This is a genomic window from Streptomyces sp. NPDC057939, assembly GCF_042887545.1.
GTDB lineage: Bacteria > Actinomycetota > Actinomycetes > Streptomycetales > Streptomycetaceae > Streptomyces.
Genome location: NZ_JBHVPG010000032.1, coordinates 1 through 43215 on the forward strand (window position 1 = coordinate 1; position 43215 = coordinate 43215).

Below are 43215 nucleotides of genomic sequence, written 5' to 3' on the forward strand. Positions count from 1 at the left end.
CCCTATGCGCTGCGCGCATAGGAGAGAAACCGGTCTCGCTGCGCTCGCCAGGGCCGGCTGCGCCGGCCCTGGGGTCGGCCCTTCGGGCCGGTGTCCTGCGCTTCGCTTCGGACAGGTTCGGGCTTCGCCCGAACTTGCTGCTTCGCAGGCTGGGGTGACCCCGTTTCACGGGGTCTGGGCCTTCGGCCCGTTGGGGTGGGTCCGCTCCGCTCCCCCACCCTGGCAGCAGGTGTCCAGGTGTCTCGGGTGATTGGTGTCTTCCTCGTTCCGCATCGCGACCGGATGCCCCTCCACGTACTGCTCTGTGGCGGGTGATGGCTTTGTGCGTCGATGTAGCCATCACCCGCCTGCGGAGGGCTTGTGGGGTGGGTCAGGGTGTTACTCCCGCGAGCTGCCAGAATTGTGGGTGACTGGCGGCAGCGTGATCGCCTCAGGGCGCGAAAAGCCAGCAGTAAAGACCTTGACCGGTCTTGGTGGCTTCCTTAGCCACCGCTCCGACTTCTCTGAGGATCCCCGCAGCCTCCTCTGCTGAGACCTCGTCGTCCAGTCGCGAATCCAACGCAGCCCACAGGTCGGCGATCTCGCCCAATCGCCTCGCGTCACTACCAGCCAGGCTCGTGCGGAGAACCTCACCTACCTCGAACACCCCGAAACCATCGTTCTTGATGGGTACGACCATCCGCGGCCCGGTGATCCGCCGTACGGGCTCCCCGATGAACAGACTCTCCCACTCCAGCACTGCCTCCTCCGGATAAAACCCCTCCAGAAAGACCGCCGGCAGACCATGGTCCCGGTCCCGGGGCCTCATCCCGGCAGCCATCGCGTCGCTGCCGGCCACAAAAAACTCCATGGTGATAGCCATGACGAGATCATGCCAGGCCACTTCAGGCTGCGTCGTCGGTCGAGTGTGCCGGTCCGAAACACCGAGGTGGGGCCGGGGCTGAGTCAGCTCAACATCAGCGTTTCTTCCGGTACAAGCCCCAGGAGAACACGCACACCAAAGCCACGAACAGCACCACCGCGAGTACCTTCCCCACCGACCCGTCAGGCCACGTCGTCCCAGCCAGTTCCATGCCCGAGCACTCCCTTGTCCAACACCAAAGACGTCCGTCGAGTGCCGTCTGCCCCGACATCCCCAGCCAGCACGCCACCCACCCATCCCAGGAACATCCCCCAGCGCTGCACTCTGAGGAAGAGACCGGGTCGCCGCGCTCAGAGGGCCCAGCTACGCCGAGCCGGGCCCGCCTTTCGGGCGGGTGTCCTGCACTGTGCTCCGGACTGGTTCGGAGCACAGACCGAGGTGACCCCGTTTCACGGGGTCAGGTCTTCACTCCATTGACGATGTCGCTCCACTCACAGGGCCTGGGCTCATCCCCAGGCCGCTGCCTACGGGAAGGCGCTGCGACAACAATCCTGTACCGAAGGCGGGGGCCTCCATGCACGATGGGCGCATGCTCCCTCCCCGACTACTGTGGCGCGACCCCCGGCCCATCCCCCGGTTCAACCGACAAGATCCCGTGACCCAGATCGTCCGTGACCCCAGCCTCTACGAACCGAGCGAGGACGATCGCTGCTCAGTGTTCGGGTACTACTGCCACACCCATAACTGCTTCTATCCGGACGAAGCCTGCAAGGAAGAACCGCACCTCATCACTTTGCACTGCCAAGACCACGGGCCCGAAAGCGTATGGCCGCAACCAATCATGCTGATGTTCCCAGAAGGCTTCGACCCCCCGCTGAGCGACGCTCAACTGGCCTGGGCAGAAGCAGGATGGTAACGCTGTCCAAGCGTCATCTGAAAGGAACGCCTTAACCTCCACCACCAGCTCGGGCGGCAACACTGACAGCCCACCTCCAGAGTCAGGTACGACGTGGCCAACAGTCAGTCACTCCCACTCGGGTCCCCGTCGACGGGGCCGGCACCGAAACCCCAACGGCATCGACCTTCGGGATTGCACGCGGGCGGTCACGACCCAACCTGCGATGAGAGAAACAGGAAACTCAGCGACTACAAGGCGCCCCCTGGGGCATACCCGGCTGCCAGGTACTGGGGGCGATACCGAGATCCTTCCGCATCTCATCCCTTGCCGCGGTCAACCGCTCCCACAACTCGGCTCGGCGTACATCCAACTCTTGCAGAGCCGACTCCCGATCCAACGTGCCTCTACGCAATCCCTGGACGAGGCCATACATTTTCCGAAGGGACCCGTTGACCGCCCCCAGCGCGACGAGGACCTCATCGGAGGCGCTCATCTGCGCTTCCGCGTGCTCCGCGACATAGACCCCCCAGACACTGTCCATCGCCGCGCCGGTCTCCGGTTCGAGCCGCCCCGACTCCAGGAACTCAACACTGCACGACACCACAGCATCCCTGGCGCTGCGGGCAGCAGCGTTGATCCGGGCGTACGACGCTCGCCGCCCCTCAAGAATCCGGGTGTCCCAAGCGTGCTTCCGATCCTCCAACCGATGCCGGTCCGAACGTTCCCCGTCTTCCCTCCGAAGCCTCTCCGCCCCTCGCTGCGTCAACAGCACTGACGTAAGCGTGATTAGACCCCCCAACACAGCAGCACCAAGAGTAAGTAACGCCGCCCCCATGAAGTCCCCCTCCGTCGACTCCCCCGGCCGTACCCGCAACCCCCGCATATCAACCCAGGCCCCGCCGTTCCATGGACTCCTGACCCCACCGTCCGTGCGGTTCGGGAGCTTCGATGGGCTGATCAGGATCGTGGGATCCGTCGCCGCGGCCGACTGGGTCCATATTTGGCTGCATCATGCTGACTGAGCATGTACGTTTGGCAAAAATCAACCACACGGATCGGTTCGCTTGGAGAGGGTTTGGGGATGCCTGTCTACGAATACCATCCGGAGGAATTGATCCGCCTTTCTGTGGTCAGGCGGGCTTCCGGACTCACGTTGAACGAGGTGGAGGAACAGCTCCGGACAGCCCAGGACCGTGAAGAGCGCGCGCTCGCCGCACCGAAGGAGCCACGCAAGCCGACCGAGACGGACATGGCCGTTTCCCACAGACTCGAATGGCAACGGATCGTACGGGTCATGACGAAACAGCGGATGGCCGTGTACTCCCCCGACGAGGACCATCGCGTAGCGCGCCAGGAAGAGCTGCGTGCGCAGCGCAAGGCCACCGAAGCTCGCTGGAGCGAACAAGCGGATGCCGGGCTGCCGATCGAGGTACTGCGGCACCGCGTCTACCGGATCACCGCGCGGGCGACCACCGCTTCGGACCAACAAGCAGTGGTGGTCCGCCACATCTTCGCCGCGTCCGGCGGCGCGGCCGTCGAACACGCTCGGAGACTGTTCGACTGGCCCGGCAGCCCATACCAGGACGGCGAATACCGGATCATCGCCGTCGATCAGGTCCTTCCAGAACCGGGCGAATTCTTTTGATCCAGCTCCGTGAACACCAAGTCGATCAGAAATCGGCGTTCCGAAAATGGGTGGGAATTCCCGCAAAATCACCACTGCCCCTGCGGGGAGCCCGGGGCACCATCGTCTCCGCGACCGGGTCGGGGAAAACGATCACGGCGGCCGCCTGCGCGCTGGAATCCTTTCCGAGCGGCCGGATCCTCGTCACCGTCCCCACCCTGGACCTCCTCGCACAAACCGCCCAGGCATGGCGACTGGTCGGCCACCAGGCCCCCACGGTCGCCGTGTGCTCGCTGGAGAACGACCCGGTGCTGAACGAGTTGGGGGTGCGCACCACCACGAACCCGATCCAGCTCGCCCTCTGGGCCGGGACCGGGCCGATCATCGTGTTCGCCACCTACGCCTCCCTCGTGGACCGCGAAGACATCGACGCACCCGGAGGTCGGCAGACGGTTCGCGGACCGCTGGAAGCCGCCCTGGCCGGCGGGCAGCGGCTGTACGGACAGCAGATGGCGGGCTTCGACCTCGCCATCGTCGACGAGGCCCACGGAACCACCGGCGACCTCGGACGACCCTGGGCCGCAATCCACAACAACACCCGCATCCCCGCCGACTACCGGCTCTACCTCACCGCCACCCCCCGCATCCTGGCCGCGGCCCGGCCGCAAAAGGCCGGCGGCCGGGAGGCGGAGATCGCGTCCATGGCCGACGACCCGAACGGCACCTACGGCGCGTGGCTCGCCGAGCTCGGACTGTCCGAGGCGATCGAACGTGGGATCCTCGCCGGGTTCGAGATCGACGTCCTGGAGCTCCGCGACCCCTCCCCCGTCCTGGGCGAGTCCGAGGAGGCCCAGCGGGGCCGGCGTCTGGCGCTGCTGCAAACCGCGCTCCTGGAGCACGCCGCGGCGTACAACCTCCGTACGGTCATGACCTTCCACCAGAAGGTCGAGGAGGCAGCCGCGTTCGCTGAGAAGCTGCCCGAGACGGCGGCCGAGCTGTACGTCACCGACGCCTCCGACGTCGACCTGGCCTCTGCGGAGAAGCTGCCGAAGTCCTCGATCGACGCCGAGTTCTACGAGCTGGAAAGCGGCCGCCACGTCCCGCCGGACCGGGTGTGGTCGGCCTGGCTGTGCGGGGACCACCTCGTCACCGAGCGCCGGGAGGTCCTGCGCCAGTTCGCCAACGGCATCGACGCCGACAACCGCCGCGTGCACCGGGCCTTCCTCGCCTCCGTACGCGTCCTCGGCGAAGGCGTCGACATCACCGGCGAGCGCGGGGTGGAGGCGATCTGCTTCGCCGACACCCGCGGCTCCCAGGTCGAGATCGTCCAAAACATCGGCCGGGCGCTCCGGCTCAACAAGGACGGGACCACGAAGATCGCCAGGATCATCGTGCCGGTCTTCCTGGAGCCGAACGAGGACCCAACCGACATGATCGCCTCCGCCAGCTACAAGCCCCTCGTAGCCGTCCTCCAAGGCCTCCGCAGCCATGACGAACGCCTCGTCGAACAGCTCGCCTCCCGCGCCCACACCCACGGCAAGCGCAAGACCCACATCCGGCGCGACGAAGACGGACAGATCATCGAAACAGGCGGCGAGGGTGACAGCGAGGACCAGGACGCCGACGCCGCAGCCGAGTCGACGCTGCTCCACTTCTCCAGCCCACGCGACGCCGCCACCATCGCCGCCTTTCTGCGCACCCGCGTCTACCGGCCCGAATCCCTGGTCTGGCTGGAGGGCTACCAAGCCCTGCTCCGCTGGCGGGCCGAGAACAAGATCACCGGCGTCTACGCCGTGCCCTACGACGTGGAGGTCGAAGTCGGCGTCACCAAGGACTTCCCCCTCGGGCGGTGGGTGCACCAGCAGCGCAAGAACCTGCGGGCCGGGGAACTGGAGGACCGGCGCAAGACCCTGCTGGACGCGCCGGAGGCCGGGATGGTGTGGGAGCCGGGCGAAGAGGCATGGGAGGCCAAGCTCGCCACACTCCGCGCCTACCGTCGGGCCACCGGACACCTCGCGCCCCGACAAGATGCCATGTGGGTCGAGGACGACCAGATGATGCCCATCGGACAACACATGGCCAACCTCCGCAGGACAGGCGCGAAGAACGGCCTGGGCAAGGACCCCGACCGGGCCGCCGAGCGCGCGGCGCAGCTGACCGCGATCGACAAGGACTGGAACTGCCCGTGGCCACTGGACTGGCAGCGCCACTACCGCGGCCTCGCCGACCTGGTCGACGCCGACGGCATCCTCCCCCACATCGCCCCGGGCGTGCTGCTGGACGGCGACGACATCGGACGCTGGCTCCAGCAGCAGAAGCAGCCGGCCACCTGGGCGCGCCTGTTGCCCGAGCAGCAGGCACGGCTGACCGTCCTGGGCGTACAACCCGACCAGGCACCCTCTCCCGCACCCGCGGACAGCCACGGGACGAACCGGCCGAGCAAGGCGCAGCAGGCATTCCAGCGGGGCCTGGACGCCCTCACACAGTGGGTAGAGCGGGAAGGCGCCCACCGGCCCGTCCCCAGGGCCCACGGGGAGGAAATCGCGGTCGAGGGCGAGGCGGGGCCGGTGGTGGTGAAGCTCGGCGTGTGGGTCTCCAACACCAAGAGCCGACGCGACAAACTCACCGCCGACCAACTCGCCGCCCTCGCCGCGGTGGGCGTGGATTGGGCGTAACACTGGTTGCCGTTGGCGTTGAGCTGGACGGTCAGGCGAAGACTGCAGAGAGGCCTTGGGCGTCGTTGCCCAGGGCCTCTTTCTGTTGGTCGGGGAAAGTTGCGAGCTCGGTGTTCAGATCTGTCCATTCGCCCCACAGGCATTGGGAGGGTTTCAGCATGAACATCGTTGAGAACGTCGCATCCGGGCTCCTCGTCGCTCTAGCTGCCTGGGGTGCCCGGTGGGCCCGGCTCGAATGGCGCCGGCGTCGCGTCGCTCGCGCTGGGCAACGCAGCCCCGCAGCCCGCTGACACACCGAATCCGCATGGGAGAAGGGCAAGGTCCTTATGGGACGCCTCGGAGATATCGAACGGCCGGATCTACCACCCGGTGCGCGACGAGACCTCAACCAGGAGCTTCACCTGTTGCATCGCCGGGCTGGGCTGCCCAGTGTCCGGGAGCTGGCCGAGGCGATCGGCAAGAGCCCCAGCGGGGTCCACAACGCGTTCCGGCTGGCCAAGGTGCCCGAACATCGTCTGACGATGGCGATCGTAGGCCGACTGACGTTGCGGGTCCCCGACTGGGGCGTGGGCATCAGGCAGGAGACCGGTATCGAGAGGTCCCTCCATCGGTTCGAACGGCTGTGGCATCAGGCCCACCGCGAAGAGGAGGAGCTTGCCTCTCAGGGGGAACCGCCGCGCATGTCCGACGCCACTCGGAGGCTGCTGTTCGCGCTCAGCCCGGAGTGCACCATGTCCCACCCGACCCGGCAGCTCCCCCAGCCCCACGACATCGTCGCCCTGGAGAACCTCGCCGCGAGGAGAACCCCGGCATTCTTGCGCAAGACCGGCCTGAGGCCGGAGGCCCCCGACCCGTGGCATCTGATCCACCTGTGCCGCGGCTGCCAGCGCCGCCGCGAAGCCGGTGAACTCACCGAAGCAGAACTTCGTGCGGCCCGCCTCGCTCTGGACCGGCGCCCAGGCGCGGCCCGGCATTACGCCGCCTACGTCGACCAAGTGCTTCTCGGTGCCGAGGAAGCCATCGACATGAACGTCGTGGGGCGGGCCCAAGTGATCATCATGGCCGATCCGGAGGTGGCAGCGCGCCCGTACACCCTCAATCATGGGGAGCTCCTGGTCGACCGCGCCCACGGGCTTCTGGATTCGGGAACTCACCGGTGTGAAGACGAGCACTAACACCAGCGGCTTCCCGGGACGGGCGTCTCGGGAAGCCGCTGGTGTGAGCCGACACTGTGCGGGTGTCCGGGAGATGTGCTGACCACGACGGAGATCTCGACCTCTTACGGCTCACGCCCGACCTGTCCCGCGCACACGGTCAGAGGCGTGCCAGGACTCGCTGCAGATCATCTCGGTTGAACGCGTGGCCGGAGGCGAGGAGAGTTCGAGCGTAGGCGTCCAGAGCAGAGATCAGCTCCTCCGAGAACCCCACTGCTGCGGGAAGGTCCCAGGCATTGGCAAGCGCCTTGTCGAGATCGGTCGGGTCCACCGGCGGCCGGTGGGCGTAGATCTCCCACGGCGGGACGACGTTCAACCTGCCTCGCTCGGAGCGGGGGACTTTGCGCTTTCCCGCTCGCTCCAGAGCTCGCAGCACCGCCAGTTCCGATGCGGCTGTCATGTCCTGTGCCATCGCTGTCCGGTCCATCCCCTCAGATGCAGTGACAGCGGCCTTCCCGTCGGACGCCTCTGTCCTGGTCGATACCGGCACGACGCTAAGCGCCCAGCAAGAGGAGCCGAATAGGATCTGCAGCACTTCAACTCAAACGAGTGGACACGCAGCCCCGACCTGAGGGACGTCGAAGGTGCTGAAATGGGCGGGCAGCGCCTTGGGCGGGCTCCGGCCACCGGAGGAGGCGCGGCGTTGCATCGCCTCGAAGGAGAGACGGTTTCCCGACCACTCCCCGCCTTCGCCGTCGCGGACCCAGCTGTGCGGCAGCAACGTCGCCACGGTGGTGGGTCGATTCCGTAGCCGCTCAGCGACACCGCCCTCAAGCTCACCGCCTAAGGGCTCGCAGAAGAACAACATGCTGGCGCGCAAAGCCCTGAGCTGCGGTGTCAAGACCTAGAACCCACAAGTTAATCCTCTGCGAGCCCAAAGGGTTGTCCCGTAACCGCTGGTTGAGCCGCGTGGCTGAGGCTCCGAGGAGCGGGTCCTCGACCGGATATCGGCGCGACTCCGGACGGGCAGCTGTGGCAGCCTGCGGAAATGCCAGAAGAACTGAGAGAACACGCGGGCCGGCACTACGCTGTCCTATCCCTCTACGCGGGACCTGACAACGCCTGGACGCTGGAGCTGAGCGAGGCCGTGCCAGCGCCAGCAGCGTGGGCCGAGATCCCCGGCAGCCCGACTCACACGCACGGGGTTGCCTTTCTGGCGGCGTTCGTCCCTGACGAGGATCCGACTCTGGAGCCGACTGTCCACATCCACAGCCATGACGAGCACGTCATCCCCTACGAGATCATGCGCTGGTTCATGGAGCAGGTCACCGAGCAGGTGGAACGCTGCCGGGCTGCCTACGCGCAGGAGGATCCCGAAGCAGTGGAATGATCTTGGCATGGCTGGTGTGATCACGGCGTCAGAGCCTTCCTGGATAGCCCCGTTCACCGGGCTGAGCCCGCGAGAGTTCCGCAAGCTGATGACCGTGCTCCGCCGCGAGGGTGCCGACACCGTGCGGCCGGGCCGACCCTGGAGTCTTTCGCTGGAGGACCGGGTCCTGTTGGTCGCGGCCTGCTGGCGGACCAATCTGACGTTGCGGCAGATCGCGCCGCTGTTCGGTGTGTCCAAGTCGGCAGCTGACCGCATCGTGGACCACGTCGCCCCCTTGCTCGCGCTGAAGCAACGGAAGCGGTTTGCCAAGGATGCGGTGCTGATCGTGGACGGCACTCTCGTGCCCACCCGGGACCACAGCATCGCCGCGCAGTCCAAGAACTACAGGTACTCCACCAACCACCAGGTCGTCGTCGACGCCCACACCCGCAGGCTGGGAGCACTCCGCCCACCCGCCGGCGTTTTACCGGCGGGACGCCCCGAGCCGCCCCCCTTTGCCGACGCCTAGCTCTGGACGACGTTCAGGCTTTCGCTCTCCGCCGCGATGGCTCCCTCGCCGGATGCTTCGGTGCTCCCGGCGTTCTGCACGCTCAGGTCAGCCCCTCCGCACTGGTTGAGAGGACTGCCCAGGGGCAGTCCCAACAGGTTGCCGTCACCAGCCCCGGTGCCCGAAGTGGTGACACCGCCGGCCAGTGTGCCGTGGTGGTTGGTGCAACTGGTTCCGAACGCGGGTGAGAGGAAGTCGCCGATCCCGCCCGCGGCGGCCGGAGACGCGGCCAGCAGGCCACCGGCCGCAACGGCCGACGTAACGGTGAACGCGGTCACTGCCAGGCGAGAGAATGCCAAGTACTTCGTCATGCCGGGTCAAGAGCGGGGACACCGCCGGCGACACGGGCCACCACCAAAGGCACCCCGCACGAGGGACGCCCACCCGCCACCACCGGCACCCCTACACTGCGGTGAGCACCGCTGCCCGCATCCGGACGTGCAGGGCGAGACCCTCCTCTCCCCCACCCGGGGCGGAGCGGCCGGCCGGTTCAGCGGCCCCCGCCTGGCGGTCGATCACCCCGCGCCACGCGCCACAGGGTCACCGAGATGCCCCCGACGATGACGGCGAGGGTGCCCACCATCGACAGCAGCCGGCCCAGGACAGGACCGGTGGGCAGCGTCCCGAACAGCACCAGCAGGCACACCCCCCGACAAGAACGCCACCACCGCGGTACACGGCAGCGACGGGCCCACCGGCCGGTTCACAGGTTCACCCTCGATCCGGTCGATCGGTGGACTCACCGCGTACGCCCCGCGCCCCTGGCCGGTCCGGCCTGCTGCCGGTGCGCGGGGACCGCTGCTTCGGTCGGGGCCTGCCGGCCGGGTGCCGCCGCGGCCGGGGTGGTGGTCGAGCGGGAGCGGGCCGCCGTCGCGGAGACCCGGATCCGCACCGGGGACGCGGGCGCGGCAGGTTCCGAGGGCGGTGTCGTCAGGGAGTTGAGGGTCGCGTCCACGAGACGGCCGACCGCGGCGGCACCCGAGGCCTCCTTGAAGGAGGTGTCGTCCTTCAGACGTGCCAGGTGTGCGCCGAGGAGGGCTGGGCCGCCCTGGTCGCGGATCTGGTTCATGCGGGCCGCGAGCAGGGGCCAGGGGCGTGCGCCGACGAGGAGACCGACCTGCGTCTCGGGCAGCACGTCCTTGACGAGGCCGACGATCGTGGCGTGCGCGAGCGGGTTGACGTCGAGCTGCTCCAAGGCCTTCGCGCGGTCGCCGAGGTCCAGGTCCCGGGGCACGTTCAGACCCTCGGTCAGCGGGCCCCATGAACGCCTCGCATCCACGCTGGCGGGCGGCGCCCACGGGTCGGCGGCCTCCCGCACCGGCGCGGCAGCGGCGGCCAGGGCGGGAGCGGGAGCGGGGGCGGGGGCGGGGGCGGGTACGCGTCCCGCCGCGGGCGCGGCCCACGGGTCGCCGGAGCCGACCATGCGCGAGCCCCGGGCCGGCGGCGCCACAGCACCGGGAGCAGCAGGGGCCGGGGCGGGGGTGGTGGTGGCGGTGGGTGCTGGGGTGGCAGGGGCGGGCGCGGGTGCCTTGGCGGCGGCCGCGGTGGTGACGGCGGCGACGGCCTGGTCGACGCCGGCTCCGGCGGCGTGCGCGTCCACGAGGATGCGGGAGACGTCGATACCGCGGGCGTCGAGGCGGCCCATCGCGGCGGCGATGTCCGGCCAGGCCGGGGAGGCGAGGATCGCGTCGCGCACCAGGCCCTCGGGCATCGTCGCCTTCAGCAGGTCGGCCCACCGGTCGGTGCCCTCCGCCTTCGTCCGCGTCGCGTTGGCCACCACCGCCTGGTGGACCCCGGCGGTCATGCGGCCCATCTGCGGCAAAAACGTGGAGAGGTCCACTCCGGCCTGCTGGAGGCCGACAAGCCGGCGGGCCATCACCGGCCAGTCCGCACCCTGCATCAGCTCGGCGAGGATGTCGTCGCCGATGACACCGCGCAGCTGCTCGGCCGACCAGCCCGAGGCCATCTCGGCCGCGTCCTCGCCGAGTTCCTCCTCCTTGCCGGTAAGCCGTTTCTGGGTGGCGCGGCGGACCGCGTCGGTGATGGTCATCATCAGCCGGTAGGCCATCGCGGCCGTCTGCGCGGCCTCCCCGAGCGCAACCATCAGCGTTAGCACCACGCGGCGGCCCGCGCGCGGGGCGCAAGGCCCGCTCCAACTGTTTTATATCCAGTCGATGTGCCCGTCCTTGATGAGGTAGTGGCAGCGTTTGTCTCCGCGCAGTTCGTCGATGCTGGGTGAGATCGTGAGTGGGGTGGAGCTTCCCACGGTCCAGCTGGGTCGGATTTTGGTGTTGAGGTTGAGGATCACCCGGTGGCGTTCCGTGCAGGGGCAATCGAAGGCGATCCACTTCGTGATGCGTCCGTTGGCCACAAGTACGGCTGCTCTGCGTGGGATCCGTTGGGGAAGGTCGTGGATGGTCGTGACGATTTCACCGATGTGCCACCGCCGTCGCCAAGGCCGGGAACGGAACCAGCGCGCGAGTAGCCTCAGGCGGCCCAATTCAGTCCCCAGTAGCGCTCGGTATCTCCGTAGTGCGCTACGTCTACAGCTGAGCAGTAGTGTCCCGGCACGGGCTCCAGGTGGTTGGAGGAGGTCCGGCGGTCGTGGAAGAGGAGAAGGCTTTCGCTCGGACGAGGGGTAGGTCCGTACCCGACGAGCCGTTCGATGAGCTCGCTCACGGCGGCTGCGGCGGTTGCTGTGGTGTAGGCGACGACGGCGGGCTCGATACCTGGGAGTCCTGGAGCGTAGCCCTCCTTGAACAGTTGGGCTTGTTCCTCGGCAGCTCGTTCTTGAGCGGCGGCGAGGGCGGGGGTGACTCGCCTGCGGCACAGCAGGCAGGCGGAGCCGGGGTGGAGGACGGTGATGCGGCCGATGACGTCCTGGATTTGGCCCTGGGGGGTTGCGGTGATCTTGACGCCGCAGTCGATGAGCGGGGTCAGGTAGGCGTACGAGAAGCGGGAGAGCCGCATCCGCCCGGCTTCATCGTCGGTACATCCGAAGACGATGTCCGCGCCGACGACATGCTGGGCGATTGCGCGCCGGCTGACGCTCCCGACCACCGGTTCAACCGTGACGCCGTCGGCGATGCGGGTGAGGTGTTCGGCCAGGACGTGAACTTTGGGGCGGCCGACGTCGGAGGGGGCCGAGCCGTAGACACGGGTGAGGTTGCTGGTCGAGAGGGTGTCGGGATCGATCAGGGTGAGGTGGCGGATTCCGAGTCGGACGAGTTGTTCGGCGACGGCGGAGCCGGTTCCTCCCGCGCCTACGACGGCGATGTTGAGGTCTCCGAGGACGCGCTGGATCTCGGTGCCGAATGCGCGGATCTGGCGGTCGTGGAGGTCGGGAAGTTCCGGGGTGTCGGAGTCGAATGATCGCAGGAGGCGGAAGGTGGGCCCGGCTATGAGGATCCGGTCGATGGCTGCCTGGTGTTCGCCCTCGATGCGGCCGGTGAAGGTCATGGCACCTTCGTGAGGGGCAACGATCAGGGTTCCGTAGAGCCCGCTGGCGGTACGGGCGCGGAAGGTATCGGCGAGGTGCGCGTCCACCGCAGCGTCACGACGGCTCGGGACCGGAGCTGAACCCGGCGCGGGATGGGTGTGGACCCAGATCGCGGTGGCTCCCACGCTTTCGGCTTCTCGCAGGGCGGGCATGAATCCGTCCGAGGAGATGCTCAGAGCCGTTTCGGTGCGTTCGTGGTAGGCGGCGTCGGGTACTTCGAGCAGACGGACGCCGAGCAGTCGGAGACCGCCGCCCGGTAGCGCGGCTCGTCGGGTGAGGAGGACCGCGGCACTCTCGACCGGGCGGGCGGCGATCGCGATGAGCCGGTCGGCCACCTCGGTGGTGAGGGTGAGAGTGGTGCGGTTCACGCAGCGCCTCCCGCGGTGGCCAGTTCGGTTCGTAGCAGCGCGATGTAGCTCTTCAGGTTGTCGGTGCCGACCTGCCACGCGGACGGCGGGAGATGGCGCGACCAGCGCTGCCAGGTCCGGCCCCGGTGGGTCTCGTGAACTTCGGTCGCGGGGATCGTGCCACCTGCGGCCGTGGTCAGGGCGGGCGAGATCCACCACATGTCCGGCGGGACGTCGGGGTAGAGCGCCTGTAGGCGCAGGAGGATGTCCGCCTTCGCGGCGTTCAGGCCGTCGGGGAGCGGGAAGTCGGTGAGCTGGACACAGAGCATCCCGTTGTCCTCGAAAACCTCGTAGTCGAGGCTCGCCTCACGCAGGGCGGCGTGGTCCTCGGCGGGCAGGTTCATCATCGCGGCACCCCGTCGTCGCCCGGGTTGATGCTGCCCGGGGCGGTGAAGAAACGCATGCCGTCGTGCAGGCGTACCACGGCGTCGGCGTCGATCTTGCGGTCGTGCTGGTCGACGACGTCGAGCCACAGGTCCCGGTCGTCGGGGATCGGCGACTCGGGCAGGGCGCGGATCTCCTGCCCGGTCATCCGCTTGCGGATGACCTCGTAGCGGTGTCGGTCGATGAGGATCGTGATGCGTTGGGGGTCGGAGAAGAAGCGCATGCCGTCCTGCAGGTCGACCGGCTCGTCCTCCGTGAGGCGACGGTCGGGCGCGTCCGGGATGTCGAGCCAGATCGTTGTGCCGCCCGGGATGTCGGGGTCGGGGAGTCGGCGCAGCTGCGCCGGGGTGGCTCGCCGGCGGGCGATGTCGTACTCGTGACCGTCGACGAAAACGCTGATCCGCCGGGCGGACGGGCTGGGGACTGTTGTGGGTTCGGTCATGGGAGTTCTCCGTTCCGGTCATGGGCCAGGGGCACGGCAGCTCGGTCACGGGGCGGTGGCAGAGGTGCACGACACGACCAAGCCTGAACATTTCATTTACCCAATGGGTGCATGAAACTTATCGATCTTTGAAGGACGGTACCATGCACCCAGTAGGTAAACGCAAGCGATTCTTGGGGTGCGGGTGGAGATCTACTTCGTCGACGGCGAGCTGGCACGGTCCTGCAGCGACGACGCCATACGCATGAACCGCTTCGGCGCTGTCGTCGCACCGGTGCTCCGGCGCCGCCTGGCGGAGATCTCCGCCGCCGCCCACCTCGCCGAGCTCCGCTGCCTTCCGCAGGCTCGGCTGCGCGGATGCTCCGACGGCCGTCTGCTGGTCGCACTGGGCCCCACCGCGGACCTGCACCTGCGTCCTCGTGACGATCCGCCGCCCATGGCCCACGGGCACCTCGTCGAATGGGCCGTCCGTTCCCTGCTCGTCACGGACGTTCAGTTCGCCACCGCCGCCTGAGCCCCATCCCGTCGTCCGAAGAGAGGCACCTCGATGACCCCCGGCGCCGACCCGCTCGCATACGCGCCCACCTCGGTTCCCCATCCCGGGGAAACCCTCCAGGACACCCTGGACGAGCTCGGTATCCCTCAGGCCGACCTCGCCCGTCGCACCGGTCTGTCCACCAAGCACATCAACCAGGTCATCAAGGGCACCGCGCCGCTCAGCCCCGACACCGCACTCCTGCTCGAACGCACCACCGGTGTGCCGGCCACGCTGTGGAACTCGATGGAAGCCGCGTACCGCACTCAGCAGGCCCGCACGGAAGAAAGCAAGGCGCTGGCCTCAAGGGTCGACTGGCTCAGCCGCTTCCCACTCGCCGAGCTGGTGAAGCTCCAGATCCTCCCTGACCGCGAGAAGACCTCCGCCAACCTCCTCAGGCTGCTGGACTGGTTCGGCGTCGCCGATCCCGACACCGCCGAGGACGTCTGGCGCAACTACCGCACCGCGTTCCGCCGCTCCACCGTGCAGGAACCCACTGAAGGCACGGCAGCCGAGTACGCGACCGCAGTCTGGCTGCGCCGGGCCGAACTCCAGGCACGTGACCTGGCCAAGACCATGGACCTGCTGCCCTACAGCAAGCACGAGCTCGCCGCGCTTCTCCCCACGCTACGAGCGCTGACCCTGACCGGGCAGGACAGCTGGATCGAAGAACTCCCCCGCCTGTGCGCCAAGGCCGGCGTCGCCGTCGTCTTCGTCCCGGCACTCCCCAAGACCAGAGTCTCCGGCGCGACCCGCTGGCTCACACCGGAAAAGGTCATGGTGGCCCTCAGCGACCGCTTCAAAAGGGACGACCAGTTCTGGTTCAGCTTCTTCCACGAGCTCGGCCACGTCCTCCTGCACGGCAAACGCCTGACCTTCATGGACGACAGCGAGAACCTCTCCTCCAAGACCCACGCGGATCCCGCCGAGGACGAGGCCAACGACTTCGCGGCGACCACGCTGATCCCCCCGCAGCACGCTGCTGCCTACCGACGCCTGCGGGCGCGGCCCAAGCCGTTCACCCTCATCGAAGCCTTCGCCCGCGAAGCAGGACTCTCCCCCGGCATTGTCGTCGGCCGACTCCAGCACGACGGCGCACTCGAATGGAAACACGGCAACAACCTCAAGAGCACCGTGACCCTGAACTGAAATCCCGCGACTGCACGATGACCAGCCGTCAAGCCAGCCCGGGCAAGGCGTCCGTCGCCCGGTGTGCATGGGGCGCGGGGTCCGGTTCGGTCCGTACGCGTGGGGGCGACCGTCGGGGCCAGTCGAGGGACGAGGCGGACGCAGGCGATCATGCCGAGGACCTCGATGAGAGTCTGGGTGACCACGACCACCTCAGCACCGAGCGGGCATCGGGCAGGGCGGGTGGGAGGGGCAGGAAAACCAAGGAGTTGCGGGTCGCGCCGGTGAGGGCGATCGTGCGGGTGGCCGGGACGTCAAGCCGAAACGAGCGGGCGACAGCTCTACCGGCGAACGCAATGACAAGCAGGAACGCCGCGTGGACGGCGGCGACGGCGAGGCTACTGCCGCTTGGGGATCTGGGAGGCGACCACGACGCGCAGGGCAGCGGCCATACATTCAGAGAGCCGGTCCTGGCTTCCTCGATCCGGAGTTCTCCGAGGTGTCGATGTCGAGGTCCGGCCCCGGTCGCGTGGGCGCTCGTAACGCAAAAGCCGATGCCAGTAGGGCCCGGTTTCACACGGCTCGTAGGGGTTCAGGCCTGCGCACGGACGTCGTGGTTCGTTGGCACGCGTTGGGAATGTGTGCCGCCGCGAAGGGCGTGCGGGGTCCGTACGGGCGAGCGGCACGTGTCCGCATGGTGGTCCGGGCGCGGGTTCCGGGCGGGAGCAGGATTGCGACGGAGGCCGCGTAGCCGGCCGGTGCGGTGATGGCGGTGAGGGTCCAGCCGTTCCGGGCGGCGAGTTCGTCGTCGTCGTGGCGGGTGAGGCCGGTGCCGACGTTGACCTGGTTGGGCGGGGTGGCCAGGCCGGTTCCGAGGCCTTTGAGGTAGGCCTCCTTGCGTGTCCAGCATCGCAGGAGCGCCTCGTGGCGGCGGTCGGCGGGGAGGGCCTTGATGGCGGTGTGTTCGGCTGGGTGGAGGCGTCGATTCAGGGTTTCCATACGGACGCGGTCGGCGGCTTCGATGTCGACGCCGATGGGGGCTGCGCACGCTGCTCGGCAACTGCCTCGGACAACCCCCGGCCCAGGTCGCCCTCGCACGGGCGGACTGTCCCCTGTGCCAGAAATCGTACGGAGCAGCGCCGACCGCGTCGCCGGGATTACGCTCCTGCATCGCATCGCCCGTTCCCGGCAGCAGCGCTGAACCTTGCGGACGGCCTCATTCCCGCGGGCGGGCGGGGTTTCACCAGCGCGTGGCCGCCGTGAAGACCGGGCCGTCAACGTGGATGGAAGTAGAGGTTCGGCGACCCTACGGACTGCGCGGCGTTTCCGTAAGCGGCAGTGGTGAGGGCGTCGTTCTGCCGACGGCGGAGTGCCTCGGTCTGGTGGCGCACTCCCGAGGGCAGTCTCACACCAAAGGGTGACGTTCTGTCACGGGCAGGCAACAGCGCACCCTCATGGGCTCCTCCAGCCCCTAGCGTCCCGGTCAAGCCCCGCCGCCCTGCTGTGACGGCTCGCCCCTGACCCTGAACGGACCCGCCGATGCTCATGCCCCGCGTCTCCCACGTCGCCGCCGTCGCCACCATCACCGCCGCGACCGCACTCCTGCTCCCCGGTCAGGCCGACGCCGCCGCAACGCTTCGCGTGGCGAAGATCTGGTACGACTCCCCCGGCAGCGACACCGGAACCAACACCTCCCTCAACGGCGAGTGGGTGCAGATCACCAACGGCACCCGCGCCGCCGTCCCCCTCAAGGGCTGGACCCTGACCGACGGCTCCCGCCACACCTACACCTTCCCCACGTTCACCCTCGGCGCCGGCAAGACCGTCACCATCAAAACCGGCAAGGGCACGAACACCACCACCACACTCCACCAACAGCGCGCCGCCTACGTCTGGAACAACGACAAGGACACCGCAACCCTGCGCCGCGCCAACAACACCACCCACCACACCTGCTCCTACAACTCCACCCGGCACGACTACAAAACCTGCTGACCAAGCCAGCCCGGCCGGCTCGGCCCAGGCCCGGCCCACCTCGGCTCGGAGGGCACGATCCGCACAGGATCGGGCAATGTCGCTCACACGAACGCGGGTGCGCATGCGCGCACCGCGACCTGGGCCGGTCGTGGGTGGCCAAGGGGCAACTCGGCACCGACGAGACGGAGGTCCAGAGGCTGCTCGGACTCACGAAGCTCTGCAGTCGCCCGGCAGGCCACGGCCGTGCGGGCACGATCACGGTTCCCGCCGGCCCGCCGGCCCGCCGGCCCGCCGGCCCGCCGGCCCGCCGGCCCGCCGCACCCTGGTATCAGAATGGTACGAAGTGCCCGGAACCGGAGCGCATTTGGTTCGGCCGGTGAAACCGCCACAACGCCCGTCTGCTTCATGGAGCTCATGGACCAGTCCACCCCTACGGTCCGGCAGCAATACGGCCACACCCGAAACACCCTGGACGGGGGAACGCTCCCCCCGTAGGTGTGTGGACAATCTCCCCGTCAATCCCCGTACGGGTGACTCCACGGCGCTGGTCCGTTGCCGACAGCTGGTCGTGCTGTATTTGGTTCACCACAGGAAAGTGGCAGAGCCGGGCCGGGGATTGGGCGAACGGAGTCATGGATGAGCTGGCGTGCGCGTTGGTCGGGCGTTGCTTGCGCGGTCTTGGCGGTGGCCCTGGCGCAGAACCTGCCGGCCCAGGCCGTGGACTTTCCCGCCGCCGGCTTGAGTATGGTGTTCGCTCGTTCGACGGCTGCTGTGGAGTGTGTGCCGGGTCCGAACCGCGGTAATCGGTTCGAGGCGTGCGTGCAGGAGCAGACCACTTTGTTCGTGTACCGGGACAAGAAGGTGGTCGGCAGTGCCGTCATGGACGTGACCCAGTCGTACAAGCTCAAGGCCAACAGCCGTGAGTTCACCGAGACGTTCACCCTCGACATCAAGGACGTCTCCGGGGAGGCTGCCGGCGCGAACCTCGTCCTGAAGGCGGCTTGCGGGGGAACGTGCGTCGCCACGGTGAAAGTCCCCGGGGCGGGTGTGGCCAAGGGCCGGCGCATGAGCGGCACTCTCACCTACAAGGACACGACGACCGGGCGGAACACCACCCGTACCACCTACACTCTCACCGGCACCAAACCAAGCTTTCCGCCCGCCACCGACAGATGGACGTCGCCCGACTATAGGTGCGACCAGGAGATCGGCAAGAGCGCCGGCTGCGTCTTCCCCTCCACCCTCCCCGTACTGACCACGATGGCCCAGCTGCCTGAAATCGCCGCGAACATCCGCCGTGTCCAGGACGGGGGCCCTCACCACTACGGTGACCGACGCCGCGGCAGCGCGTTGACCCGCACGACCGACACCGCGCTGGAGCGCGCCAACCGCAACGCGGCCTGCCCCACCTCCCGCACACGCCCCACGGGAAAGAGCTGCGACGAGTACCCCTTCGCGCGGACCAACCAGGGCGCCTCGAAGTCCGACCGCAAGGACTGGGGCTGGGCGTGGGTCCCCGTCTCCGAACAGAACCAGCAAGGCGGGTTCCTGTCGGCCTTCTACCAGGGGCAGCGTGTGCTGAACGGTGACGCGTTCTGGGTGGACGTCCCGTGACATCCCCTTCGGCGTCCGGCGCGGGAATCGTCACCGCCTCGGGTCTGGTCCAGGTGAGCTCCCACCAGTACTACCTGCGCGGCGACGACTTCGACCCGGTCGGCTTCACCTACACGAACTTCAACGGACTCCTCGCACCCCTCACACCCGGCGCGGGGATCAGCACCCCCGGATCCTTCGCCGTGATCATGACGGGCACCGAACTCGGACCCGTGCATCTCACCCTCGAACTGCACCCCGGCCCCCCGCCACCACCCAACCTTTCCACGTGGCAGGACATCGTCGAAGCCAGCTTCCACCTGCCCGGCGACGAGGCGTGGATCACCGACGGGAACGACAGCGACCCTCTCCCCTCCCTCTGCGCCTACGCCAATATCGACAGCAGGATCCGCGTCCACGCCCATGGCCGCGACCTCGGCAACGACATCCAGATCATCGAGGATGAAACAGCTGTCGAGCACCACCTCATCCAGATCTGGCCCGCCCCCGTCACCCCGCCCCACGCATGGCAACTCACCGACACCTACGGCACCACACTGCGCTGACCCAACCCACCAGCAGACTCGCCACAGCCACGGAACCGAGATACTGCTGTGAAGTCGGGGACCCAGTTCGTGCACGATGAAGGAGTTCGGGGGCGCCGACGGGCATCATCGCCGGTCATGCCGAGCGGCATGAGCAGCGAACACCGCCCCCGAAACTTTTCCGTCGGCCAGGACCACGCCGACCCAGCCCGCGTGGGACCTGCCGACTCCACCGCCGCATGCTCGCGGCGTCCCGCGAGCGGGGCGGCATCCCGCACCCGGTGGTGCGTGCTGCAAGTGACGGACACGGTGTGACCGGGGTGGCCGGTGAGGCGCACCGTCCAGGTCCGTCCCGGCACCTGCACTCCGGGCATCTGGGGCGGGTCGGGTCCCATCATCATCATCACCGACGTGATCTTGTTCCTTGACTGGAAGGGCGACGGGAAGGGACCTCAGAAGCTGCATTTGGCGCCATCCCCCTCTCTCCCTGGATCAGCCCATTGAGGCCTGCCGGCCGGGCGCGCCATACCCCAGGCCCGGCAGACGGCCGTCCCGGCCGACCTCATGGTCCCAGCGGGGCGGCCGAAACTGCCGCGCCGACGATGGCGCCAGGGGCGGGCGGACGCGGTCCCGTGGCCGGCCGACGCGGTCCGGGGGTCAGGCCACCTTCACGCGCAGGACGTACGGCTCCCCTGTCCTGACGGCCTGGGCCTGCTCGCGCAGGTCCGCGTCCGTGAAGCCGAGCAGCGCGTCGTCGGCGGCGCGGCACAGCAGCGGAAGGATCTCGGCGACACGCCGGCCGCGATGCGTTGCGGCGAGTTCGGCGAAGGCCTGCTGGTAGGGGGCGTGGTATGTGATCGATCTGTCGGCCGGCAGCCAAGATGCTGCTGGATCCGGCGTTTGCGCAGTTCATCGCGGTTGGGGTTGGAGTCGTAGCCCTTCGAGGGACCTGACCCTGCGGATCATGCCCGCCGGCGCGCTGCGGGTCAGGCGGCTCCGGGCGGCCACGGCGAGCGTTCCGCCTCGGCGGCCAGAACGTCGACCAGGTGGCGCAGAGCGTGCAGCGCGGGATCATCCGCGCTCACATGGCGCAGCACGGTGATCGCGTCGCCGTCCAGGAGCCGGCCCAGGCGGCCGATCCGCACGCTGTTGCCGGCCTCGCGCAGGGCGGTACGGATCGCGGGCTCGGTCCACGGCATCCGCGCCAGGCCCGCGGTGAACTCCAGCTCGTCAGCCGAAGGATTCCAATGGCTGCGCTCGTACGCGGTGTTCAGGCGGGCGACGTCGCGCTCCAGCCGTCGCCAGGCAAGATCGGCCGGGCCGAGTCCGGGTCGCCTTCGACCGGGTCGACGTAACCGGCAGGGCGCGCACAGCGTCAACTCGTCCGGCCCGGGGTGAGGTGCCGACTCGACGGACGTCCTGTCGGAGTCGGAGCACAGCCGGCAGGCCGCTGCGGGCGCGGCCGGTCGTAGGGGCCGGACGTTGCCGGTGCGGGGATTGTTGTCGCTCACCCGTGCCCAACGACGGACACCGCGCACTGTGACGCGGCAAGACCGGCTACGAGCGCGATCTCAGGCGGTCGCGGTCCGGTGCCACCAGGTCCCGGGGGCGGGACACGGCCCCCGACATCCCGCACGGAGGGGGATGCCAGGGGCCGAGGGCGGTCCGGTCGTACTCCAGAGCGCTCTGGGTACCGGTCCTGACCCACGCCCCATGCCGGCGCGGACTGGGCATGACCCTAACGATCACCACCCCCGCTCCGCAGGACTCTGCGGACATCTGCCACCGCGGGCGTCGCACTTCCGCCAGGCCCTAACCGGCCGAGGACCGGCCATCGCCGTGTGCGAGCCGGTCTGCCGGCACGGGCACGCCGGCCGCCCGTGCGCACCGGTCCCCGAACTGCTGGGCGTACTCCTCGTTCGAGAGGATCAGCAGTTCACCGCCGCTGTCCGGGTCGGGACCGGCGGCCTGTGCCACCGGAGTCGCCAGCAGGACGGACAGGCAGGCAGCCGCGAGCGCGCCAACCACACGGCGGAAGGGTGGAGCAGTCATCAGGAACTCCTTCGTCGGTGCGCCCGCCGGGAAATTGCCGGGCGGGTGCGGCAGGAAACGGATGGCGGGTACGGGCGCCGGGGCCCGGCATCGCCCAGCCTCGAGCGAAGGCCCGCCCGCCCGGGAGGCCCGGCGCGATGTGCGACTACGGGGCCGGGGTGAACTCCACGTCCGTGCCACCACAGCCGGCCGCGATGTCCAGCAGCCGGTCCCGCTCCAGCTCATCCACCGCCAGACCCCAGCGCAGCTTCGTCGCGGTCCATTCGGCGCCGTACCGGCAGAGCACCTCGTCCGAGCCCGACGGCGGCAGCCACTCCGCCGGATCCTGGTCGGACTTGCTGCGGTTCGATCGGGCCGTCACCGCGACCAGTGAGGCCGGCTGTCCCTGGTCGTTCGCGTACGCCTCCCGGCGGGCCGCGGTCCACGAACCGGCGCCCGAATCCCACGCCTCGGCCAGCGGCACCATGTGGTCGATGTCCAACGCGCCTGCCGACGTCACCTCCCGATCGTCGTAGTACGACCACCACACCCCGCCCGTCAACGTGCAGCCCGGCCCGACCTGCGGGTACTCGATCGCCTCGGCCAACAAAACCTCCTGCCGGGTGTTGCAGCCATCCGACGGCAGAGTGCCGGAGTTCCAATGCTTGAAGCTGGTGCGCTGGTAGCCGGTCCGGTCCTCGACCGCGAGCGGAAGCGCCGAAACGGCCACCCCCATCGGCAAGACCTGCGGCACCGCGGCAGGCACCGCTTCGGCGGCCTGGGCACTGGTGGCAGGCAGGGACAGGGCGAGGACCGCGGCGGCAGCAGTCGCAACCCACTTCATGATCATCATGGGGTGGTTGTACCGGCCCACGCCACATCAGCAACAGTCCAGCGCTACGGGGTTCACCCTGCCGGGGCACCGGGTTCACCGCCGAAACGCCACTGCACGCCCCGCCGGGCGACCGGTCAAAGAATGGAGGCGCGTCCCTATGTGTTGGACCACTCTCAGCGTGTTCATGAAGCGGGGCGACGACAACATTCCCGTTGCACACGGAATGTAACTGTGTCCGGGACCGGGCCCTCTCTTCGTGCACGACGACACCGTGGACACGAACATTCCATGCGGCCGTCGTTCGTTCAGAAGGGCTCGACATGGGGCCGTGCCGACGGGGTCGGTACCCTGCGAACATGGATCACCCCGCCCGGCAGTACTACAACCCGCAAATCACAGAGAACGAAGAGCGCGTCCTGCTGCGGAGGAACTACCTGCTCAACCAAACAGGTCAAGCGGCGCTGGGACTCATCGGGCCACACCTTCGCGGCATCGCGGTAGAGCCTCGACCGGACACGATCGTCCTCCACTTCGCCATCACCGCACGCACTGCCGAGGTGGAAGAAGACCTCGACGACATCATCTTCGAGCTCGAAGTGTTCCTCAGCGGCGGACCCGAACAACGTTCCGCGATCACAGCCGAGGTTCATGTCGGTCGGACAGACACTACGTGGCCCGGGCGCCGCCACGCTCTGCTCTACGTCGCGAAGCCGGAAGCCGGGTAGCCGAGGCCCAGGGGTTCTGACGAGCCCTCGCCCAAGGCCAACGGCGCCATGAACGACATGAACCCTTGGCATTTGGGCAGGCCGACGGCACTTCGTCCGACGCGGTGACGCCGGCCCGCTCCGTAAACGCGTCCTAAGGCTTGTCCCGTAACTGCTGGTCACAGGTGAGATGATCTTGGTGTGGCTGGTGTGATCACGGCGTTGGAGCCGTCCTGGATAGCCCCGTTCACCGGGCTGAGCCCGCGCTGCTTCGGGAAGCTGGTGACCGTGCTGCGGCGCGAGGGTGCGGACGCGGTCCGCAAGGGTCGGCCGTGGAGCCTTCCGCTGGAGGACCGTGCTCTGCTGGTGGCGGCCTACTGGCGCACGAACTTGACGATACGACAGCTTGCCCCGCTGTTCGGGGTCTCGAAGTCGGCTGCGGACCGCATCATCGACCACCTCGGGCCGATGCTCGCCCTGCAGCCCCGCAAGCGGTTCGCCAAGGACACCGTGCTGATCGTGGACGGCACCCTGGTGCCCACCCGCGACCACACCATCGCCGCGCAGTCGAAGAACTACCGATACTCCACGAACCACCAGATCGTCATCGACGCCGACACCCGCCTGGTCGTCGTGGTCGGCCGGCCGCTTGCCGGAAACCGCAACGACTGCAAGGCCTGGGAAGAATCCGGCGCCAAAGCCGCCGTCGGCAGAACACTCACGATCGCCGACGGCGGCTACCCCGGCACCGGACTCGTCATGCCACACCGCCGACGCAGAGGCGAAGAACTGCCCAACTGGAAGCAGGCGCACAACAAGTCCCACAAGCAGGTCCGCGCCCGCGTCGAGCACGTCTTCGCCCGCATGAAGACCTGGAAGATCCTCCGCGACTGCCGCCTCAAAGGAGACGGAGTCCACCACGCCATGCTCGGCATCGCCCGCCTGCACAACCTCACCCTCACCGGATAGGCCAGCGGATCACACCGCGACCGCCCCTGCCCCGGGCGACTCAAAGATCATTTACGGGACAAGCCTTAGCGGACGGGCTTGGCCGAGCCCGGATTGGCCTCGGGCGCCCCGGGGCCCGCCGGGGACTGCCCGAAGCCAGGGGCCAGCAGAAGCCCGAGGAGCGTGGCCACGGCAGCCCCCGAGGCGATCGACGCCACCAGGTCCCCGCGGCCGCCGGCCCCTTGACTGCCCGCCGTGTACTTGAAGACCGAGATGCCGACGGCGAAGGCGCAGGACCGCCAGCGGCGCGATCTGAATGGTCACGAAGTCCTCCAAGCTGTGTCCGCCGTCGAACGGCGGTGACTCGTCCGCGTACGCAGACCTCAGCTCTTCGTTGGAGAAACTCGGGGTTGGACAGCAAAAGGGCCCGATTCATTACGAATCGAACCTCGTTACAGGTGTCCCGAGGCCCAGCCAGGAAGAGCCGGGCGCGTAGGCGCTCAGCACGTTCTTGGTCGGCAGGTCCTCAGACTCTTCGCCCAGCTGGGCGGATACCGTTGCGGGACAGTATGGTCCACGAAGACCGGTGCCACCTCCACCGATGTGGACCGCTCCTGGCAGGCATTCCTCCGCCGCTTCGATCTGGAGCACACATTCCGCTTCGCGAAGCAGACCCTGGGCTGGACCACCCCGAAACTCCGTACTCCCGAGGCCGCAGATCGCTGGACCTGGATTCTGATCGTCGCCCACACTCAGCTCCGGCTCGCCCGGCCCCTCGCCACGGACCTCCGCCGGCCCTGGGAGAAACCCGCCGCACCGGACCGACTCACCCCGGCCCGGGTCCGCCGAGGATTCAGGAACATCCGCCCGCACCTCGCCTGCCCGACCCGTGTTCCCAAACCCCGAGGCGCCAGCCCCGGACGGCCACCCGGCGCCAAGAACAAGCACCGGGCACCCCGCTACGACGTCGGCAAAACCGTCAAACGCCCCGAGACCCTCAAGGCCATCGGCAAACCCGGAAGATCTTGGTAGATAAAGAACAAGCTAAGCTACCCAGACACGATGTTGTATATGACATAAGCAAGAGTGTAGGACGTATACATCGGTTGATTCAATCAGAACCCTCAAGGCTGGCTTCAGGTCGAACTCGACCGACATGGATGCGGGTGCATCCGGGCCTATCCAGTGCTGTGACCGCCAACGGTCGCCGGTTGAGGTGTCAAGCCGCTACTGGAAGTGGTCCGCCGCCCCAGCGGCTGCCCTTTTCGCTGCGGATGCGGGCGCGTTCACGTCGTTGGGCAGTGAGGATGTCGGGGTGGCGGGCGTTCTTGTTGCGCCGGCAGAGGTAGGCGTGCAGGGCCCTGGTCTGAGCGGTGCGGTTGGGGTGTTGGGAGTTGGTCAGGGTGAAACTGTCGCAACGGTCCGAAGTGGGCCTCGATGGGGTTGGCCGGGAGCTGGTCGGGGCGGCCGCGTTGGGCCCAGCAGGGGCCGACGGTGGGGCTGATGCCGAACGGTCCGAACTCATCGAACGCGAAGGTGTGGTCGGGCCGCTCACTGATCGCGTACTCGATGCGTGCGAGCTTGGCATCAAAGTCCGGATCCGGGGACTCCTTCCAGGTCTTCGTGCGCTGGACGGAGATCCCGCGGCGAGCCAGTAAGCACCATAGGGCCTCACAACCGATCCGCACGGGCCGGACGATGTTGCGCCGCAGGTGCTCGGCGAGCTTGCGGATCGACCAGCGGGTGAAGGGCTTGCCCAGTGTGGCGGGGCGGGCGGTGGCCGTCGCCACGACGAAGTCCTCGTCGTCACGGTCGAGCAGGCGGGGACGGCCTCCCGCCCAACGAGGGTCCAAGCATGCGAGCCCGATCTCGTCGAAGCGGTGGATCAACGTCGCGGACCGTGTCCTCGTCCGCCTGGACCAAGCGTGCGATGACCGGGTGCGGTGGTCTTGGAGTTGCGGCGGTTCACCAACGCCGCGCACTCCCCACCCCCGTGAGTACTACTCAGAAGGGAACTTCTCCGTGGATCAGCACTTGCCGCAGCGCAACCGTCTGCTGACGTCGTCCAGGCCCGCCCCTCAGCCCGACCAACGACGGCCCTGACGACCCGCCCGCGACAGCAGGCGTCCGCTGACATTGCCGTCACCGTTGCCGTCAAACAGTGCAGAAGCCCCACCAAGAAGTTTCCTCGGTGGGGCTTCTGATATTTCGTCAACCACGCGTCTTTAGATACTTCGCGATGATGAGGGTTGCTCCATGAGCACCATTCCTTGCGGACAGAAATGAATCCAATTCCTCGAACAACACTTGAAGTGCTTTCACATCGTCAACACCTGAGAGTTCCATCTCAGCCCCCGAGCTTCTGGCTGTCACTTTCGCGATCTTCAGGACCAGGAAAGGCCACGCCAGATTCGCTTCGGCGTCCACCTTAAGGGCAAGCCATTCGCGAAATCCAATGAGCAGGCCCCAGGAGTTCCCAGCATCGCATCCGTTGATGAACGCCACGGTTTCCCGAAAGGAGCCACTCAGTCCATAACTGCCCGGACGCCTCATGACGTCGGCAAACAACTGTCGGTACTCCATGATCCTCACTCAATCCAGGGGGTCGAATCTCAGGTACTCACCGTACTCGAAGCGGCCTCTGTAGACATCGATGGGTTCACCATATCTATCCGTCCAGCCGTCATACACCCGTCCGTCTCTGATCACCACGTCGTGATGAGCCCACCGTGTGTCTTCACCTCGATATTTGCCGAGTGTTGGCGCACCGTAGGAGTCAGTGATCCTGTGGCGCGTGCCGCCAATTTGGCTCTGGATCTGCCTCGCGACGTCCTCACAGCCCGTGCTACCACAAATGGTCGAAGTCTTTGCCGGCTTCCAGGCCTCGCCAAGGTCGCCACACTTCCCATTGCTGTTGTGAACCAGGACCGGGGTCTGCCCCGCGAGCACATAGTACGTGTGGAGGTCTGCGACGGTGAGGTCGTAGGTCTCGTTGACCGCTTGGTAGGTACGGACCTTAGCGATGGCCACAATGGCACCAGTGTCGGTGCGGAGGGTCATGCCAGGCTGGAGTTCTGCTGCATCGAGCCACATCTGAGACGATTCCGACCAGAACGGGTGGTGGCCCGTGGTGGTGATCGCTTCAGCCCCACTGACAGTGTCGACAATGACGTCGACGTACGTCTTGTCATCCTCGGTGAAGATGGTGGCAGTGACCGTCTTCTTTGCGGTCTCCCCGGTTTCAGGATCCGTGGCGATTATTTCGTCGCCGGCCCGTACTTCCTCGATCAGCTTCGTGGTTCCATCAGACATCAAGACATGAGTACCGGCGACAAAGCTGTTTAGCGGGTTGCATCTTGTCAGCGTCTTACCGGCTGCGCTGATTGTAGCTTTTGCTGCCAGCCTGCCAGCCCCTGCGGTGGCAAGCGTGATTGCCACGTCTACGGCAGCCATGCCGCAATCCTTATTCCACCCTATATCCTTACTGCACTCGTAAACATTCCGGATTCCGAGAGCTTCCATCCAGTCGCCACTCGGGCTACGGATCCCCATATCCAGGGTCCCGTCGCAAAACTCTTGATTCTCCGTGTAGGAACTCTGGCAGATAGCATCCGCCCAGAGGCCCACATTTTCCTCGTAGGTATTCGACGGCTTGTACCGCCCGGCACTTATCCTATTCAGGTCATCTTGATCCGGCACGTACCGGTCGACCAGGAAGAGCTGCACCGTGCCGCCGGGGGAATTATTCTGCGATTTTCCCCCCTTGTCTCCTCTGCCACCTTTACCACTACTCCCGCTTCCGCCTTTGTTGCCACTACTTCCACTATTAGAGTTCCCACCGCCATTACCTCGACTGCGTCCGCTATTGCTCTCATAGCTGTGGTTTCTGGCGAGAGTGGCGCCTGAATCGGTGCGCTCGGTAATGTCTGCTGTGTTCGATTGGGTAATCGTTCCCCTAGGGCCGCAATTGTAGAGAACGCCACATTCTTCGCTTTTCAGACCGCTCGGGTCTGTGTTCACGATGGGGTTTCCGCTGGCGTAGGTGTAGCCGTTCATCTGGAGTGGGTCTGTGATGTCGATGATGGGGTCGACAGAGATGAAGCGGCCGGTTGTCGGCTCGTATTCGCGGGCGCCTACGTGGGTAAGGCCGGTATTGGTGTCGTCGACACCTGAGCCGAGGTAGCTGCGGTTGCCGGGCCAGTTGCCGGGCTGAGTGCCGCGGGGGTTGCCGTAGGGGTCGGTTTTGCGCCGGGTGATCGTCTGACCAGTGTTCTGGTCGATGGTCGTGGTGGCGGTGCCGTGGTGGTCTGCGAGTTGAACGCTGAGTTGGTGGTTGGTGCTTTTGCCGTCAGTGCGGCGGATGGTGGTGGCGCCGGGGCCGCTGTAGTAGCGGATGGCGTCGAGGGCTTGCCCTGCCTTGTTGACGGTGATTTCGGTGTCGCCGAGGTAGAGGGTGCGGCTGCTCCCGGTTTCCTCGATGAGGCGGTTGCCCGATGTGTCGTAGAGGTAGGTGGTGGTGTGGTCGAAGGAGAACTGCTGGGGCCCGGTGCTGTTGCAGGACCACAGCTGGAGGTCAGTGCTGTCTGCGGCGTTGTTGGGAACGTCGACGCACTGGTTGGTCGCCGGGTTGTTGAGGGACTTGTCGCCGGCGCGGTAGACGAACTTCTGCTTGTCGCTGCCGTCGCAGGTGGCGAGGACCAGCTTCGTGCCGTTGGTGGTGAGGCACTTGTCGAGGGCGCGGACGGTGTTGTCGGTGAGGCGCCAGTGCTGGGCTCTGGACTCGTTGCAGGGGTAGATCTGTACGGGTGTGCCGTCGGTGTTGTTGCCGTATCTGACGTCGACGCACTTGCCGGATGCCCCTGTGAGGGAGACGGCTCCGATGCCGGGGCTGGTTGCGGAAGTGAGCTTGCCTCGGCGGTCCCAGTTCAGGGTCTGGGTGTCGCCATCGATGCGTCGGCTGGTGGTGTTGCCCGCCGTGTCGTATTCGTAGGTGGACAGCGAGTTGACGCTTGAGCCGGGCTTGCGGGTGGTCTTCTCCGTTTTTGTCAGCGCGTGGGGTTTGGTCTTGACGGGCGGCTGTGTGCCGTTGCCGGCGATGGTGACGCCGTAGGTGTAGGTGGTTTCGTCGTCGAACGTGCTGTTGGTCAGGTCGCGGTTGATGAGCTTGGTGCGGTTACCGATGGAGTCGAACTGGTATTCCTGCCAGAATCCGTCGCCGTCCGGGCCCGCGGTTACGTCGTTGATGCTGGGGCCGTTGCATGCAGCGGTTTTGCCGGTCCAGGCCTTGGTCAGCTGGCCGACGGTGTCGTAGGCGTAGCACTGGCGGTCGACGCGGTCGCCGGGTTGGGTGTCGGTGACCGAGGTGATGTTGCCTGCGGGGTCGTAGGCATATGACACGTCGCTGATGCGGTTCGGGCCGGTCTCACGGTCGCTGACTTGGTTGATGACTTGCCCGGTGTGCGGGTTGTAGTTGTTCGTGGTCCACACCCGATTCGGGGCATTGCCCGAGGCGGTGCGGAGAATGTCGCCGAAGGGACTGTATTTGACGTCGGCGGTGTACCAGTTCAGGCCGGAGACGGTCTGGGGCATGCCATCGGCGTTGTAGCGGGTGACAAGTTTCTCGGCGGCCAGGCCACCGGGGGTGGCGGGGAGGGTCGTGGACTGGACTTTGCCGGTCGGGGTGTAGGTGGTGGAGTACGCATAGGTGCCGGCGAGGCCCTTCGTCGCGGGGACGTCGGGGATCGTGATCTTTGATCCGGTGGGCCGGTACTCGGTGTCGTAGCCCGTGATCTCGCTCTTGTAGGCCGCGCCGCCCTCGTACCGGGTGGAGGAAACGGGAAGGCCCTTGGCATTCGGAAGTGAGTCGTAGGTCCATGCGGCCACCAAGGGGCCGTTGACGCTGTTGTCACGCAGCTCGATCGTGCGGCCGAGACGGTCGAAAACGCTGTGCTGGGTGCGTCCGCTGGAGTCCTTGGCCCAGATCTGCTGGTCAAGGCTGTTGTAGCCGAACTCGGAGCGTCCGCTGTCGGGGTCCTCGGCCACTGTCTTGCGGCCGCGGGCGTCGTAAGCGTAGGTCCACTTGTTGGCGGCGGCGTCGGTAACGGTCGTCAGCTGGTTGCGGACGTCATACGCGTATGTGGTCCGGTTCCAGGTGGTCAGATCGGTTGCCGTGGAGTGCTCCACGGCGCTGGTCCGTCCCATCGGGTCGGTCCACGTCCTTACCGCGCTGCTGCCCTTGAGAGGTGTCGTGCCGTCGACGGACATGGACGAGCGGGCGAGCGTGAAGTCACCTCCATACTGGATGGTGGAGGACTTCTGAGGTACGTCCGCATGCAGGGTGGTGGCGCGGATGGCTCGCCCGAGACCGTCGTAGGCGGTCTTGGTGGAGTTGGGTACCTGGAAGACGCTCTCTGGGACGAAGACCTTCTTTCCCGGTGTGCCCTCGGCGTAGTAGCCGTTGTTGGTCTGCCTGACTGTCCCGTTCGCGCTGTAGAAGGTGTCGGTGACCAGTCGGCCACCGCCCAAGGCCTTTCCCTGGGTCTGGCGCGGGCGCAGCAGGCCGTCGTAGATGGCTACGGTCTGGTTGTAGGTGCCGTCGTCCTGGAGGGTGCTGCTGGTGACGGCGGGAGGCTCGTGCTCCGCGATCTGGTAGTTAAAGGTGACTGCGGCCTTGTCCGTGGCCTGGTTGCGTGAGGGGGTCCAGACGCCTGTGGTGCGTCCGAGTGCGTCGTAGGCCGTGCTTGTCTTGCGGCCGTTGGGGTCTACGGTTTCCAGGACGCTCGCTCGGCCCGGGTCGGACTTGGCCATGGAGACCTGGCCGAGCGTGTTGGTGATGGTCGTGGCGAAGACGGCCCCGGTTGCTGGGCTGTAGCTCGTCGCGGTGGCGTTGCCGGCCGCGTCGTAATTTTTGGTGGGGCGGCCCAGGGCGTCGTATTCGGTGCGCACCTGTGTGACCCAGCCCATTCCTGCGGCGTCGAGGTTCTCGCCTTGGACTGGGAGCCCCTTCTCCGGCGTTGCGCCGAAGGAGTTCAGAGTGTCGTATGCGGCGCGTGTGTCGGACAGGACCTGTCCTGTCGCGGTCTGGGTGCAGTCGCCTGCTGTGGTGCGCGTGCGCTGGGTGAGTCCGATCAGGTGCTTGACGGTGTTGTGGACGTATGTGGTTGTGACGCATTGCTGGTTCGAGGCGGTCCACCCCGTGCCGTTCGGTGTCAGCACCTCGCCCTGGGCGGTCTGGGGCAAGCCGTAGACGGTGTCGAAGGTGTGCCGGGTGCGCACCTTGTGGGTGCGGCCGCCGCTGACGGTCTGGATGGCCTCGGTACGGGCGGTACCCGTGCGGAAGGCTTCCAGAGGGGTGGTGCCGTCTCTTGGGCGGGAGGCGGTTTTCTGCAGCCACGGCCAGTTCAGGACCCGCGAGTAGACATCGCCACCGGCCTTGGTGTAGGTGATGGTCTCTGCCGACTGTCCCTGCAGTTGGAGGAGGTCCTCGCCCAGCTCCTCGGTTCCGGTGGAGTCCTTGATGATGATCTTCGGTCGGCCGGCGTCACCGGACATGCCGCGGAAGTAGTGCGTGCGGGTCTGGGACTCCTCGGTGGCGTCCGGCCTGCCCGCGTTCGCGGTCACACCCTTTCTCACCACCACGGACGCGTAGCCACGCCACTGGTTGTAGGTGCGCAGTTCGGGCTTGGAGAACTCGTCGGTGTCCTTGGCCCAGGCGGCGTTGCCCTCGTAGGTGTACGTGGTGGTGAGGTCCGCCTGGCGTGCGACGCGGTCCCTCTCGGTGACCTTGTCGACGACGTACTTGTTGAACCATTCCAGCGGCGGCTTCTCCAGATCCCCGTCCGGGGACCAGTGGACGGGGAAGCAGCGGGTCGTGTTCTCCTCGGGCTTGGGGTGGCTGGTGCCGACGGCGCAGGGGGAGGAGTAGTCGACCGCTATCTCGCCACCGTATTCGGTGCGGATGGTCTCCACCCGGAGTCGGTCGAAGTCGGGAGTGGCATCGTTGGGTCCGGCTGCCACCCGGTTGGGCATGTCCTGCACGTTGGCGATGAAGGACACCGGGGGGAGAGAGATGCTCTGCTGGTTGCCGGCCTGGTCCTTGGCGGTGCTGAAGCCTGTGTGGGTGATGGACTCCAGCCACAGCGGCGGGTGGGTGTCGGTGCGCTGCCTGGGAAAGGACTGGGCGAGGGTCCAGCGGTCCACGAGGGAGAGGGCGGTGGAACCTTCGGTGCGCTGGCTGTGTGTGGTGACCGCGGTCAGGCGCTTACGGGACCAGAAGGACGGCCCGGAGACGAAGCACTCTTTGGCGCTCGCCTTGCAGTGCAGTGTGGAGGGAGTGTCCCACCAGGGCTGCTTGTCCCCGTAGTTGTTTCCCTCGAACTCGGCGTCCGAGCACGCGGTGACGCCCTCCTTGATGCAGCGCTCGGCGACGGTGAACTCGACCTTGCCTGCGGGAGCGCCGTTGAGGTTGTCGCTTCGCAGACCGTAGGTGATCTGTGTGGGGTATCCGTCGCGGGTGTAGGAGACGGCTTCCTTGTACTTGGCGTTCTTGGCGTAGCGGTTGGTTTCGCGGGCCCAGTCGATGATCATGGCGTTGCCGTGGACGTCCTCGACGTAGTCGAGGTTCCATCGCCAGGCCTGGTCACAGGCCGAGGTCGCGTATGAGGTCTGGTAGCAGGGTTCGCCCGGGTGGTTGCCGAATACGGGGACCGAGAGGACCGAGTTCGTGACTGGGCGGGTGCCCGAGGCGTCGACGTCGTGGCGGCCGAAGAAGTAGCGGGTGCCGTCGCGTGTGGTGACAACCCAGTACTCGCCGTCCTTGGCCCCGTTGGCCACCGTGGCGTCCGTCTTCCGCTCGACGCGGGAACCGTCGTCGGAGACCGGAATCCACTGGCCCGTGGTGGCATCTTGAATGAGCTCGGAGGTCGATCCTCCGAGTGACATCACCATGCTGTCGCCGACCCAGCACAGGTCGTTCTTCTTCTTGTCCGTGGCGTTGTCGTTGTTCGGCTTGGCCGGATTCGCCTTCAGGTCATCCGAGCAGGCGCGGTAGCGACGTTCGACGAAGCCGGGCTCGTAGCCCCAGCCGTCACCGATCCAGGACGCCTGTCCGTTGGTGACCGATGTCCTGCCGTCCACGGCCTGCGAGGAGTACCCGAAAGCGATCTGCGGTGACGGTCCGGCGGGCGGAGTGGGCACCGCCAGGGGGTAGGACCAGGAGAACCCACCGCCGCTACCGCCCGCGGTCCAGGAACCGGTGGCGGAAAGAGACGTGGCCGTGTACGTGCCGCCCGCCCCGGAACCGCCGTCGGAGGCCGCAAGCACCATCGGGCCGCCACCGCCGACTGCCATCGTCCGCATTCCCTGACCGGGTGAGGTGGCCGGGTCGACGGTGGCACGGACGGTTCCGGTGGACGGGTCGTTGCTGCTCGGTACCTCCTTCGAGACCGAGCACTCGGGCAGGTCCGGGCGGGTGAGGAAGCACTCCGGGAGCTGCTTGAGCTCCAGGCGTGTGGCCCACTCGGTGCCGTAGAGGTCCTTGAACTTGCTGTAGTCGAGCTGCACGTCGACGGGCGTGACCCCGTCAGCGGGCGGGGTGACCTTGATGAGGGCGCCGTCGATATTGACGGCTTCGGATGCGGTGCGTGCCTCGACCGCCACCGACCAGGTGCCCGACGGCGCCGGCGGTGCCGGGTTCTCCTCTGTCGGCGACGCCTTGCCGATACTCACAGGCAGGGCACCGGCCTGGACAAGCTGGTCGCCCGAGAGCACGACGCTCGCGGATCCCGCAGGCGGGGGTGTGACCTTGGACGGTTCGTACTCGGCCGGCGGATTCACGGGCGCGCCCGCCCAGCCCTCGAGCTTGGCGGCTTCGACCTTGTCGAGCTTGGCCCTGATGTCCTGCTGCAAGCCTGGCAGTTGGACACCGTCGCGGCTGCCCGGGGGCGCGGCCCAGGCCTCGATCGGAAGGAGTGTTACGGCCAGCAACACCGACATGGTGATGCCGGTGTGCCCGGCGAGACGCGCGCGTTTGGTGCGCTGTCTCCTGTTTCCGGGCAGGCGGAAATTGCGCGCCGAGAACGGCGACATCTGGACCCCCCACGCTCTGCCCACGGGCCCAAGGCACACGTGTGGCAGGAAACTGACAAATAGCCAGCTGATTCTGCGGCCTGCGAAGCCCGAAATCCATAACTCGATATCCGGTGTGGGCTTTATCACTTTACCCGTGGAATACTTCCCGTTAATCCGGACAAAATGTGGCGCATTGGTGTTGAGGTTCACCTGTTCTGGGGCCGACCATGTCCGTTCGATGGTTCATGCTCAACTCGCGCGACCCGTACGTGAAACGGGTGGGGAGCGGACCTTTCACCTTTCGGCCAGGGGCCGGAATTGTTTTCTGAGTGCCGAGGGTGGCCGAGTGCTGCCCGAGGGGGGAGAAGAAAGACCCATGCCTGTCGGAGAATCCGTGGACGAGAGTCCGCCAACACCCGTGACGGAAAACGAAGTTCCCGTCCCGATCCGTCGCTGGTATCGGCGCCGCCGGATGATGGGTGCCATCGCGGTCCTGCTCGCCGCCACCGTCGCCGTCCCCGTCGTCCTCCTGCAGAGCGACAGCGATCCGGCTCCGGACCGAGCCGCCGAGCAAGCCGCGGGCGGCCCGGTCGCGGCTCCCGGGGCCAAGAAACTGGCGCGTGAGAGCGGGAAGGACGTCGAGGTCACCACCGAGGCAAGCGCGCACACCACCACCTGGGCGCAGCCCGATGGTGCGTTCAAGGTGCGGGTCTCGAGTTCGGCGGTGCGCGCCAAGGTGGGTAACGGGTGGAAGCCTGTCGACACCACGTTGGAGCGCGTGGAAGGTGGTTTCGCTCCCAAGGCGGTGAACGGGCGTGTGGTGTTCAGCGCGGGTTCCGTGCCCCAGGCTGGTGGTGATAGTCGTGCCTCGCGTGGCGTCTCCCGTGTCGCGTTGACGCGTCCCGCGGTCGCGAAGACGGACACGCCCGGCCCGGCGTGGACGCAGTTGGTCCGCCTGAACACGAATGGGCATGATCTGTCAGTGTCCTGGCCGGGGCCGCTTCCCGTGCCGGTGATTTCCGGGTCCCGTGCCCTGTACGAGAACGTCCGTCCCGGGATCGATTTGGTGATGACCGCTCAGGACGGCGGGTACACCCACGTCCTGGTCGTCAAGGACAAGCAGGCCGCCGCCGACCCTCTGCTCGGGCGGCTCGACTACCAGCTTTCTTCACCCGACCTGACCTTCCATCTTGATGGGGTGTCCCAGTCGGTGAGCATCCGCGACAGCGCGGGTGTGGAGGTCGCGGGGTCACCGTCGCCCTACATGTGGGACTCGGCTGGAAAGGTCGCCGTCACCGAGGGCGAGGAGCGGGCGAAGCCCGCGCCCGAGGCGAAGGATCATCCGACTCTGGCCCTGGCCGGGCTCAACGGTGCGGAGGGTGCGCACGGGCGGATGGCCGGCGCGGCCCTTTCCCCTGAGAACGTTCTTTCCATCAAGCCGGACACCCGTCTCCTCCAGGACGCGGACACCGTCTACCCCGTGTTCATCGACCCCTCCATCAAGGGGCACAAGCAGGACTGGACCGCCTTCTACAAGACGGAGGGCAACTCCAGCTTCTGGAACGGGATGAACTACAACAGCGGAAGCGGGACTCCTGAGGCCCGCGTCGGATACGAGTCGACGACCGGTGGCACCTCACGTGCCGCGTTCATCTTCGAGATCCCGGGTGTCACCCATGGCGCGCAGATCCGCTCCGCGACGCTCCAGGCGCTGCAGACCTACTCCTGGGGCTGCACTCCGAAGCCCTTCGACGTCTACCACACGCCGATGATCTACACCTGGAGCAACTGGAACAACACGAACAACGGCACGTTCTGGGGCAAGAGGATCGGCGGCGCGACCACCGGTCACGGGTACAACAGCTCCTGCCCCGACGCCGATGTTCGCATCGACATCACACCGACCGTCACCGAGAGCGCCAACGGCCGATACCAGAACCTCACCCTGGGCCTGCGCTCCCCGAACGAGAGCGACCCGAACTACTGGAAAAAGTTCATGGTCAACAGCGACCGCGCCCCGTACATCGACATCATCTACACCCGGGTGCCCAACACTCCCGTCAAGGCCGACATGTCCACCACACCCGGCGGCGAGTGCACGACACAGGCACCGATCGTAAAGATCGGCAAGACGGACGTGATCTTCAACGCCAAGGCGTCCGACGGTGACGGCAATCTGCGGCAACTGAACTTCCGTGTCTGGTCGTCGAGTGGTTCCACCGTCGACGTGTTCGACGACACCAACGACGGCTTCGGCGAGGTGACGGTGGAATGGGAGAAGTTCACCCCCGGCGTCACCTACTACTGGCTGGCCCAAGCCGTCGACTGGGACGGTCAATGGTCGGGCAGCGGCCCGCTGGACTCGGGCGGCGGCGGATGGTGCACCTTCACTGTCGACCACACCCAGCCCACCGCCCCGACGATCCGTTCCGAGGACTTTCCCGCCCCCGGCCCCGACGGCGCCGAATGGAGCAAGAACACCCTCGGCCCCGGCAAGATCACGGTCATCGCGGGCGGCACGAACCCGGCGGACATCCGCGAGTTCCAGTGGTCGCTCAACCACCCCATCTACGACCAGAAGGCCGTCCCCGCCGCGGGCCAGGACACCGTCACCGTGGATGTGAACCCCGACAACGCCGGACCGAACCTGTTCTACGTTCGGATCGTCAACAAGGCCGGAAACACCTCCAACCCCTTCACCTACACCTTCTACGTCCGCCCTCGTCCGGGTCTCGACGGACGCGGTGACGTGACGGGTGATCAGAAGGCCGACCTGCTGGCTGTCGATGGAGCCGGTGACCTGCGGGTCTATCCGGCCGACGCCATCGGCGACGTCGACGCCTGGATGCCCGCCGCCACCGACAACGGCAAGCCCGCACCGGCCGGGTACTGGAAGGACACAAGCGGCAAGAGCGCCCTCGTCGGGCACTCCAGCGACTGGTTCCCCGGCGACGGCATCACCGACCTCATCGCCCGCATGCCCGACGGCAAGCTGTACGTCTACCAGGGCGACGGCAACGGCCGCTTCGACATCAGCCGCCGCACCGAAATCCTCCTGCCCGCGAACGCACCCAACCCGGCCACCCTCACCCAGATCGTCGTCGTCCCCGACATGAACGGTGACAACGCCGAGGACATCTTCGCCACCGCCGGCGACACCCTGTGGATCCTCACCGGCTACACCGGCGCCTCCATCACCGAAGCCCGCCAACTCTCCGCCACCAGCTGGACCAAACGCGACATCATCGACGTCCGCAACGTCGATGCCGACGGAGTACCCGACCTCCTCTTCCGCGACGACGCCGACCCCAACCGCGGCCTGGCCCTGCGCCGCGGCAAGCCCGGCACCAACGGCGGAGCCGACATCAACTCCCTCGCCCTTGCCGTCAACTCCGCCGACGGCAAGGACCTCCCCTACGGCACCACCGGCTGGGACAGCACCACCTGGCCCCTCCTGCGCGGCACACCCGACGTCAACAACGACGGCATCCCCGACATGTACCTCACCAAGAACGACGGCACCCTCCACCTCTACCACGGTGCCCGCGACAAAATCGGCGGAGGATGGCGCGTCGAAGAGGACGACTGGAACACCTTCCGCACCCTCGGCTGACCAACCACTCCCACATTCAGGACCAACACACGTCGGCGCCAGCCCAGGATCCCCTCCTGGCCGGGCGCCGACCCATTTCAAGGGCGAGCTGCGACCGGCCCATCAACCGCCGCACTCATGGCGCCAACGCTTACCACACACCGGTAACCTGGCTGAACCCGCAGCCGTGCCCACCGGCGTCTTCAACCTCATGGAAGCCCTACCCGCGAGCGTCGAACGAGCAGCAAGCCCGCAGGCCACCGGCGGCAAGGCCACCACCTCCGGTAGAACCACCAGCCCGAAGAATCCGGCTGCGGCGAAGAAGCGAATCCACTCTGCACCCAGGACGGAGGACCTGGACGATCTGTACAAGGCCGACCTCTACAAAAGGCCGGCCGTCGCCCACCTCCCAGGCTGCTCGAACATGACCCGCGACGAACTGCTGAGGGCCCGACCCCGGAGCCCTTGCCTGCCCGCCGTGCGGCCGGTGTCCCCCCGCATCCCCGCGCGGCCCCAATTGGAGAGCTGTGCACATGCTCACCGATCCCCCATCAGAAGGTGCAGCAATGTCACCACGATGCCGACCCATGAGAGCGGCGCCAAGTGCCGCGGGCTCGAAAGCCGTATAGACCGCGCCTCCGCCAGCGAGTAGAAGCAGCACCGTCCGCTGACCTCTCTGACGGTTCATGAGCAAGAGCCCCATTCCGCGTCTGCCTGGCCAGGTGCGTTCCTGGTCGGGCCTCTTCGACCGACCAGCGCATCGGCGAGATCGTCCTCGGCCGCCGCGGCGTGACCAGCAGCTACCAAAGCAGCGCCCTCCCTACGCCCTCCGGGACTTGTAGGCGCGCCAGCCGGCTCGCACGCGGCTTTCCAGGGAGCGGGCGCCGGGGGCTCGGGCGGCCTGCTCGAAGGCGTCGGCCGCCCGCTGGACGCGGTCGCGGACGACTGCCGGGACCGTGGGCGGCGGCGACCGCCAGGAGGTCGCCGAGGGCCGCGACGTCGCCGGCGCCTTCGTCCTGCCCGGCGCGGCCCAGGAGTTCGGACGCTTCCCGGATGCGGTGCTCGGCGAGCGCCCAGTCGGCATCGGCGACGAGGGGCTCGTAGCGTTCCCGGACCCGGGGCAGCGACAGGTCGTAGGCGAGGGTGGATCCGGCGAACCAGACGGGCCGGCTGCCACGGTCGGCGCGGTCCCCGGGCAGCGCGACCGCATACCCGAGCAGCGTCCCGTCATCGTCCCGGCGTTCACGCACCCGGACTCCGGCGTCGCGGAGCCGGTCGAGGAAGTCGGTGTCGCCGTGGGCGAGCGCGGCCGCGCCGCGGACGGTGTGCTGCAGGGACTCCCGGGCGGCCTTCTCGGCCTCGCCGGTGACGGGGCGGCGGCGCGGCGTGCGGTCCAGAGGAGACATCGGGGTCAGGCCCCAACGGGCTTCGAAGACGCGGGCGGCCGTGTGCATGCCTGGCGGTATGCCCTGCAACGGACATCCCTGTGGCGAAGGGCGGCGTTGACTACCAGGTCAAGGAGGGCGTCGGCACCTTGTGGCAGTTGGCAGTGCACCCCGCATTGCAGTCGTATGGGATCGGCACGTTCCTCGTCGAAGCCGCAGAACTGCGGATCAGGAACCCCGGCCTGCGGCAGGCCCAGCTGGCTGTGGAGGAAAGCAACCCCCGGGCGCGTGCGTTATACGAACGACTGGGCTATGTCGAGTACGACCGCCAGCCGGACTCGTGGCACGAACAAGCCCCTGATGGATCGTTGCGCCGCTACGAAACGATGTGCACGTTGATGCGGAAGGAACTCTCGTAGCCTCCGCCATGGCCGCAACCCTCCAAGGTCGTCAGCCATGGCGGAGGCTACCTCCTCGCATCCGGCCAGAGCGGCGGGTCGCGGATTGGCTCATCCGCATCCAGTTGGCCCTGCCCGTGCGCGACCCGGCACGGGCGTACCACGTCGACCCCACCTGGACCGCGTGGGAGCGCTTACCCGACGACGAGAGCGCGCGGGATTACCTGCGGACAACGCGTATCTCGATGCTGTCCCAACGGTCGTGAGACAGCCCGCCACCGAAGTCCGAAGATCTATCACGGGACAGCCCTTACTGCATGTCCACCGGGTACTTGCAGTGGGCATGGCGGGATTGCTCGGTAAAAGGCTGCGAATCCACGACTGTGCCGTCCGGAGTGGTAGGAGCCGGGAGTGGCCAGTCCCGGCAGGGCAGGGAATTGGCCGGGGGGACGCCCGTCGAGTTGACGAACCTCGCACCGTTCAGTTTCGCACCGCGCAGGTCTGACCCGGTGAAATTCACGTTCTCGAACGTCGTGTCACACAACTCGGTGTTGCGTAGGTCGGCACCCGACAGGTCGACATCTTTCAGGGTCGCGCCGCGCATGCGCGCGCCGGACAGGTTCGCCGTGTCGCCCAGTTTCACCTCAAGCAGGTTGACGAGGTCGAGCTTGGCTCCCTCTAGGTTGGAGCCCAGGAGGGTCGTGTCCGTGAAGAAGAGACAGGTGAGGTTTGCGGATCCGAGGAAGGACTTGTCGAGATCCACTCTCGCGATGCGGGCAAAGCGCAGGTCAGCCTGGTTTAGGTTGACGGGGCCCAGGTGTAGGAGTTCAGGCTTGGCTCCCCCCTTGGTCAGCTGGTCCTGCGTCTCGTCGACGCGGTACGCAGTCAGCCTCAAGTTGCGGAGATCCGTGTAGGTCAGATCGACCTGTGCCCTGCCATCCTTGCCTTGCGGGCGGGTCGCCATGACGCTCACCACCGCAGAGATGTCCGGTCGCAGTTCCGGGATCCGCCCAGACAGCTTTGTGAAGGTTCCCGTCATGGGCACTGCACTGTTTTCCCGAGCGTAGGCAGTGAGGACAGCGATAACTCCTGGCTGATCCTTCTCTGAGTCGTGCATGATGCGGTCGAAGGCATAGATACCCCCGATCGCAACGTCCCTCTTTCCTGTTCCCAGGTTCTTCGTCGCCTCATTGAATCGGGTGGTGTATTGCCCTTCCTCGGCAAGCGTGAGCTGTTTCCCGGCCTGCTGGACGGTTGCCAGGGTGGCTCCGACGCCGATCAGTGCGGCAAGACCAGGCGCGGCAGCGAACCAGGCCAGCCACCTCGCCGACCTTTCGGGGCGCTCGGGGCGCTCGGGGCGATCACCTCGTCTCAGAGCCATGAGGCACAGAGTGGCAGGCGACGGCCAGAAATCCTGCCTTCACGCGCACGGGCTCCGTGTCCGCCGTGAATATCACCCCGCAGCACGACATGCGACGTCGCCAGATCGGCGAGCTCGTGGAGCCGCACGGGGTAGTTCTTCGACTGCTCCCCCACCAAGTGGTCGCGGGTGGGAATCAGCGTGCCGTCCACGCTGAGCACGGCGCCCTCGTCGAACCGCTTGCGAGGCTGGAGCGCGAGCTTCGGCCCCATATGGTCCATGATGCGGTCCGCCGCCGACTTCGAGACGCCGAAGAGAGGAGCGAGCTGCCGCATCGTCAAGTTCGTGCGCCAGTAGGCAGCCACCAGCGGGGCTCGGTCCTCCAACGGCTGGCTCCACGGCCACCGGCCTCTGCGGCACGCCGCAACACCGTCACCAGCTTGCCGAAGTTGCGCGGGCTCAGCCCGGTGAACAGGGCTATCCAAGACGGCTCCGACGCCGTGATCACACCCGCCCCCGGCAAGATCATTCCACTGCTTCCCGCCCGCCCTACTCGAACTCGATGCGGCAGCGCGCGACCTGCCCGGCCACCTGCTCCATGAACCAGTGCATGATCTCGTAGGGAATGACGTGTTCATCATGGCTGTGGATGTGGATGGTTGGTGCCATGGAGCAGCGATGCAGGAAGTTTTGAAGACCACGCGGCGCGTGCGGCCCCTGGCCCTTTGGGCCGTCCCGTTGGCGCTGGGCCTGACCGCGATCGCGGCGCCGGCCCTCGCCGCCCCGGGTACGGGGACCGGTGGGGCGAGTACGGCGCAGGCGTCCGAGGGGCCGTACGAGTCGCGTGGCGACGACGGGCCGCGGCGGCCTCAGGGCGCGAAGGGGCCCAAGGGTGATCGTGGTCCCGCCGGGCCCGCCGGTCCGGCCGGGCCGTGCGTCGACGGCGCGGTCGTAGCCGGTGTCGCTCCCGGTAGCGAGTACAGTGCCGCCCTGACCCGGGGGAAGGCCTTCGTCGGCTACCGGCCCAGTCTCACCGGCGCCTACATCTGGCGTGACCTGACGCTGCCCGTCACGCCCGGGTACCCGCGCAACTCCTGCAGCGTCGGCATCAAGCTCAACGGCGAACGCATCCACGTCAAGGTCCTCACCACCAGCGGCGACCTCTACGAAACCTCCTGCACCGCCCCCGCGCTCTCCTGCACCCTCGGCTGGACCGCCGTCATCAAGCCCTGACCCGCGCAGATCCTCAACCCACGGCCCCAGGGGGCGGCAACCGCCGGCCGCATCAACGGCCGCGATGGAGCGCCGCCCCCGAGGCCCTGCGGTCGGCCGAGAACGGAGCGCTCCAGGACTCATGGGCGCGCTCGCCCACTCCATTCACCTTCGACCGAGTGGATTCAGGCGTACGGGCTCCACCGGCCGAAGCGGGCCATCAATCGGATGGCGGTCTTCTCGTCCAGGCCGAGCGCGACCGCGGCCTGGGCGCTGGTCAGATCGGCTCGGGTGTCACGGGCAGCCCAGTACCCGACCCTCTCGGCGACGACCTCCAACCGGCGGGCCGCGCGCACCGCGGCCCGCCGGGGACGTCCTGGTCAGCTTCTCGATCTCCTCCTCCAGCCGCTCCAAGAGCACGGTCACCGAATCCGGCAGCGGAATGGCGCTCGCCTCGACGCGAGCGGTGTGCCCGTCCCAGTCCCGCTCACAGGCATCCGCCTGCTCATCTCCCGCCTCCGCCGGCATCTCGCCCGCGATCGACGCCCGATCGAGAGGGTGCTCCGGACCCGTCCAGCCACAGGAACACACCGCGCGCAGTACGGCGGCCCGGGGAATGTGCGGGGAGCGGCCGACGTAGACGCTCCACCGCGTAACCGACTGGCCGGCCGAACCCGAGGCGGAATCGAAATACGCGGGGGCCGGGACGGTTCCATCGGCCAGAAGCACACCGACCCGGCCCTCGTGCGAGGTTCCGAACTCCTCCGTCGTCCAACTGTCCTGATCGACCACGACACCCTCCCCCTCACCTGCCCGCCGAGCGGATTCCGGTCGGACCCGCCCCGCCTCCGACCATGCCGCAGCTTCACCCCTGTGCGGGACCGGATCCGCCGACGGGCGACCCAACTCCCGCAACTGTTGGCTTCGCTTCCCGTGATTGCAGCGCCGCCGGCCTTGCACAGGCCGATGGACGCGCGGCCGGCATGCGTATGAAAATGTCCCGTCGCCTTCAGTGAGGAAGG

General features: G+C 67.3%; 32 protein-coding genes and 6 pseudogenes. 17 read left to right on the forward strand and 21 right to left on the reverse strand.

The genetic code is table 11. The features are described from left to right. Positions 1–430 precede the first annotated feature (430 nt). Complete coding sequence (locus tag ACFVS6_RS28300; protein ID WP_389708128.1) at positions 431–862, reverse strand: hypothetical protein; 432 nt, start codon at positions 860–862, stop codon at positions 431–433. A gap of 655 nt (positions 863–1517) precedes the next feature. On the opposite strand from ACFVS6_RS28300, the gene ACFVS6_RS28305 reads away from it, so the two are divergent. From ACFVS6_RS28305 to ACFVS6_RS28320, 4 genes are all read left to right on the forward strand, one after another. Then, positions 1518–1778 carry a hypothetical protein gene (locus ACFVS6_RS28305; protein WP_389708130.1) on the forward strand — a complete coding sequence of 87 codons (261 nt, stop codon included), beginning with the start codon at positions 1518–1520 and terminating at the stop codon, positions 1776–1778. 1063 nt (positions 1779–2841) lie between these two features. After that, entirely contained in the window at positions 2842–3405 is a 564-nt protein-coding gene (locus tag ACFVS6_RS28310; protein WP_389708132.1) for a hypothetical protein, read from the forward strand. Beyond that, positions 3402–6059 (forward strand): Helicase associated domain protein, encoded by a 2658-nt coding sequence (locus ACFVS6_RS28315; RefSeq protein WP_389708134.1) that lies wholly within the window; start codon positions 3402–3404, stop codon positions 6057–6059. Before ACFVS6_RS28310 ends, ACFVS6_RS28315 begins: the two co-directional genes overlap by 4 nt. A gap of 326 nt (positions 6060–6385) precedes the next feature. Continuing rightward, positions 6386–7234 carry a hypothetical protein gene (locus ACFVS6_RS28320; protein ID WP_389708136.1) on the forward strand — a complete coding sequence of 283 codons (849 nt, stop codon included), beginning with the start codon at positions 6386–6388 and terminating at the stop codon, positions 7232–7234. A 139-nt stretch (positions 7235–7373) separates the two neighbouring features. Here the strand turns inward: ACFVS6_RS28320 and ACFVS6_RS28325 are convergent, their stop codons facing one another. Beyond that, entirely contained in the window at positions 7374–7685 is a 312-nt protein-coding gene (locus tag ACFVS6_RS28325) for a hypothetical protein (protein WP_389708138.1), read from the reverse strand. Positions 7686–8261: 576 nt separating this feature from the next. Between ACFVS6_RS28325 and ACFVS6_RS28330 the strand changes: the two genes are divergently transcribed. Both ACFVS6_RS28330 and ACFVS6_RS28335 read left to right on the forward strand, forming a co-directional pair. Continuing rightward, positions 8262–8603 carry a hypothetical protein gene (locus ACFVS6_RS28330; RefSeq protein ID WP_389708140.1) on the forward strand — a complete coding sequence of 114 codons (342 nt, stop codon included), beginning with the start codon at positions 8262–8264 and terminating at the stop codon, positions 8601–8603. A gap of 7 nt (positions 8604–8610) precedes the next feature. After that, positions 8611–9063 (forward strand): annotated as a pseudogene (locus ACFVS6_RS28335) (transposase family protein); the annotation flags it as partial. Between the two features lie 44 nt (positions 9064–9107). Here ACFVS6_RS28335 and ACFVS6_RS28340 read toward each other — a convergent pair. The 7 genes from ACFVS6_RS28340 to ACFVS6_RS28370 form a co-directional block, all read right to left on the reverse strand. Beyond that, entirely contained in the window at positions 9108–9461 is a 354-nt protein-coding gene (locus ACFVS6_RS28340) for a hypothetical protein (RefSeq protein ID WP_389708142.1), read from the reverse strand. A gap of 179 nt (positions 9462–9640) precedes the next feature. Beyond that, complete coding sequence (locus ACFVS6_RS28345) at positions 9641–9796, reverse strand: hypothetical protein (RefSeq protein ID WP_389708144.1); 156 nt, start codon at positions 9794–9796, stop codon at positions 9641–9643. Positions 9797–9889: 93 nt separating this feature from the next. After that, positions 9890–11254 (reverse strand): hypothetical protein, encoded by a 1365-nt coding sequence (locus tag ACFVS6_RS28350; protein ID WP_389708146.1) that lies wholly within the window; start codon positions 11252–11254, stop codon positions 9890–9892. 57 nt (positions 11255–11311) lie between these two features. Continuing rightward, positions 11312–11521, reverse strand: coding sequence for a DUF6527 family protein (locus ACFVS6_RS28355; protein ID WP_389708148.1), 210 nt, complete (start codon positions 11519–11521; stop codon positions 11312–11314). 116 nt (positions 11522–11637) lie between these two features. After that, positions 11638–13017 carry a HesA/MoeB/ThiF family protein gene (locus ACFVS6_RS28360; RefSeq protein WP_389708150.1) on the reverse strand — a complete coding sequence of 460 codons (1380 nt, stop codon included), beginning with the start codon at positions 13015–13017 and terminating at the stop codon, positions 11638–11640. Continuing rightward, on the reverse strand, positions 13014–13403 hold the full coding sequence (locus tag ACFVS6_RS28365) for an E2/UBC family protein (RefSeq protein WP_389708152.1): 390 nt from the start codon (positions 13401–13403) through the stop codon (positions 13014–13016). Before ACFVS6_RS28365 ends, ACFVS6_RS28360 begins: the two co-directional genes overlap by 4 nt. Next, positions 13400–13882 (reverse strand): multiubiquitin domain-containing protein, encoded by a 483-nt coding sequence (locus ACFVS6_RS28370; RefSeq protein WP_389708153.1) that lies wholly within the window; start codon positions 13880–13882, stop codon positions 13400–13402. The genes ACFVS6_RS28365 and ACFVS6_RS28370 overlap by 4 nt, the downstream gene beginning before the upstream one ends. A 184-nt stretch (positions 13883–14066) precedes the next feature. On the opposite strand from ACFVS6_RS28370, the gene ACFVS6_RS28375 reads away from it, so the two are divergent. Then, complete coding sequence (locus ACFVS6_RS28375; RefSeq protein ID WP_389708155.1) at positions 14067–14396, forward strand: hypothetical protein; 330 nt, start codon at positions 14067–14069, stop codon at positions 14394–14396. Positions 14397–14429: 33 nt separating this feature from the next. Next, on the forward strand, positions 14430–15566 hold the full coding sequence (locus tag ACFVS6_RS28380) for a HigA family addiction module antitoxin (protein ID WP_389708157.1): 1137 nt from the start codon (positions 14430–14432) through the stop codon (positions 15564–15566). A 113-nt stretch (positions 15567–15679) separates the two neighbouring features. Here ACFVS6_RS28380 and ACFVS6_RS28385 read toward each other — a convergent pair. Beyond that, positions 15680–15997 (reverse strand): annotated as a pseudogene (locus ACFVS6_RS28385) (arsenic resistance protein); the annotation flags it as partial. Between the two features lie 121 nt (positions 15998–16118). Continuing rightward, positions 16119–16721, reverse strand: coding sequence for a 4'-phosphopantetheinyl transferase family protein (locus ACFVS6_RS28390; RefSeq protein WP_389708159.1), 603 nt, complete (start codon positions 16719–16721; stop codon positions 16119–16121). Between the two features lie 363 nt (positions 16722–17084). Here ACFVS6_RS28390 and ACFVS6_RS28395 point away from each other — a divergent pair, with 363 nt between their 5' ends. From ACFVS6_RS28395 to ACFVS6_RS28405, 3 genes are all read left to right on the forward strand, one after another. Then, a complete protein-coding gene (locus ACFVS6_RS28395; protein ID WP_389708161.1) occupies positions 17085–17540 on the forward strand; it encodes a lamin tail domain-containing protein in 456 nt (151 codons plus the stop codon). A 618-nt stretch (positions 17541–18158) separates the two neighbouring features. Further along, on the forward strand, positions 18159–19136 hold the full coding sequence (locus ACFVS6_RS28400; protein ID WP_389708163.1) for a NucA/NucB deoxyribonuclease domain-containing protein: 978 nt from the start codon (positions 18159–18161) through the stop codon (positions 19134–19136). Further along, positions 19133–19681, forward strand: a complete 549-nt coding sequence (locus ACFVS6_RS28405; RefSeq protein WP_389708165.1) for a hypothetical protein — start codon at positions 19133–19135, stop codon at positions 19679–19681. The genes ACFVS6_RS28400 and ACFVS6_RS28405 overlap by 4 nt, the downstream gene beginning before the upstream one ends. A 965-nt stretch (positions 19682–20646) precedes the next feature. Here the strand turns inward: ACFVS6_RS28405 and ACFVS6_RS28410 are convergent. The 3 genes from ACFVS6_RS28410 to ACFVS6_RS28420 form a co-directional block, all read right to left on the reverse strand. Beyond that, positions 20647–21171, reverse strand: coding sequence for a hypothetical protein (locus ACFVS6_RS28410; protein ID WP_389708167.1), 525 nt, complete (start codon positions 21169–21171; stop codon positions 20647–20649). A 301-nt stretch (positions 21172–21472) separates the two neighbouring features. After that, a complete protein-coding gene (locus ACFVS6_RS28415) occupies positions 21473–21712 on the reverse strand; it encodes a hypothetical protein (RefSeq protein WP_389708169.1) in 240 nt (79 codons plus the stop codon). A 145-nt stretch (positions 21713–21857) separates the two neighbouring features. Then, positions 21858–22541 carry an HNH endonuclease family protein gene (locus ACFVS6_RS28420; protein WP_389708263.1) on the reverse strand — a complete coding sequence of 228 codons (684 nt, stop codon included), beginning with the start codon at positions 22539–22541 and terminating at the stop codon, positions 21858–21860. Between the two features lie 341 nt (positions 22542–22882). Here ACFVS6_RS28420 and ACFVS6_RS28425 point away from each other — a divergent pair, with 341 nt between their 5' ends. The 3 genes and pseudogenes from ACFVS6_RS28425 to ACFVS6_RS28435 all read left to right on the forward strand — a co-directional run. Further along, positions 22883–23251 carry a hypothetical protein gene (locus tag ACFVS6_RS28425; protein WP_389708170.1) on the forward strand — a complete coding sequence of 123 codons (369 nt, stop codon included), beginning with the start codon at positions 22883–22885 and terminating at the stop codon, positions 23249–23251. Positions 23252–23431: 180 nt separating this feature from the next. Then, positions 23432–24199, forward strand: a complete 768-nt coding sequence (locus ACFVS6_RS28430; RefSeq protein ID WP_389708172.1) for a transposase — start codon at positions 23432–23434, stop codon at positions 24197–24199. A 546-nt stretch (positions 24200–24745) separates the two neighbouring features. Next, positions 24746–25210: pseudogene (locus tag ACFVS6_RS28435) on the forward strand (transposase); the annotation flags it as partial. 187 nt (positions 25211–25397) lie between these two features. Here ACFVS6_RS28435 and ACFVS6_RS28440 read toward each other — a convergent pair. From ACFVS6_RS28440 to ACFVS6_RS28450, 3 genes and pseudogenes are all read right to left on the reverse strand, one after another. Further along, positions 25398–26110: pseudogene (locus tag ACFVS6_RS28440) on the reverse strand (helix-turn-helix domain-containing protein). 279 nt (positions 26111–26389) lie between these two features. Further along, complete coding sequence (locus ACFVS6_RS28445; protein ID WP_389708174.1) at positions 26390–26761, reverse strand: hypothetical protein; 372 nt, start codon at positions 26759–26761, stop codon at positions 26390–26392. Positions 26762–26770: 9 nt separating this feature from the next. Then, entirely contained in the window at positions 26771–34456 is a 7686-nt protein-coding gene (locus ACFVS6_RS28450; RefSeq protein ID WP_389708176.1) for a ricin-type beta-trefoil lectin domain protein, read from the reverse strand. Positions 34457–34664: 208 nt separating this feature from the next. Here ACFVS6_RS28450 and ACFVS6_RS28455 point away from each other — a divergent pair, with 208 nt between their 5' ends. Then, on the forward strand, positions 34665–37859 hold the full coding sequence (locus ACFVS6_RS28455) for a DNRLRE domain-containing protein (protein ID WP_389708178.1): 3195 nt from the start codon (positions 34665–34667) through the stop codon (positions 37857–37859). A gap of 779 nt (positions 37860–38638) precedes the next feature. Here ACFVS6_RS28455 and ACFVS6_RS28460 read toward each other — a convergent pair. Beyond that, entirely contained in the window at positions 38639–39292 is a 654-nt protein-coding gene (locus ACFVS6_RS28460) for a hypothetical protein (protein WP_389708180.1), read from the reverse strand. Between the two features lie 2 nt (positions 39293–39294). Here ACFVS6_RS28460 and ACFVS6_RS28465 point away from each other — a divergent pair. Further along, positions 39295–39642: pseudogene (locus tag ACFVS6_RS28465) on the forward strand (GNAT family N-acetyltransferase); the annotation flags it as partial. Between the two features lie 289 nt (positions 39643–39931). Here ACFVS6_RS28465 and ACFVS6_RS28470 read toward each other — a convergent pair. Both ACFVS6_RS28470 and ACFVS6_RS28475 read right to left on the reverse strand, forming a co-directional pair. Further along, complete coding sequence (locus ACFVS6_RS28470) at positions 39932–41002, reverse strand: pentapeptide repeat-containing protein (RefSeq protein ID WP_389708182.1); 1071 nt, start codon at positions 41000–41002, stop codon at positions 39932–39934. 131 nt (positions 41003–41133) lie between these two features. Next, a pseudogene (locus ACFVS6_RS28475) lies at positions 41134–41510 on the reverse strand (transposase family protein); the annotation flags it as partial. Positions 41511–41659: 149 nt separating this feature from the next. Here ACFVS6_RS28475 and ACFVS6_RS28480 point away from each other — a divergent pair. After that, a complete protein-coding gene (locus ACFVS6_RS28480) occupies positions 41660–42214 on the forward strand; it encodes a hypothetical protein (RefSeq protein WP_389708184.1) in 555 nt (184 codons plus the stop codon). 164 nt (positions 42215–42378) lie between these two features. Here ACFVS6_RS28480 and ACFVS6_RS28485 read toward each other — a convergent pair whose 3' ends face one another. Then, complete coding sequence (locus ACFVS6_RS28485) at positions 42379–42549, reverse strand: hypothetical protein (protein WP_389708186.1); 171 nt, start codon at positions 42547–42549, stop codon at positions 42379–42381. Between the last annotated feature and the right edge of the window lie 666 nt (positions 42550–43215).

Excerpts from the sequence above, each read along its gene's own strand:
- ACFVS6_RS28420 (WP_389708263.1), bottom strand. The coding sequence starts at position 22,541 with ATGATCATGAAGTGGGTTGCGACTGCTGCCGCCGCGGTCCTCGCCCTG.
- ACFVS6_RS28340 (WP_389708142.1), bottom strand. The coding sequence starts at position 9,461 with ATGACGAAGTACTTGGCATTCTCTCGCCTGGCAGTGACCGCGTTCACC.
- ACFVS6_RS28330 (WP_389708140.1), top strand. The coding sequence starts at position 8,262 with ATGCCAGAAGAACTGAGAGAACACGCGGGCCGGCACTACGCTGTCCTA.
- ACFVS6_RS28350 (WP_389708146.1), bottom strand. The coding sequence starts at position 11,254 with ATGGTTGCGCTCGGGGAGGCCGCGCAGACGGCCGCGATGGCCTACCGG.
- ACFVS6_RS28310 (WP_389708132.1), top strand. The coding sequence starts at position 2,842 with ATGCCTGTCTACGAATACCATCCGGAGGAATTGATCCGCCTTTCTGTG.
- ACFVS6_RS28470 (WP_389708182.1), bottom strand. The coding sequence starts at position 41,002 with ATGGCTCTGAGACGAGGTGATCGCCCCGAGCGCCCCGAGCGCCCCGAA.
- ACFVS6_RS28370 (WP_389708153.1), bottom strand. The coding sequence starts at position 13,882 with ATGACCGAACCCACAACAGTCCCCAGCCCGTCCGCCCGGCGGATCAGC.
- ACFVS6_RS28300 (WP_389708128.1), bottom strand. The coding sequence starts at position 862 with ATGGCTATCACCATGGAGTTTTTTGTGGCCGGCAGCGACGCGATGGCT.
- ACFVS6_RS28415 (WP_389708169.1), bottom strand. The coding sequence starts at position 21,712 with ATGACTGCTCCACCCTTCCGCCGTGTGGTTGGCGCGCTCGCGGCTGCC.
- ACFVS6_RS28365 (WP_389708152.1), bottom strand. The coding sequence starts at position 13,403 with ATGATGAACCTGCCCGCCGAGGACCACGCCGCCCTGCGTGAGGCGAGC.
- ACFVS6_RS28445 (WP_389708174.1), bottom strand. The coding sequence starts at position 26,761 with ATGGAGTACCGACAGTTGTTTGCCGACGTCATGAGGCGTCCGGGCAGT.
- ACFVS6_RS28460 (WP_389708180.1), bottom strand. The coding sequence starts at position 39,292 with ATGCACACGGCCGCCCGCGTCTTCGAAGCCCGTTGGGGCCTGACCCCG.
- ACFVS6_RS28320 (WP_389708136.1), top strand. The coding sequence starts at position 6,386 with ATGGGACGCCTCGGAGATATCGAACGGCCGGATCTACCACCCGGTGCG.
- ACFVS6_RS28425 (WP_389708170.1), top strand. The coding sequence starts at position 22,883 with ATGGATCACCCCGCCCGGCAGTACTACAACCCGCAAATCACAGAGAAC.
- ACFVS6_RS28325 (WP_389708138.1), bottom strand. The coding sequence starts at position 7,685 with ATGGCACAGGACATGACAGCCGCATCGGAACTGGCGGTGCTGCGAGCT.
- ACFVS6_RS28390 (WP_389708159.1), bottom strand. The coding sequence starts at position 16,721 with ATGCGATGCAGGAGCGTAATCCCGGCGACGCGGTCGGCGCTGCTCCGT.
- ACFVS6_RS28400 (WP_389708163.1), top strand. The coding sequence starts at position 18,159 with ATGAGCTGGCGTGCGCGTTGGTCGGGCGTTGCTTGCGCGGTCTTGGCG.
- ACFVS6_RS28380 (WP_389708157.1), top strand. The coding sequence starts at position 14,430 with ATGACCCCCGGCGCCGACCCGCTCGCATACGCGCCCACCTCGGTTCCC.
- ACFVS6_RS28395 (WP_389708161.1), top strand. The coding sequence starts at position 17,085 with ATGCTCATGCCCCGCGTCTCCCACGTCGCCGCCGTCGCCACCATCACC.
- ACFVS6_RS28480 (WP_389708184.1), top strand. The coding sequence starts at position 41,660 with ATGCAGGAAGTTTTGAAGACCACGCGGCGCGTGCGGCCCCTGGCCCTT.